Source organism: Streptomyces sp. GbtcB7, from assembly GCF_019091445.1.
Classification (GTDB): domain Bacteria; phylum Actinomycetota; class Actinomycetes; order Streptomycetales; family Streptomycetaceae; genus Streptomyces; species Streptomyces mirabilis.
On sequence record NZ_JAGXJM010000046.1, the window covers coordinates 1 to 57,671 of the forward strand.

General features: G+C 67.4%; 39 protein-coding genes and 2 pseudogenes (1 of these 41 running past the window's edge). 10 read left to right on the plus strand and 31 right to left on the minus strand.

All coding sequences use genetic code 11. From position 1 onward, the window contains the following. The 11 genes from KVT44_RS46780 to KVT44_RS46830 form a co-directional block, all read right to left on the minus strand. A partial coding sequence (locus KVT44_RS46780) for an aldehyde dehydrogenase family protein (RefSeq protein WP_217574356.1) occupies positions 1-527 on the minus strand: 527 nt, incomplete at its 3' end. 25 nt (positions 528-552) lie between these two features. Beyond that, positions 553-1,788: an NAD(P)/FAD-dependent oxidoreductase gene (locus KVT44_RS46785; protein ID WP_217574357.1), complete on the minus strand. Its 1,236-nt coding sequence runs from the start codon at positions 1,786-1,788 to the stop codon at positions 553-555. Next, on the minus strand, positions 1,778-2,989 hold the full coding sequence (locus KVT44_RS46790; protein WP_254650846.1) for a PrpF domain-containing protein: 1,212 nt from the start codon (positions 2,987-2,989) through the stop codon (positions 1,778-1,780). Before KVT44_RS46790 ends, KVT44_RS46785 begins: the two co-directional genes overlap by 11 nt. A 44-nt stretch (positions 2,990-3,033) precedes the next feature. After that, positions 3,034-3,357 (minus strand): 2Fe-2S iron-sulfur cluster-binding protein, encoded by a 324-nt coding sequence (locus tag KVT44_RS46795; protein ID WP_217574359.1) that lies wholly within the window; start codon positions 3,355-3,357, stop codon positions 3,034-3,036. Positions 3,358-3,473: 116 nt separating this feature from the next. After that, entirely contained in the window at positions 3,474-5,795 is a 2,322-nt protein-coding gene (locus tag KVT44_RS46800; protein WP_217574360.1) for a CoA transferase, read from the minus strand. Continuing rightward, complete coding sequence (locus KVT44_RS46805; protein ID WP_217574361.1) at positions 5,795-6,592, minus strand: enoyl-CoA hydratase/isomerase family protein; 798 nt, start codon at positions 6,590-6,592, stop codon at positions 5,795-5,797. Before KVT44_RS46805 ends, KVT44_RS46800 begins: the two co-directional genes overlap by 1 nt. Then, positions 6,589-7,002, minus strand: coding sequence for a Zn-ribbon domain-containing OB-fold protein (locus KVT44_RS46810; RefSeq protein ID WP_217574362.1), 414 nt, complete (start codon positions 7,000-7,002; stop codon positions 6,589-6,591). Before KVT44_RS46810 ends, KVT44_RS46805 begins: the two co-directional genes overlap by 4 nt. An 8-nt stretch (positions 7,003-7,010) precedes the next feature. Further along, complete coding sequence (locus KVT44_RS46815; protein WP_217574363.1) at positions 7,011-8,147, minus strand: thiolase family protein; 1,137 nt, start codon at positions 8,145-8,147, stop codon at positions 7,011-7,013. A 101-nt stretch (positions 8,148-8,248) separates the two neighbouring features. Then, positions 8,249-9,115, minus strand: a complete 867-nt coding sequence (locus KVT44_RS46820) for an SDR family oxidoreductase (protein WP_217574365.1) — start codon at positions 9,113-9,115, stop codon at positions 8,249-8,251. 46 nt (positions 9,116-9,161) lie between these two features. Beyond that, positions 9,162-10,406 carry a cytochrome P450 gene (locus KVT44_RS46825; RefSeq protein ID WP_217574367.1) on the minus strand — a complete coding sequence of 415 codons (1,245 nt, stop codon included), beginning with the start codon at positions 10,404-10,406 and terminating at the stop codon, positions 9,162-9,164. A gap of 71 nt (positions 10,407-10,477) precedes the next feature. Beyond that, positions 10,478-11,152: a GntR family transcriptional regulator gene (locus tag KVT44_RS46830; protein ID WP_217574368.1), complete on the minus strand. Its 675-nt coding sequence runs from the start codon at positions 11,150-11,152 to the stop codon at positions 10,478-10,480. A 943-nt stretch (positions 11,153-12,095) separates the two neighbouring features. On the opposite strand from KVT44_RS46830, the gene KVT44_RS46835 reads away from it, so the two are divergent. The 3 genes from KVT44_RS46835 to KVT44_RS46845 all read left to right on the plus strand — a co-directional run bounded on the left by KVT44_RS46835 (position 12,096) and on the right by KVT44_RS46845 (position 20,427). Then, entirely contained in the window at positions 12,096-13,262 is a 1,167-nt protein-coding gene (locus KVT44_RS46835; protein ID WP_217574369.1) for a transposase, read from the plus strand. Continuing rightward, positions 13,259-17,893 carry a Tat pathway signal protein gene (locus tag KVT44_RS46840; RefSeq protein WP_217574370.1) on the plus strand — a complete coding sequence of 1,545 codons (4,635 nt, stop codon included), beginning with the start codon at positions 13,259-13,261 and terminating at the stop codon, positions 17,891-17,893. Before KVT44_RS46835 ends, KVT44_RS46840 begins: the two co-directional genes overlap by 4 nt. A 176-nt stretch (positions 17,894-18,069) precedes the next feature. Further along, the gene (locus tag KVT44_RS46845) at positions 18,070-20,427 is read left to right on the plus strand and encodes a hypothetical protein (protein ID WP_217574371.1); all 2,358 of its coding nucleotides are present in this window, start codon (positions 18,070-18,072) and stop codon (positions 20,425-20,427) included. A gap of 723 nt (positions 20,428-21,150) precedes the next feature. Here the strand turns inward: KVT44_RS46845 and KVT44_RS46850 are convergent. The 6 genes from KVT44_RS46850 to KVT44_RS46875 form a co-directional block, all read right to left on the minus strand. Continuing rightward, positions 21,151-22,029, minus strand: coding sequence for an alpha-L-arabinofuranosidase C-terminal domain-containing protein (locus tag KVT44_RS46850; protein WP_217574372.1), 879 nt, complete (start codon positions 22,027-22,029; stop codon positions 21,151-21,153). 122 nt (positions 22,030-22,151) lie between these two features. Then, positions 22,152-22,763 carry a hypothetical protein gene (locus KVT44_RS46855; protein ID WP_217574373.1) on the minus strand — a complete coding sequence of 204 codons (612 nt, stop codon included), beginning with the start codon at positions 22,761-22,763 and terminating at the stop codon, positions 22,152-22,154. 345 nt (positions 22,764-23,108) lie between these two features. Next, positions 23,109-27,695: a fibronectin type III domain-containing protein gene (locus tag KVT44_RS46860; protein WP_217574374.1), complete on the minus strand. Its 4,587-nt coding sequence runs from the start codon at positions 27,693-27,695 to the stop codon at positions 23,109-23,111. A 338-nt stretch (positions 27,696-28,033) separates the two neighbouring features. Beyond that, positions 28,034-30,358 carry a glycoside hydrolase N-terminal domain-containing protein gene (locus tag KVT44_RS46865; protein ID WP_217574375.1) on the minus strand — a complete coding sequence of 775 codons (2,325 nt, stop codon included), beginning with the start codon at positions 30,356-30,358 and terminating at the stop codon, positions 28,034-28,036. A 142-nt stretch (positions 30,359-30,500) separates the two neighbouring features. Continuing rightward, positions 30,501-32,096, minus strand: coding sequence for a beta-xylosidase (locus KVT44_RS46870; RefSeq protein ID WP_217574377.1), 1,596 nt, complete (start codon positions 32,094-32,096; stop codon positions 30,501-30,503). Beyond that, positions 32,093-32,878 carry an alpha/beta fold hydrolase gene (locus KVT44_RS46875; protein WP_217574378.1) on the minus strand — a complete coding sequence of 262 codons (786 nt, stop codon included), beginning with the start codon at positions 32,876-32,878 and terminating at the stop codon, positions 32,093-32,095. The genes KVT44_RS46870 and KVT44_RS46875 overlap by 4 nt, the downstream gene beginning before the upstream one ends. A gap of 948 nt (positions 32,879-33,826) precedes the next feature. Between KVT44_RS46875 and KVT44_RS46880 the strand changes: the two genes are divergently transcribed. Continuing rightward, entirely contained in the window at positions 33,827-36,373 is a 2,547-nt protein-coding gene (locus KVT44_RS46880; RefSeq protein WP_254650839.1) for a family 78 glycoside hydrolase catalytic domain, read from the plus strand. Between the two features lie 127 nt (positions 36,374-36,500). Here KVT44_RS46880 and KVT44_RS46885 read toward each other — a convergent pair. From KVT44_RS46885 to KVT44_RS46920, 8 genes and pseudogenes are all read right to left on the minus strand, one after another. Further along, positions 36,501-36,914, minus strand: a pseudogene (locus KVT44_RS46885) (ATP-binding protein); the annotation flags it as partial. A gap of 2 nt (positions 36,915-36,916) precedes the next feature. Next, the gene (locus KVT44_RS61235; protein ID WP_217574381.1) at positions 36,917-37,261 is read right to left on the minus strand and encodes a transposase; all 345 of its coding nucleotides are present in this window, start codon (positions 37,259-37,261) and stop codon (positions 36,917-36,919) included. Then, positions 37,258-38,313, minus strand: a complete 1,056-nt coding sequence (locus KVT44_RS46895) for a transposase (protein WP_217574382.1) — start codon at positions 38,311-38,313, stop codon at positions 37,258-37,260. The genes KVT44_RS61235 and KVT44_RS46895 overlap by 4 nt, the downstream gene beginning before the upstream one ends. Positions 38,314-38,572: 259 nt before the next feature. After that, positions 38,573-39,604: a LacI family DNA-binding transcriptional regulator gene (locus tag KVT44_RS46900; protein WP_217574383.1), complete on the minus strand. Its 1,032-nt coding sequence runs from the start codon at positions 39,602-39,604 to the stop codon at positions 38,573-38,575. Positions 39,605-39,679: 75 nt separating this feature from the next. Beyond that, complete coding sequence (locus tag KVT44_RS46905) at positions 39,680-40,534, minus strand: carbohydrate ABC transporter permease (protein WP_217574430.1); 855 nt, start codon at positions 40,532-40,534, stop codon at positions 39,680-39,682. Positions 40,535-40,626: 92 nt separating this feature from the next. After that, positions 40,627-41,502, minus strand: a complete 876-nt coding sequence (locus tag KVT44_RS46910; RefSeq protein WP_217574432.1) for a carbohydrate ABC transporter permease — start codon at positions 41,500-41,502, stop codon at positions 40,627-40,629. 169 nt (positions 41,503-41,671) lie between these two features. After that, positions 41,672-42,994 carry an ABC transporter substrate-binding protein gene (locus tag KVT44_RS46915; protein WP_217574384.1) on the minus strand — a complete coding sequence of 441 codons (1,323 nt, stop codon included), beginning with the start codon at positions 42,992-42,994 and terminating at the stop codon, positions 41,672-41,674. A gap of 249 nt (positions 42,995-43,243) precedes the next feature. Next, positions 43,244-44,827: a glycoside hydrolase family 43 protein gene (locus KVT44_RS46920; RefSeq protein WP_217574434.1), complete on the minus strand. Its 1,584-nt coding sequence runs from the start codon at positions 44,825-44,827 to the stop codon at positions 43,244-43,246. Between the two features lie 420 nt (positions 44,828-45,247). On the opposite strand from KVT44_RS46920, the gene KVT44_RS46925 reads away from it, so the two are divergent. The 3 genes from KVT44_RS46925 to KVT44_RS59085 all read left to right on the plus strand — a co-directional run bounded on the left by KVT44_RS46925 (position 45,248) and on the right by KVT44_RS59085 (position 49,739). Further along, positions 45,248-46,255, plus strand: coding sequence for a hydroxyacid dehydrogenase (locus tag KVT44_RS46925; protein WP_217574386.1), 1,008 nt, complete (start codon positions 45,248-45,250; stop codon positions 46,253-46,255). A gap of 110 nt (positions 46,256-46,365) precedes the next feature. Further along, positions 46,366-47,478: a LacI family DNA-binding transcriptional regulator gene (locus KVT44_RS46930; RefSeq protein ID WP_217574388.1), complete on the plus strand. Its 1,113-nt coding sequence runs from the start codon at positions 46,366-46,368 to the stop codon at positions 47,476-47,478. Between the two features lie 179 nt (positions 47,479-47,657). Continuing rightward, positions 47,658-49,739, plus strand: coding sequence for a glycoside hydrolase family 36 protein (locus KVT44_RS59085; RefSeq protein WP_254650840.1), 2,082 nt, complete (start codon positions 47,658-47,660; stop codon positions 49,737-49,739). 21 nt (positions 49,740-49,760) lie between these two features. Here the strand turns inward: KVT44_RS59085 and KVT44_RS60815 are convergent. The 6 genes and pseudogenes from KVT44_RS60815 to KVT44_RS46960 form a co-directional block, all read right to left on the minus strand. Next, positions 49,761-50,036: pseudogene (locus KVT44_RS60815) on the minus strand (ThuA domain-containing protein); the annotation flags it as partial. Further along, positions 49,975-50,130, minus strand: coding sequence for a hypothetical protein (locus tag KVT44_RS46940; RefSeq protein ID WP_217574389.1), 156 nt, complete (start codon positions 50,128-50,130; stop codon positions 49,975-49,977). The gene KVT44_RS46940 and the pseudogene KVT44_RS60815, both read right to left, overlap by 62 nt. 255 nt (positions 50,131-50,385) lie before the next feature. Then, positions 50,386-51,540 carry an acetyl-CoA C-acetyltransferase gene (locus KVT44_RS46945; protein WP_217574391.1) on the minus strand — a complete coding sequence of 385 codons (1,155 nt, stop codon included), beginning with the start codon at positions 51,538-51,540 and terminating at the stop codon, positions 50,386-50,388. A 136-nt stretch (positions 51,541-51,676) separates the two neighbouring features. Further along, complete coding sequence (locus KVT44_RS46950) at positions 51,677-52,819, minus strand: NADH:flavin oxidoreductase/NADH oxidase (RefSeq protein ID WP_217574392.1); 1,143 nt, start codon at positions 52,817-52,819, stop codon at positions 51,677-51,679. After that, positions 52,816-53,457 (minus strand): TetR/AcrR family transcriptional regulator, encoded by a 642-nt coding sequence (locus KVT44_RS46955; protein ID WP_217574394.1) that lies wholly within the window; start codon positions 53,455-53,457, stop codon positions 52,816-52,818. Before KVT44_RS46955 ends, KVT44_RS46950 begins: the two co-directional genes overlap by 4 nt. 270 nt (positions 53,458-53,727) lie before the next feature. Next, positions 53,728-54,924, minus strand: a complete 1,197-nt coding sequence (locus KVT44_RS46960) for an acyl-CoA dehydrogenase family protein (RefSeq protein WP_217574396.1) — start codon at positions 54,922-54,924, stop codon at positions 53,728-53,730. Positions 54,925-55,366: 442 nt separating this feature from the next. Between KVT44_RS46960 and KVT44_RS46965 the strand changes: the two genes are divergently transcribed. The 3 genes from KVT44_RS46965 to KVT44_RS46975 all read left to right on the plus strand — a co-directional run. Further along, entirely contained in the window at positions 55,367-56,149 is a 783-nt protein-coding gene (locus KVT44_RS46965; RefSeq protein WP_217574398.1) for an enoyl-CoA hydratase/isomerase family protein, read from the plus strand. A 241-nt stretch (positions 56,150-56,390) separates the two neighbouring features. Next, entirely contained in the window at positions 56,391-57,509 is a 1,119-nt protein-coding gene (locus tag KVT44_RS46970; protein WP_217574400.1) for an acyl-CoA dehydrogenase family protein, read from the plus strand. Further along, positions 57,506-57,671, plus strand: the 5' portion of a protein-coding gene (locus tag KVT44_RS46975) for an acyl-CoA dehydrogenase family protein (protein WP_217574402.1). The gene runs 848 nt beyond the window's last position; 166 of the gene's 1,014 nt are visible here — the first part of the coding sequence; its start codon is at positions 57,506-57,508; the stop codon falls past the right edge of the window. Before KVT44_RS46970 ends, KVT44_RS46975 begins: the two co-directional genes overlap by 4 nt.

The window sequence follows — 57,671 nt, forward strand, 5'->3', positions numbered from 1 at the left end:
ACGGACTGGTCGTCAGCAAGTCCACGGCGTTCGCCCGCGACGACGCCGTCCGGCTCACGTACGGTGTAGGTGGTGTAGCCGGGGATGGTCTGCATGGTGGAGCCATGGACGTTCTCCGCCAGTCCCGCCACGTACCGGGCATAGGACGCCATGGCCTTGGCCCCGGGTCCCATCTCGCTGATCAGCTTGCCGTTCTCGTGGATCTGGATGAACGCCAGTTCCTCGGCGTGCTCCTCGATGAGGTCGGCGAGCCCGCGCAGCAGGCCGGCGCGCACTGCCGGGGCGGTCTGCGGCCAGCCGTCCTCGTCGAACGCCCGCCGGGCAGCCCGTACGGCACGGTCGACGTCCTGCGGTGTGGCGGCGGGTACGCGACCCCACGGCCGGTTCTCGTACGGGTCATGGCAGGGGAACGTCTCACCACTGCCGGACGCCACCCACTCCCCGTCGATCAGCATCAGGTAGTCGCGGTCCGTGTCGGCCGGGAAGCGTGCCGATACGGCGTCGTTGCCTGCGGCTTCGTCCTTCATCTCGGAATCCGTTCTTGTTTCTCGTTCAGAGCATCTGCTTGAGCGGGACCGACAGGTCCTGGAGCGACGCCGGGGAAATCTCGGCTCGCTGAGCGACCAGCTTTTTCGCGGCCGTGAAGTCACGGGGGCTGGAGATCACGTCGGCCGCCCGGACGGCGCCGTCCTTCAGGTAGAAGGCCGCGAAGGACCGTCCGGTGTCGGCCGTTCCCCTGATCACGACGTCGTCGTACCCGGTGGACAGACCGACCGTCTGGAGCTTGACGTCGTACTGGTCGGACCAGAACCACGGAACAGCGGTGTACGGCCGGGGGTTTCCGGTGATGGTGGCCGCCGCCACGCGTGCCTGCTCGGAGGCGTTGGGCACAGATTCCAGGCGACGGCGTCCGCCGTTCTCTCCGCACGGGTGGTTGGTGCAGTCTCCGACGGAGAGGATGGCGGGATCTGCGGTACGGCAGTACTCGTCCACGACGATGCCGTTGTCGACCAGCAGGCCGGACTCCTCGGCGAGTTCGACATTGGGCACGAGACCGATACCGACGAGTACGACGTCGGTGTCGATGGTCTCGCCGCTCTTCAGCTCCACACTCGTCACCGAGCCGTCCGGCGCGAAGGCGAAACCGGTCACGGCGGTGTCGACCCGCACCTCCACCCCCTCCTCGGCATGGATGCGCTGGTAGAACGCGGACACCTGCGGCGCCGTCACCCGGGCCAGGACGCGGGGCAGCGCCTCCAGCACCGTGACGGCCAGACCGAGCCCGCGTGCGACGGCGGCGACTTCCAGGCCGACGTAACCGCCGCCGACGACGACCAGTCGGGCACCCGGCACGAAGCGGTGCCGCATGGCCGCGACATCGGCGAGCGTGCGAAGGTAGTGGACGTTCGGCGCGGTGTCCAGTCCGGGGACCGGCAGCCTGCGCGCCCTGCCGCCGGTGGCGAGCACCAGCCGCTCGTACGACAGGCTCGTACCGTCATCGAAGGCGACGCTGCGGCCGGCCCGGTCGATGGCGACCACGCGGGTACCGACGCGAACGTCGATGCCCTGCTGCTCGTACGTGGCGGGCGGCCGGATGTGGAGGTCCTCGACGCCGGCCTTGCCAGAGAGGTAGGCCTTGGACAACGGCGGGCGGGCGTACGGGTAGGAGGGCTCTTCGCCGATGAGGGTGATGGGCCCCTGGTGGCCGGACATCCGCAGAGCGGCCACGCATTCCGCGCCGGACTGGCCCGCGCCGACAACCACGACCCGATTGGTCTCACTGTGCATGGTGTCCGCTTTCGTTCACGACGTGGCTCTGTTCCCCGGCCCAGGGCAACCTGGATGGCTCGGCGAACACCGTGCCTTCGAAGATCCGCCGGGCGGTCCTGATCAACGATGCCCGCACCACGTCGACGCGTGACCCGGACTCGCTCAGTTCCACTTCGACGGAAAGGGTTCCGCCTGGATGGCCGACCCTGTAAATGCCGGAGTCACCGGCCTCGGGACGAACGATGTCGTGCACCACGGTCCCTTCCAGGGCTGCCGCGACGGCGACCGGGACAGCCCCGGTGCCGGGAAACGCCTTGTGGACCTGCCCGTTGAAGACACAGCGGGCCGCCAGGTCGCAACTGTCCGCCGGTCGCGGTTCGTTACTGCCGTAGAGCCGCCAGTCCATGGGCGCGCCAACGACGATACTGAACGGCGTCATGGGGCTTTCATCCCACGCCGTCTCGATCGACGTGGCAAATCCCAGATCCACGGCCACCTTGCCGCGCAGGAATTCCAGCTTCCGCCCCACCTCGGGTATCTTCTCGATCTCCGCCGGATCCTCCGATCCGGTGAGACCGAAGTCCTTCGCCGAGACGAATACCTGCATTCCTGCGATGTCCACGACCGAATACTCGACGAGACCGACGCCCGGGACATGAGCCTGATCCCGGCGGTTTCCCGTCGGAAGAAGCTTCCCCGTCTTGGCACCCGCCGCGTCCTTGAAGTCGAGGAGGATGGGCGAACCGGTTCCGGGAACCCCGTCGATGTGGGTGGTTCCCGCAGTCTTCGGCCTCCCGCCCGACACCTCGACGCGGGCCACGATGACCTTGCCCGTGTTGGTGTTGTGGACGCGTACGACCGTGACCGGCTCGACAGCCGGCACCAGGCCCTCGTCGATCGCGTAGGGCGCGATCGAGGACAGGACGTTGCCGCACATGATGGACCAGTCGACCATCGGCTCGTCGATGCCGATCTGCGCGAAGGTGTAGTCGACATCGGCGTCCGGCCGGGAGGATGCGCCGACATAGCCGAACTTGCTGGTCAGGACGTCAGCGCCACCGACGCCGTCGATCTGGCGCGCATCCGGGCTGCCGTAGACCGCGAGCAGCCACTGCTCCAGTTCGCCCTTGTTCCGGGTGGGCAGGTCTTCGGCCCTCACCAGCAAGGCCCTGCTCGTGCCACCTCGGTAGACGACTCCGCGTGTACCCAGTTGGACCATTCTCACTCACCTGCTCCCTTACGTCGCACGGGGCGTTCGCCGGTCTACTGCTGGGTCTTCGGGACATGCACGACGATGCCGTCCAACGAGGAATCGAGCTGGATCTGGCAGCACAGCCGACTGGCGTCGGTGGGCTCCTCCGACGTCACCTCCAGCATGTCCTCCTCCAGCTCCACTCTGGCGGGGAGCGCCCCTGTCCACGCTTCGTCCACGAAGACGTGGCAGGTGGCGCACGTCAGCTCACCGCCGCATTCGCCGATGATGCCCGGCACCAGATTGGCCGTGGCCGCCTGCATAACCGAGTTTCCCTCGGTTGCTTCGACTTCCTGCTTGGTGCCATCTGGCTGAACGAAGACGACGCGACTCATGATGAACTCCTGATCAATTACGGAAACGGCGAACGCGCCGTCTGGTCATTCTTATTTTCGCTGGCCCTGTCGACAAGATGTCCAGGTCTCGATTGCATATTTTCTTGGGTCACGCATCATCGCGTGAAGCGTTGCGAGAGAATACCTTCGAGGAATTCTTCGATCTCGCCGTCTTCCCGGTTCTGAGCGTTCTCGCCGAGAAGCGGCGCCGGCGTCGGCACCGGCGGAGTGAAGCCGTGCAGGATCATGGGAAATCCCTTCAGCCACTCCGGGTCACGCAGTGCGGTGCGCCGCTCCTGGTACCGCTGCTCGCGAGCACGGTCCACCGCGGTGGACACCGGTACGGCGGGGACGCCCGCGCTCCGGAGTTCCGCCACGGCCTCGTCGCGGGGACGCGCCGCGGTCCAGTCGGCAATGAACATGTCGACCGGGTCCTGGTTGTCCCACCACCATCGCTCCCGCTCGTCCACGCGCAGTCCGGCGATCAGACCGGCCAGCGCCCGCCGGTGCGCGTCGGTGGTGCAGGAGATCGCCAGCCAGCCATCGGGCTCGGCTGTGGGATAGGTGTCATGTGGGGTACTACCGGGACGACGGTTCCCGTCCGGTCCGGCGACGCGCCCGGTCCAGGCATGCTCGGCCAGTTGGTCGGCAAGGGTCCACGCCACCACCTCCCGCTGCGAGACATCCAGGTGGACCCCGCGCTGCCCGGTGACCACGGAGTGCGCGACAAGGGCGGCCCCCACCAGGGACACAACTTGATCCGGGTAGTTGACGTCACCGCCCGACCACATGGGCCGCTGGCCCGGATACCCGGTGACGGCTGCCAGACCGGACAGCAGGTCGAGAGTGGAACCGTACGAACTGTAGGAGGACTCGGGGCCGGTGGCACCCTGGCTCGACAGCGACAGATAGACCAGGTCCGGGTTCAGCCGGTGGGCAGTCGCGTAGTCGATTCCCATCCGGGTGGTCACTCCCACCCGGAAGTTCTCCACCAGGACATCCGCCCGGCGGATGAGCCGATGCGCGATCTCCCGGCCCCGCTCGGTCTTCAGGTCCAGGCACAGGCCGTGCTTGCCCGCGTTGTTGGAGGCGAACATCGGTGAGGTCGACGAGCCGGACCCGCCACTGGCCGCGCTGCCCCCGCCTGGCATCACCCAGGCCCGGAACGGATCCGGCCGGCCCTGCGACTCGATCTTGACAACGGTCGCACCGTAGTCCGCGAGAAGTCGACTTGTGGCCGCGCCGGCGGTGATGGTGCCGAAGTCCAGAACGACCAGTCCGTCCAGGGGGCCCAGCGAACCGTGCCCTGCCTCCTGCTCGGTTCCGGACGAGGTGGGTTCGCCGCGAGACGCTGTGCGAAGCCGCGCCGCGAGCGCGCCGCCGTCCTCGCCCAGCGCCGGGGCCGGGGCGTCGGCACTACGCATGCCGGGCACGGTGACCGGCAGACCCACCACCGGGACGTCCCGGCGCCGCCGGTCGGGCGGCAGTACGAACCCGCGGGTGAGCAACTGCTCGCACGTCAGCAGATCCGCGGCGTCGGCGGCGTAGCCGAACGGCAAGCCGAGGCGTTGGGCCGAGGTGTAGACCTCCCCGGCCTCTCGGACCGCCACCGCCTCGGCGACGAGTGGCCACCACTCCTCCATCCGTTCCGCACGCTCTGCGGCATCATCGAGACCGGGGGCGGCCAGACGTGGGTCACCGATGAGTTCCACCAGCGCGGGCCACTGATGGGCGAGGAAGATGACCCCGACCCAGCCGTCCTTTGCCTGGACCACACGCCAGCCGCCACGTGAGGAACCGCCGCGGATGGGGAGCGCTCCGCCGAGGTCGAAGGTGACGTCGCTCTTCCAGTCCATGTACGCGGCGACATCACTCAGAGCGACCTCGACGAACTCTCCATGCCCTGCGCGATCGCGGCCCCGCAGGGCGAGCATCGCACCGTAGAAGCCCAGGAAGGCCGCGGAGTGGGCACTCTGCTCCCCGCCCAGGCCGAGGGGGCGCTGGTCCGGTTCCCCGACCATGGTGGCCAGGCCGCCGTACGACTCCGCCAGGAGGCTGTCCCCGACGGTCTCGCTGTATTCGCCGGAGAGGCCGAAAGCGGTGAGTGACACCGTGACGAGGTGCGGAAAACGATACCTGAGCCGATCCGGCGTCAGGCCGGCCGAAGCAGCCGCCGCGGGTGTCAGGTCCACGACCAGCACATCGGCCGTCGAGAGCAGCGCCTCCCAGGAATCGCGGCCCTCGGAAGGCCGCACCACCGCGCTGTGCTTCCCCGCGTTCAGGGCGACGAAGGTGTGCTCACGGGCACGTAGCGGGTTACCGGTCGGCGGTTCACAAAGGATCACATCGTGACCGAGGGCCGCGAACAGACGTCCGCATGCCGCACCCGCGACCGAGTCCGTGAACTCAACGACCTGGAGTTTCTGCTGCCCGGACATCAGCCCTGCCCCGGGTTGCGCTCGCCCGCCGCGAACCTGCCCAGGCCCTCGGCCAGGACGGTGCTTCGGGCGCGGATCTCGTCGGCGACCTCGTGGCCGTAGGCGATGGCCGACGTCCATTCGGAGATCTCGCCCGGAATCTTCCACAAACCCCTCTTGGACCATTCCAGACCGGTGGCGTCGAAGGAGGCGACGCGCTCGGCGAGTGCGGTCACCTCGTCGTGGAGCTTGTCCAGGGGGACGGCGAGGTTGACGAGTCCCCACTCCGCCGCGGTGGCCCCGTCGATGCGCTCCGCGGTCAGCACCATCCATGCCGCGCGCTTGGGGCCGATCCGCAGCTGGGCGGCGGGGCCCGCCAGCGTCGGGTACAGGCCGAACCCAATCTCCGGCATGCCGATGGCGGCCTCGTTGGCCGCAACCGCCAGGTCGGCGACATTGATCAGGGTCGATCCGCCGCCGAGCGCGAAGCCGTTCACCGCCGCGATGACGATGGCCGGGTGGCTGCGGATCTCCTCCTGCACGGCTGCCCACTCGGTGCGCCGGTCCAGCTCCGCGTCACCGGTGCTGACCTCGCCCTCCTTGAGGTCAACGCCGGCGCAGAAGGCGGGACCGTTACCGGTCAGGATGACGACCTTGGACCTGCCCCGGCATTCGTCGAGCGCCCGAACGATGCCGACCCGTGCCGCCCGGTTCATGGCATTGCGCTGCCGGGGACGGTTGAAGGTGATGCGGGAGACGCCGTTGTCACCGTGGTGCACGAGGACGACGGATCCCGCGTCCTGCGGCTCGGCGCTCATGGGTTGGCCACCTTGAACTTCGGGATGACGCGGCCGTCGGCGATCTCCTCGAACACGACCTCCAGGGGCATCCCGCACTCCAGCCGCTCCGGCGGGTCCACGATGGTCGACATCAGGAACGGTCCCTCTTCGAGCTGGATGAAGGCCACCAGGTAGGGGACCTCGTCGGCGAAGGCCGGGAAGTACCGCTGGTGCATGACGACCCAGGACCAGAGGGTCGCCCGGCCACTGGCCCTGCGCCATTCGAAGTCCGGGCTCAGCGTCTCCGGGTCGACCGGGGACTCGGGAAAGCGTGGTGTCCCGGAGTCGCCGTACTGGAGGCGGAGTTCGCCGGCGAGGGTGCCCTCCCAGAAGCCACGGTTCGTGTCCGTGATCGGCGGGAGCATCTCGAGCAGCTTCTCGGTGTCCATGGTCGCGTTCACTCCCCTACCAGTACGTGCGAGGTCACGATGGGCGATGCACAGATGTAGTGCGCGACATCGCAGTCGGCCACCTGGCGTTCGCCCGCCTCACCCCGGATCTGTCGCACGGCCTCGACGTGATGGCCCCAGCCCTGCATGTAGCTCTCGCCGGTGTGCCCGCCCGCCGTGTTGAGGGGGGTGTCGCCGGTGCGGGCGATGCGGTCCGCCGTCGCCCACTTCCAGGCCTCGCCACGCGGCGCGTAGTCGAACCCTTCGAGGCTGAACAGCACGGTCGGGGTGAAGTTGTCGTAGATCTGCACGCAGTCCATGTCTTGTGGGCCGTAACCCGACGCCTCGTACAGGCGCCGGGCCACGTCCTGGGACGCGGAGTAGAAGAAGTCGGTGCTGGTGTAGTAATTGTTCACGCTGCCCATGGCGGCGGTGGCCGCCACCCGCACCGGGCGCTTGGGCAGGTCCCTGGCCCGGTCCAGGGTCGTGAGGATCAGCGCGACTCCGCCGTCGTTGATGATGCAGTAGTCGTAAAGACGCAGCGGATCGGCGATGTAGCGAGCGCTGAGGTACTGCTCCTCGGTGATCTCCTCGCGCATTACGGCGACCGGGTTCAGCGCGGCGTTGCGGCGGTTGTTGATGGCGATCGGCGCGAGCGCACCGTCCGGCACCCCGTATTCGTACTGGTACCGGCGGTACATCAGGCCGACGTAGGCTCCCGGCGATGTCATCCCGTACATCGCGTCGTAGCGGGTGGTCGGGCTGTCGGTGTAGGCACCGCCGTAGGTCATCTTCACGGACCGGCCGTTGTTGCCGTAGACAAGGGCGATGGTGTCCGCCTGTCCGGTCTCGATCAGGGAGACGGCGTGCTGGAAGGCCACGCCGCTCATCCGGCCGGAGCCCTCAAGGCCGTTGATCACACGGGGGTTCGGTATGCCCAGCACATCGGCGCCGTGCTCGTAGCCGATGCGCGCGGTCAGGAGGCCGTCGACCTCGTCCTTGCGCAGTCCCGCGTCGTCCAGCGCGAGCTTGAGAGCCTCGGCGCCGAGCGCGTACGCGTCGCGCTGCGCGTCCTTGTTCGCGTAGAGGGCGCCGAAGTCCGTCTGTCCGACTCCGACAACCGCTACTTGCCTTCGTTCAGGCATGGTTCAGTCCTAGGTCACGGCCATTCAGGGAATGACGAGCTGACGCGATGGGCTCACGGGGCGGATTGCCCGGCCTCTCTCGCGCGGCGGAAGGGAAGAAGCTAGAGGCTGCTGTGCGGGAACGGGCACTTCGACTGGTCGCCGGTGCCGTCGTGTGCGTGCGCGTCGGGCTCATCAATGAGGGGGAGCGCCTGGACGTCCGCCATGATGTCGCGTGCGTGCTCCATCGCGAACGCACGGCTGTGCGGATTGGTGGCGATGACCAGCGTCCCCTTGAGGAGGCCGTCGAACGCCGCGCGGGCCACTTCGGCCGACTCCTGGGCATACGGTGCGATCGCGGCAGCCCACGCGGGATCGGCGGCGATCATGCTGCTGACACGCTCGGTGAGAACCCAGCCCGGGGCGAAGAGCGAGACCCCTATTCCGAAACCGTGCAGGTCCCGACGGCTCGCCTCGGTCAGACCGAGGGCGGCGAACTTGCTCATGGTGTACACGCTCATGGGCGCCACGTGCGGCGGCACTCCGAGGGAGTGCTCCGACCCGGTGTTCATGATGTACGCCGGCCTGCCCTGGGCGGCGGCTTCCTTCAACAGCGGGGTGAAGGCGTGCACCGCGTTGAACATGCCCAGAATGTTGATATCGAGGGTCTTCTTCACCTCCGCCGGATCCACGTCCTGGATCGGCCCCATCACGCCGGTACCAGCGTTGTTGCACAGGACATTCACCGTGCCGTACCGCTCGACGGTGGCGTCCGCCAGGCGTTTGACCTCGGCGTACTCCGACATGTCGGTTCGTAGCCACTCGGCCGTCGCACCGTCGGTCCGGAGGCTCTCGACGGCCTCGCTCGCGTCGTTCACATCGGCGATCATCAGCCGTGCGCCACGTGCCGCGGCCTCGCGGGCCAGGGCCAGTCCCACTCCGGTGGCTCCGCCGGTCACAACAACCACCGCGTCGGTCAATGTGGTCATGACCGCTCCTCACTGTTCATGTGCCAGGTGTTCATGTGCCCCGAGCTCATGTGTTGTCCGGACCGCTGATCGGGCCTTGGGCAACGGTCACGGGAAGTTCGAAGAGCTGGTTGATGAAGGTGCTCCAACCGCGCTTGGGCTCGCCGTTCAGGCGCAGGGTGATTCCGCGCTTGTGGATCTCCTCGAAGAGGATGCGCACTTCGAGCCGCGCCAGGGCGTTGCCGATGCAGTGATGAGCGCCGTTACCGAAGGCCATGTGGTCGTTCGATGGCCGCGCCGGGTCGAACCGGTGCGGTTCCGTGAACACCGCGGGATCCCGGTTCGCGGCGGTGAAGAAGAGCTGCACCAGGTCGCCCTTGCGCATCTGCACTCCGCGGAACTCCACGTCCCGCGTCACCGTGCGGGCCATGTTCATGGCCGGGGTGACGTACCGCAGGAACTCCTCCACGACCGCCTTTGAACCGACGGTGTCCAGGGACTTGTCGACTGTCGCCGCGATCTCCGGGTTCTCCAGCACCAGGCGCATGGACTGACCGATCAGCGTGTGCGTCGTCTCGAACCCCGCGACGAGCAGGATCTCCATGAAGTGCAGGCACTCCGGCTGTGAGAGCTCGCCCCGCTCGACACACTGGGCGAGTACGGTCGCCATGTCGTCCTGGGGGTCCCGGAGCTTGGCCAGCCGCAGCTTCTCCATGAAGGCGTAGATGTTGGGGACAACCTCCATCAGGGCCGCGCCGCTGTCCGGCTTCACCACAGCGCTGAACACATCGTTCGCCATGTCCACGATCTGCTGACGGTCCTCGCGCGGCACGCCCATCACTCGGGCCACAACACGGGACGGGACGAGGGCCGCCACGTCGGCCACCCAGTCCACCTCGCCCCGGGCCACGATGTCGTCCAGCACCTCCACCACGATCTCCCGGACCCAGTGGTCGAAGTTCGCGACGACACGCGGCCCGAACGAGCGGGCGGCGGCCCGGCGCAGACGGCTGTGCAGCGGCGGGTCCGAGTACATGATGTGGCCCTCGAAGAAGGGCGACGGCTCATCGAGCGCGGGGTAGAAGGGTCCCCACTGGACACTGAAGGTCGCCGGGTCCTTCTCGATCTCGATGATCTCCTCGTGCCGGGTGACGCACCAGAATCCGCCGTTCAGCGTCCCCATCGCGGCGGGCTGCCAATACAGTCCCGGCATCTCCCTGATCGCGTCGAGAGCCTCGTGCGGTACCCCCGGCACGAAGGTCGCCGGGTCCGACAGATCTGGTATCGCCGTGTTGATCGTGTTCGTACTCATCACTGCACTTCCCGTCGTCCTGATGACTTCTTCATTCGTGAATGACCCAACCCGGGCGGATCCGCCCGTAATCAGTCCGATCCCTGTTCCAGCAGATTCACCGCGATCAGCGCTGATGCCCGGGCGGCCTTGACGTGCCTGCGCGCTGCCTCGGCGGCGTCCTCGGGGGAACGACGCAGGACCGCGGCCGCGAAATCGTCGTACTCCTCCTTCGTCACCGCGATACGCCCGGGAGTGGCGGCCGAGATCCGCCGCAGAGCGTGAATGCGGGTGTACAGACCGCCCAGCACCTGCTCCAGGATGGGATTCCGGCAGCCGGCCAGGAGCACCTGGTCGAACCGGTCCAGCACGTCCTTGTTGTTGCTCTCCGCCGGATCCAGCTGCCCGGCGATCTCGATGAGCGTGTCGACTTCGCCCTGCGTCGCCCGCTCGACGAACAACTTCGCGGCGAGAGGTTCGAGCTCGGCGCGCAGCTCGTAGATGTGCCCGACCTCGTCCACGGTCGGAATCGCCACACGCAGCCCTCGGCTGGGCGACGCTTCGACCAGCCGCTCCGACTGGAGATGACGCAGCGCCTCTCGCACGGATGTCCGACTGACGCCGGTCAGCTCCGTCAGTTCGCGCTCGGTGAGCCGCCGACCGGGCTTCAGCGCGCCGTCCAGGATGGCCTGACGCAGCGCGTCCACCACCTTGTCCCGCACGAGCTTGTCCTGCTTGACCCGTAGGTCGAGTCCAGCCCCGGTCACTTCGCACCTCTGTTTCCCGCCGATGAAGTTTGTATGACGGAGTACAGAGTGCCGTCTGTCATTTTCGTCTGTCAATGGGTGCGACACGCCCTCATGGAGAGCCGGCCAGCAGACTGGATTCAGCCAGTACGGCACACCCCGCCAGGGGAACGGCCGACTGCGGTGATTGGTGTTTGATCGCATCGATGCCATACGGTTTTCGCCACCACCCGCCCACAAGGCAGGTTTGGCACGGTGTGAGCGGGCTGCACTCTCCAGGCAGTGAGATCGCCGACCGGTAGTCAGCACTCAGATCGGGCGCCGGGTGCCCGAGCACGTGAGGTACTCGGCTTCCAGGGCGACGGCGTCATCGACTCGGGCGAAGCCGAGGCCGGATCGACCGTGCGAGGGCGGCGTCGCCCTGGCGCAAGCCGACATTGTCGGTGCCGAGGCCGAACGCGGCCGGATCCGTCCGAAGGACGTCGGTGTCCGCGTACTCCCTGAAGTGGCTCTGAGAAGATTTTCGTAGGCGGAGATCATCTCGGTGTGGCGGTCACCGGAGCCGCATAACGGGCAGTCGCTGGCTGTGGTCTGCTGAACTGCCCTCTGTGTTACCGCATTTGGCGGGTGTGCTGGTGGAGACGGTCGATGTCTCCGGTACTTGCGTGGTGGTCCGGGCCCGGACCAGATCCGGCACCTTGGCGGGGTGTACGGGGTGCGGCACGAGATGCGAGTGGAGCCACAGCCGTTATGTGCGGCATCTCGCTGACACCGCGCTCGGCGGCCGTCCGGTGCGGATCGACGTGAGCGTGTGCCATCTGTACTGCGTGAACGCGGTCTGCCCGAAGGTGACCTTTGCTGAACAGGTGCCGGAGCCTACGGTGCGCTATCAGCGGCGTACGCCGCTGCTGCAGCACCTGGTCAAGGCAGTCGGTGTCATGCTGGCCGGCCGGGGCGGGCCTGGATGTTACACGTCCTCAACATTGAGTTCTCGCGGTGCACCGTGCTTTCCCAGCTGATGCGCATTCCCCTGCCTGCGCTGGTCACGCCCAGGGTGCTGGGGGTGGACGACTTCGCGCTCTACGGCGACACCTACGGTGCTCTCCTGGTCGACGCGACCACCCAGCTGCCGCTGACGCTCTGGGAAGGAAGGGGTGCCGAACAGCTCAGCCGCTGGCTGCGTGCGCATCCCGGTGTCGAAGTCGCCTGCCGGGACGGCTCGCTGACCTACCGGCAGGGCATCGCGAATGGTGCTCCGAAGGCTGTCCAGGTCAGCGACCGCTTCCAGCTGCGGCAGGGCCTGTCCCGGCGCGTCCAGGAGGTGGCCGCCGCCCACCGCGGGTGCCTGCCAGCAGTCCTGTCCCCGGTCGAGGCATGCGATCGGCCGTCTCGCGAGGAAGCAGCCGCAGATCATGTGGTGGACACTCCCGCCGGACGCGCTGGGCTTCACCCGTTGGGTGCAGATCGGGACCAGGACGTCTCACTCGTGTCGGCGACCCCGCAAAGCGGGCTGCGCCGCCGAGAGGGAGGTTCCGACGCCGAGGACGTCGCGGAAGAAGACCCCGGTACGCCCAACGCCATCACGGACGAGACCTCCCCTGACCCGCAGTACGCCGCAAGGAGGCGTGCACACGGCGAAACGGCGCACCGCAGGTTCTGCGATCTCAACGAGGACGAAGGCGCGAGGCCGCTCATCAAGCCGTTCCCACTCGACCGTTCGCGCCGCAGCAGTCGCGCGACCGTTTGCCTCCAGCCTCGCGCGAAGATGGCCGCGCTTCCGCGTGAGAGCAGCTTCTCCACCATCAAATCAGTAATCGATTACGAGAAGCTGATGCGCTACTTGGTCATCCTGCAAGCGTCCGGCCCGCCCTGTCAGAACCCGGCTGCACAGTACTGTCCACCGAATCTGGACTCCACTGAAAGTTTCACATTCTACGACGCCTTGCAGCCACCCTTGCCAGCGTTGGTCTGGCGCCCTAACTTCAGGCAATCGATTACTGAGCCTGTGGTGAACACCGGGACTGAAGGAAGCGTTCGGCAGGCCCACCTTATTTCGCACGCCCGATTCCGGACTGTCCTGCGCGTCCCGTCTGTCCGTATCGAGTGCCAGCTCAGGAGACACCACACATGACACAGGGCATCCGGCGCAGATCGCTCCTGCAGTCCGCAGCGGCCGTAGCCGCTGTCGCCACCTCCCATAGTTTGCTGTGGCCGGCCGCGCCCGCTGCCGCTGATGGCAGTCGGACGGCCGACGGCGGCCCGGCCATCGACACCCTCGATTTCGGAGACACGTCGTCCGAGAAGGCCCACAGCCTCCGATCGGAGGCCAGCAGGGTCACCGACGGCGCTCTCGGTGACTCCGCACGCGTGGCCTCTCCCCTGTCACCGGCCCAGATCCATGGCGGTGACCTGCGGTTCGTCATGAAGGTCGATCCTGTCCGGCAGAACTATCTGACCGTCAAGTTCTGGGGTTCGGACAGTTCCACGCTGAAAACCGTCGCGTACATCAACTCTGAGCAGATCGGCTATCGGCGCTACGGCGACTACTCGGTCGTCGACGACGGCTCCGCGGCCCCGTTGCCCGGCCGCTTCTACTACTCGACCATTCTGCTCCCCCTGGCCCACACTCAAGGTCAGAGCAGGGTCGAGATCATGCTGCGCTCCTACGACTCCGGCTACACCAACCCCGTCAAGGTCGACTCACGCGGCTACTACAAGGCCTACACGCACACCACGGCCGCCCTCGACCTCTCCAGCGAACGACAGGCCGACTACACCCCGCCGACCACCACGGCCACCGATGTGAGTGAGGCCCGTAAGCAGGAACTACTGACCGCGTACACCAAGACACAGCAGGAACTGCACGACAAGTACGCCGCGAAGGTCGACGCGGGTCAGAAACTGTCGATCGTCCGTTACCAGGACGAGTTGCGCTTCTACTCCATGTCCCTGCTGCAGTCCTGGTCGCCCACGCAGAACACCGCCCAACGCAAGCAGGCACTCAAGCGAATTCTGTGGACGGTGGATCAGCACGTCAAGGACTACTACGGCAACACGATGCTGATCGGCAAGGGCGGCCATCAAAGCGACTGGGGTGGCTTCTACGGGGCACTGGGCGAGGCTCTCTACATCGTCGAAACCCTCCTCCTGGACAACACGCTGATGGGCAAGGCGGCCTTCAACGCCTTCCTCGACGAAAGCTTCCCCATCGACACCACGGACGGGGAGCACTCGCTCGACGGCAGCGGTCTCAGCCGCCGTGACGCCTGGGAGCGCTGCCTCAAGGCGAACTTCGACTTCGCCCGCTCCCGGCTCTCCTACATCTACAACCAGATCATGTACACGTACGAGGGCGCCTGGGAGGCCCACGAGGGGCTGCGGATCATCGACTCTCAGCACTACGAGGGCAAGAAGCGCAGCCACGCCATTCTGCTCGAAGCCCTGGGCGGCATCCCCTTCCTGGGCGAGGAAGTGCTCGTCGGCCCCGACGGCAAGGACCTGGACCTCTACCACGATCTGTCGTATCACGACGGCATGGCCCGCTACACCGACGACTACCAGCAGATCGTGATGAAGGGCCTGGCAAAGAGCAAGCTGGACGCCCAGGGCGAAGTGGTGCGCCGGCTGCCGTACGCACACGCCTTCACCGGACTCACCGCAGCCGGCCTGACCCGGGAGAACGGATACGTCGCCTCCTACGGCGAAGCGGCCAACGCCCTGCCCGAGTACTTCTACAAGACCCTCGACCACAAGGACGACGCAGCGCTCAACGACGAGATCCTCAAGCTCAGCCTGAAGTCGATCCACGCCCGCTCCTACACTCGGCACACCAGCGTGGACGGCGGCAACCGGCTGATGCGCATGGAGATGGTCCTGGACGAGCGCAACCCCACCTATCCGGGCCTGCCCGGCTACGCCACCCGCCTGTCGAACGGTGTGGCCATGCTGTTCGCCTCCCTGGAACAGCGCATGAAGGAGAACCAGAAGCGGTACGCGGGCAAGGAGTGGGAACCGTACTGGACGTACGCGGGCCAGGCGGTCGGCTTCGTCCAGCAGCAGCTCACCGACCACCAGTTCTTCAACAACCTGCCCACCTCCTACAACTCCGACTACCGGCTGGCCGAGACCTACACCTACGTCACCGGGGAGCGCGGCAGCGCCAAGTCCGTGCATCCTCAGACCGACTTCGCCTACTACACCGACGCCGAAATAGCCGCACTGCAGGTGGATCCGGCCGACTACGAGCAGTTCGCCTGGGCGGACATCGACGCCATGCTGGTATCGGTGCGAGACGCGGACACCCGGATCTTCGCCGCGCTCAACTTCCGAAACCGCGGCTACTCCGGCAGCGGCAAACTGCACGTCCTGCACCGGGATCACGAGAACATCGTGCAGATCAAGACGGAGGGCATGTACCGCACGGACGACTACTTCCTGCGGCACGACAACATCGACCTCGAGTTCGCGGAAGACGCCCTCACCAAGGACGCGTTGCCTGCGGCGCTGCGAGGCGAACCCCTGCCCATGACCCGCCAGCCCGCCGTGCCTGTCATCCGTCCCAGCGGAGACAACGACCACGCCTACTGTGGCTACCCCGACCTGCTCACCGCCCGCTACGGCCACTACCTGTTCGCCATCAACTCCACCCGCAAGGCATACGGCAACGAGCGCATCCACAAGATCACCGTGCCGGGTGCACCCGGTACCGTGCTGGATCTGGTCTCCGGGAAGCGGCTGGCGGTACGAGGCGGCAAGATCAGCCTGCAGCCGACGTCGGCCGTCGTATTGCGTCTGGACCCCGCGCAGGCGGCCACCGTACCGACAGCCTCCGGGGTGGACTTCCTCACCGCGCTGCCCGGCGCGCACGGCGTAGAACTCGGGTGGAAACCCGCAGCCGGCGCCGCCTCGTACGACGTCTTCCGCGCGAGCAGGGAAGAAGGCCCTTACCAACGGATCGCTTCCCGTATCAAGGGCATCACCTTTCATGACAAGGGTGCAGTCCCCGGCAGGACGTACTACTACAAGGCCGCTGCCGATCATGGCGCCGCCTCTTTCCGGGCCGAAGCCGCCTACCGCTCACCAGCCTCCCCGCGTCTGCAGGGATCGGGCTGGCGTGACGACCGTATCGGCACAGCAGACCGGGGCACAGCCACTGTCCGCCCGGGCAGGAAAATCAGCATCACCGGAAGCAACGGCGCCGGTTTTGGCGCGGGAGACGACTACCTGCTCCTGGCCTCCGAGATCCGCGACTCGCTCCACTTCGTCAGCCGCCCTCTCACCGGCACCGCCACGCTGCAGGCACAGGTGGAGCAGTCATCGGGCACCCTGGGCGGACTGCTACTGCGCGACGACCTCAACGCCTCAAGCCGGTATGTCTACTTCGGTCCGGACCAGACCGGAACCCTGATCTTCCGTCACCGCAACCGGGACGACCGGCACGACTTCCAGGACGAGCAGCGCAGCCCGGTGAACGCGACCATCCCCGAGCTGACTGCACTGGACTATCCCTACCTCAAGGTGGTCAGCGACGGCGAAGCGCACCGCATCGACGCCTACGCCTCCCGCAACGGCGCCTTCTGGATTCATGCCGGCGCCGTCTTCCACGCCTTTCCCCCCACCTTTGCCGGCGGGGTCGCGGCGGACGCCGAGGCGGTCTTCAGCGGCGTGAGGGTGACCGTCACTACGCAGGCCGCGTTGCGTCCCTCAGCCCACGTCCGGGAGGACACGGTCGACCTGGCGTGGAACAAACCGCGTTCGGTGTCCTCCTTCACCATTCACCGCAGCCCAAACGGCGAGGACAACTGGCAACAGCTCGCCACCGATGTGCTTGCTCCCTGGTACACAGACACCAGACTCCGGGCAGCGAAGGCCTACTACAAGATCGTTGGTCACTGCGTGGACGGTATGACCATCTCAACGGACGAGCCCGCGCTCGCCCTCGTAGAGAACCCGCAAAAGGCCTATGACCGGGCCAGAGCGCTCACCGCCGCCGACTGGACGCGGGGCAGCTTCTACCGGCTCGGCAGGGAGCTCAACGCAATCAAGTCCTTGCTGGCCGAGCCGGACGTGGACCGCCCTGCGCTGACGTTGCGGATCTATGCGGCTGTGGATGCTCTGGTCTCTGCCCGGCAGAACAAGATCGATGTCCTGGCGACGGCAACCGTGCTGGCCTCGCACCCGTCCTGGGCCAATGCCAACCCGCCTGAGATCGCGGGCACCTTCGCCTTCGACGGCGACATCGATTCAGCCGTGGACCTGGTGACCCGCAACGACACCTGGTTCCGCGCCGACTTCGCCGACAAGCCCGTGAGCGTCGGCCAGGTGCGGGCCTACCCGCGGGCCAAGGGCGACAACCCGGCCAAGGTGAACGGAGCGATCGTCCAGGGCTCCAACAACCTCACCGATTGGACACAGATCGCCCGGCTCGGCGGGGTCGACGCCACGGCGGCCCCGACCTGGTACACCTTCGCCTCCGAGAGCCGGACCTCGTTCCGCTACATCCGCTACCTGGGGCCGATGGGCTCCAGCTCCAACATCGCCGAACTGGAGTTGTATCGCTACTGGGTGGACCACTCCATGGTGGAGACGCTCCTCGCGGAAGTGACGGCACTGAACGAAGCCGACTACACCGCCGTCACCTGGGCGACCGTCATCCAGGCCGCCGATGACGCGCGTGCCACCTCTGACGGCACCCAGGCCCAAGTGGACAGGGCAGCCGCGGATCTCCTCACCGCCCTCGCCGCTCTGATCAAGAGGGACTGACCCGAACCATCCACCGCTGAGGTCCGCTGGCATTGCCGCGTCCGGCGACCAACCCAGCACCCCCGGAGCATCTTCGCTCCGAACGGGCCGGGCCAGGGCTGACAGACACCGGGTCCTTGTCCGGTCCCGCCCGGCCACACCCTCCCCCACTTCCTGCCATCAGAAGGGACGCTGACATGGCAGAGAACATGCGCCGCAGAACCATCCTGAGTTCCGCGGCAGCCGCAGTAGCAACCGGCTATCTCCACTCCGGCACAGCACGAGCGACCCCGCAAAAGACCCGGCCGCTGGCGGCCCAGAGCCCCGCACGGGACACCCTCGTCTTCGGCGACACCGCATCCGAGAGCGCCCACGCACTCACGTCCACAAGGTCGGAGACCGTGACGGCCGGCGGGCTCGGCCAGCGCGCACGACGCTTTCTGCCCACCGAACCGGCCGGCGCCTGGGGCGGCAGCGCCTCATTCGCGATGGCTGTCGACCCCGCTGTGACCACCTACGTCACTCTCAAACTGTGGGGCGAGGAGGCCGGTTCAACACTGGGCAGGCTCCAACTGTTCTGTGACGGCAAGCAGGTCGGCCACCACCACCTGGGAGCCGTCGACCCCCTCGACGTCGCCGGGGACGAGAAGCGGCTGCCAGGACGGTTCTTCTTCCACACCCTGCCCCTGCCACCATCGTCGACGCAAGGCAAGACCTCCGTGCGGCTGGAAATCCGCTCCATGGGGCAGGTCAATCCCTACGGCACGACGACCGCCGACTTCTACAAGAACCTGACCGCCCCCTCACGCGGGGTGTACAGGATCTACACCCACACCGATCCCGTGCTCACCCTCGCCAGCGGGGATGTCACCGGCTCAGCCCCCGTAGACCGCGCACGACCCGAAGACGCCTCCGGGATCCTGGACGAAATCGACCGTGCAGTCGCCGCCGAACACACCGACTGGCTGGACAACACCAGCCTCAACCTGTGGGGGGTGCTGTCCCTCGCCGCCGGATACGACCTCCCCTTCAGCCCTTGTTACCACAGCGAGACTGCTCTGGAGCGCATCTGCTTCTTCATCGACGTCATCTACAACAAGTGGCTCACCGACCCGGCGCAGATGACCGGCTCCGACCAGCAGTGGGAAGGCTTCGGCCGGATCGGCCTGGTGATGACGGCCCTCAATGGCCACCTCGATGGCGCGCTGGCCAAGAACGTGACCGGCGCCACCACGACCATCACCCGGCGCACGGCCTACACGAACATGCTTGTCGCCTCCCGCGACTACTGGCGCCAGCACCTGCCCACCTACACCAACCAGTACATCGGCGCCGCCACCGGCATCTACAGCTGCAACCGAGGCCTGTCACTCATCGCACCAGGCCAGGCCCTGAGCGAGACCAAGGCCCGCCACTACGTCCGCCAGGCCGTCGGCCTGGTCCCGTTCGAGGGCTCGGAGAACGCAATCGGAACACCTTCCTGGCCTCTCGGCACGTCCTACTACCTCGTCACCAAGAAGGGTCTGACCCGGGAGCTCGGGTACGTCGGCCTGTACGGCGAAGTGATCGACGGACTCATCCGCCTGTACGACGCGGTGCACGGCTGGAACGGCATCACCGACGAGGCATTGCGGGCACGCGTCGTCACCATCGTCAAAGCACGCTCCGTCTTTCGCTACCAGGCCGTCGACACCGACGGCTACCGGGCCATGCGCATGGAGACCGTCGTGGGCTGGCGCGACTCCACCTACCCCGGCGAGGTGGTCTACGCACAGCGCAACGCCGCCGACGGACACGCGCTCCAGGCAGCAGCCGTCCTCCAAGACCCTGCTCTGACCGGATACGCGCAGCAGATGGTCCGCGACAACCAGCTCTTCCCGAACCTGGACATGTTCGCCACCCAGCGTGCACCCCGTTACGGGCTGACAGCAGCCCGGGTCCGCCGCGACTACGACACCTTCCGCACCCTGTCGGCCAGTTCGACGGTGCTGCCCGGCTCCTGGAACGCGCCGGACTTCCTCTGGGCGGACGAGGACGACGGAGTCCTGGCTCTCAAGAACGGCGAGGAGTTCCTCTACGCCTCCCTGTACTGGCGGGCCCGCTACGGCGTCAACAACTTGGCTCGCGTCCACCGTGTCACCCGCGCCACCGAGCACTCGGCCACAGTGGCCATGCAGGCGCAGTACGCGGGCACCGGTGAGGTCTACGTCGAGCCGGATCTCATCGCCCAGCCCCACTGGGCCGGCGCCCCCGTGCCCGGCGGGCCTGTCCTGCACCAGGCCTGGGCCGGCCACCGGCAGCCCCTCGCCCGTCCCCCGGCCGGGATAACAGGCGGCGCTGTCGGCAAGGAGACGCCGTGGGCCGGGAGGGCGTCTTTCTACCGGTGCGCGTACGGCCGCTATCTCATCGGCATGAACGCCTCCCCCAGTACCAGCTACAGCCTCGACACACGCGGCTGGGGAAGGTCAAGAAATCTGGCCACCGGCCAAATCGTCACCCCCGCTACCGGACTGCAGGTTCCTGCGCTGTCCACCGTTGTCCTGTACTTGCTCTGAGATTTCAGCACGCCTGGCCTGAGGTCGGGGGGTTAGGGCGGCACGGTCCATCGCGCCGGGGGGCCGGGCCGTTGCCGTCGCTCCACCGAGCCCGGGCGGTGAAACTGTTCGGTGAACAGGTCCAGGCGTCTTCCGGCTCGCTCGGGAGCCGCCTGGGCCTGCGGCGTCCAGAAGGACGCAAAACGCGACGTTCACGTCCATGGCGCCAAGGCCGTCACGCATACTTCGGTCTCTCCGACGTTGCGTCCGGCCTGTCCTCCGGTCGATCCGGTCTCGCGCACGACACATCAACCCGGCGAGCCGGCCCAGTGCGGCCTGTGGTTCCCGCCGGTCGACGTCCCGGCTGGGCTACGGGCAGAGCGGACGTTCGCCCATCCTCGGGCTGCTCGCGGACCATCGCGGCGCCGCTACTGCCCACCCGCACCACCGGCGACCTGATCGACGGCCCCTGGAAGCTGCTGACCTGGTGGAGAGGGCAGACGGCCATCTGGAAACGTCATTCCTGCCTGGCCGCGCCCTCACCGGACCGGACGACGTCACCACCCGGCTAATCGCCCGGCTGAACATCGCCAACCGGCGCAGCACCGCAGGCTGGGCGCCCGCCCGACCGACCGGTGGGAGGCCGACCCGTCCCAGCCGCTCGCCCTGCATCCCGTCGATCCGCCTCGCGGGTAGCGCTTCGCCACCCGCATCAGCCTCGACCACTGCATTCGCGCCTATACCCTACTCCGTGCCCCCCCTGGCCACCGGTAAGACAGTCCAGGCCCGCACCGGCACCGACGAGGTCACCTTCCGCCAAACTGCCGTTGCCGGACGCAGGCGCACCCTGATCACTGTCGCTGGCGGCACCACCAGCGGTGTGCCAGTGTCGGCAGGACGGTGGCGGATCGTGATGCGCTCCGGCTCGGCGAAGGTGTTCGCGGCGTCCAGCGGTCCCCCACCGAACATAGCCACCTCATGCGGCGCGAGAGGGCCCGCGGGGCACGCCACTTCGAGGGAAAGAGGACGCTCGGCGTCGCGGTTCACCGCGTACAACAACACCTCGCCGCTGGCTTCGTCATGACTGGCGCTGACGTCTAGCAGGGGAACGCTCGGGTAGTAACTCCCCTCCCGGACAGGGGAGTCGGCCCAGACATCGATCGCGGTGTGCCCACGGCTCACGGCGAAGAGCTCTTGTACGTAACTGATCCCCTGCCGGTAGAAGCCCTTGCCATCGCTCTCGCAGACCACCGCGGGCAGGGCGTTGACCAACTGCGTCATGTTGGCGAGGGTCAGCACATCGGCGTTGCGCAGGAAGATGCCAAAGTACGCGGCCACCAACAGCGAGTCCGCGAGGTGGTACTCCTCGGTGAGGCCGTCGTCGCACTGCGGATCGTCACCCGTCTTGTACCAGGGGTTGTACTCGTCCAGCGCGATGCCGATCGGCTTACCAGGGGTGCCCTTGTCGTGGTTGACGAGGCGGATGTCCTGGCGGACGACATCCACGGCATCCTCCAGCAGCCGCATGTACTCGGTGAGATGCTCGAACACCGCGGCGACACCCATCTCCGCATACCGTTCGCGGATGTCGTCCGCGTAATCATGGCCGATGTAGTGGTGCATGGAGATGAAGTCGGCGTGCTCTTACAGCGGGTACAGGACCTCGCGGTTCCAGTTCGGCTGAGGAAAGCCGACGGGGAAGTGTGCGCCGGACAACACCAGTTGAATGGTGGGATCTGCGGCCTTCATCGCCGTGGCGAAGTCGCGGGCGCGCCGGACGTACTCCTCGGGGTGGCGGTGTACCCCATCTCCCACTCGCCGCTGATCTCGTTGCCGAGCGCCCAGTAGCGCACGCCGTACGGCTCTGGGTGTCTGTTCCTGACCCGCTCATCCGCCCAGCGGCTGCCGGGTTCGCCGTTACAGTACTCGACCCAGTCGCGGGCCTCCTCGGGTGTGCCGGTGCCCATGTTCACGCACAGGTACGGCTCGGCTCCCACTTCCCCGCCCCAGGTCATGAACTCGTCGGTGCCGAAGTCGTTCGCCGCGGGCCAGGCGCCGTCGGCTCGGTACCGGGTCGACGGCCGCTCGCTCGTCGGGCCGATCCCGTCCTTCCAGTGGTGGTAGGCCGCGTAACAGCCACCGGGGAAGCAGACGTTGGTCACGCCCGTCGCGCGGGCCGCGGCGATCACGTCCGTGCGAAAACCTGAGGCGTCGGCCATCGGCGAGTCCGGGTCGTATACGCCTCCGTACACGCAGCGGTGCAGGTTCTCCGCAAAGCTGCCGAAGACGAGCGGGCTGACAGGGCCGAATCTTTCGGCGGGGATCAAGTACGACAGCGACCACGGTGTACGACTCACTTCCGCCGCCCCCGAATGGCTCAGGAGGCGGGAACGCCGAGCCTAGTCACGGCCGATCGCTCTGCGAAAGCTTGCCGGCTCGCTGAAAGTTTCAGAGCCCGGGCCCAACCGGCCAGGGGTACGGGACCGGGGGGGGATGCGAGGGGGCGCCGGGCATCACCGTCGTCCAGGATCGTCGCGTGTTTACAGCAGGGGGAACGCGACCCGCTCTATGGGGAGGCGCAGGGCCTCGAAAACCCCGACTCGGCTGGAGCTGGCACTGGCTGTCGTACGACGACGGAGCGCCAGCGCGCCGCAGTCCCGGACCAAGGACGGTCCGGGACTGCGGCGCGGGAGGAGCACCAGTCAGCCGACGGGCTCCACCCGCAGGTCATCGACCCGGAACTGGCCGTACGATCCGCGCAGTCCGAAGTCGATCGCGACGTTGTCCACCGAGCCGGCCTCCGTTCGGTAGACGCGCTCGAACAGCTTCCAGGTCCCCGAGGGAGTGTTGCCCTTGGGCAGCCAGTTGCGTTGTTCCGTGCCCACCTGGTTGCCAGCGTTACGCGAGGAGATGAAGTAGTACGCGCCCAGACCGGGACCGGGACCGTAGTCCTTCAGCTGGTACCAGAAGGACACCTTGTACAAGGTGCCCGGCTTCGTCGAGATCGGCGACGTGCCCTTGCCTCGGCTGTTGAAGGACAGGTTGTAGAAGCCGTTCTGGCTGGTGTCGGTGCTGGCGAAGTACAGCGACCGGTTTCCGGTGCGCCCGGTCTGCGGGTCGATCGCGACCTCGTACGGTCCGGAACCCGCCTTCTGCCACACGTCGGGATCGGACGTCTCGAAGCTGTCCCGGTAGACCTTGCGCAACAGCTCGTACGCCTCGTACACGCGCTTGATCAGAGCGGACTCATCCGCACCGGGCTCGCCGCTGTCCTTGCGCACGGAGTCGACTTCGGCGGTGAAAGCGGCGTAGCTGGCGGCGGTGTAGTCCTCCTCGACCAGCGCCTCGGTCTGCTGGAGCACGGTGGCCAGGGAATCCGCCGTGATCACGGCGGGTTCCGCAGAGACGGAAGTGGTGCCTTCCACTGTTCGCGCGACAACCTTGTAGTACATGCGTCCGCCGTACAGGTTGTCCTTGAGGGTGAGCGCGTACCGATCGGACAGCACCTTCTGCCAGCCGTCTTCCCTGCGGGGGTCAGTGACGGACCGTGCGACGTCCGGAGTGCGGTAGACGTCGAAGGCAATGGCCGCCTTCGGTTTGGTCCACGTCAGTGTGCCTGTCTGGCCGCCGAACGTCCCACTGGCGATCACGGCGTCGTCGGAGAACGGCCGAATGGTGACCTCGCCGAACGTTGCCGCCGAGTCGGCTGCGACGCCGACATGCACGACGTCGATCATGGGCACAGATGCCTTGCCCGCTCGCTGCCAGTGCTTGCCGTCGGTCGAGATCATCGCTAGGACGTCCGTCGACTTCGGCAGCCTGACGAGCTTGACGTAGGGATGGGTCTTCGCGGTGTATCCCTCCAGTTGCTGGGTGTAAGGACTGCGGGTGATGCCGCCGCCGGCGTTGCTACCGGGGACTCCGGTGCCGATGTCGGCCCGGGTGTCGAGGGAGCGGTGGCGCAGCTCCAGTTCGCCCTTGGCGTTGGCTCCCAGGTATACGTAGCGTGCTTTGGCGTCGGTGGAGTCCCGCAGTATCACCCCACGCAGGGTGCCGTCCCCGGTGGGAGCGAGTTTCGCGGAGACCTCAACTCCTCCCTTGGCCACTTGGCTGATCTGTGTGTAGGAGTCGGTGTGGTCGCGGTCCACCATGACGGAGTCGTCGCCTCCGCCGAAGCCGTCTCCGCGAGCGTCCCGGACGGTGATGGTGTCGCCTCGCACGGACGAGGTGCCCGCCTTGGCACCGCCGATCGCGTCGTCGCGCCACTCGGTCTTGCGCAGCGCCGCCGTCGCCGCCGGGGTGGCATGGGCCTTCGCCGGGTTGGACGCCTGACCGGTGCCCTGGGCGTTGACGGGCAGGACGCGGTAGAAGTAGTCGTCCTCGCCCTTCGTCGGGCTGACCCGGTCGACGTACGAGGTGCTCTTCGCGCCCTTCGCCACGGTCCGGTAGGGCCCTTTGGCCGTATCGGCGCGGGTGACGGTGTACGAGGAGGCCCCTGCTGCCGGAGACCAGCTCAGGCCTACGTGCCGCGCACCGGCAGTGGTAACGGCCACGTTGACCGCGGAGGGAACGTCGGCTCGGACGGTCTCGCTGTCCAGCTTGAGGACGACGGCCCGGAACGGCGGGACGCTCACGCGGCCGCCGGAGACAGGAAGGTTCTTGCCCGACACCAGGTCGGTCACCGAGCGGCCGGAGAATCCGGCCGGCAGCTTCACCTGGTGGGTGCGCTCGTTGCCGTACGCCTTGCGGGTGGTGTTCACCGCCATCAGGTACTTCCCGTACCGGCTGGTGAGCAGGTCGGGGTAGCCCGAGTAGGGGGTGTCGTAGAGGAAGTTGTCGCGGGCGACGGTTCCGACACCCGGTTGGTACGTGACGGGAAGGAGCTCGCCTCCCATTGCCAGCGGGCGGTCGGGCGTGGTGTACCGGTCGAAGACCATGGGGTCTTCGGCGGACGCGGCCCGGGGGAAGTAGTCCTGCGAGGCGAACACGCCCTGTGTCTGTACCTGGACCAGCTGTTCGTAGGTGCCGTACTGGGCGTGGATCCGTCCGTTGCCCAGGTATCCCTTGTTGCGTTCGAAGAGGTTGGCGAGCAGGTGGGTGTCGCCGTCACGTACCGAAACCAGCAGGTTGTCGATGTCGGCCCAGGCGAATCGGGTGTCCTGCTTGGTGCGGTCGACGCCGAGACGCTTGAGCTCCTCGTCGGTGTAGCGGTCGAGGTCGGTGTGCGGCAGCACTGTGCCGGCCGGTGTCTTGCCGAACCGCTTGTATGAGCCTCGTTCGTGGGTGACGTAGGCGTAGTTGTCCGGCAGGCGCAGGTCGTAGCGGTGGTTGGCCAACACCGTGTCGAAGTAGGGGAAGTACTGGTTGTCGACGAGCTGCTGCTGGATGTATCCGACGGCTTGGCGCGCGTAGTTCCAGTACGGTTGCCACGCCTTGCCGTCGTACCGCTTCTCGTGGTCGGCCATGTACTGCTCCAGCGAGGCGTAGGTGAGGCCTCGTCCGGTGCCGTTGTCGACGGCGTAGGACATCTTGCCGGGATAGCCGTTGTTGCGGTCGTCCACCACCTGTTCCATGAACATGGCGCGGTTGCCGTCGGTGTCGCTTCCCTGGTAGCGCGTTTCCCCGCGGGCGTGCACGTTGCGCAGGGCGAGTTTGAGGATTTCGTCGTTCAGTGCCTCGTCACCGCGGTGGTCGAGCGTGCGGAAGAACCAGGAGGTAAGGTAATTGGCGGACTCGCCGTAGCCGCCGACGTAGCCGTTCTCACGGGTCAGGCCTGCGGCGGTGATGCCGGTGTAGTGCTCTCCGTAGGGCTTGCGGCGCACGACGTTGCCGCGGTTGTCGAGCTGGCTCTTGGCCAGGCCCTTCATCACGATCTGCAGGTAGTCGTCGGTGTAGACGGCGTTCCCGTCGTGCTGGAAGAGCGAGTGGTACAGGTTCAGTTTTTTGCCGTCGGGCCCGAGCAGTACCTCCTCGCCCAGAAACGGCCTGGAGCCGAGGGACTCACCGGCGATGGCGTGGCTGCGGTCCTTGCCTTCAAAAAAGCCCGACCCGATGACGCGAAGGCCTTCGTGGGCCTTCCATGCGCCTTCGTAGGTGTACATGACCTGGTTGTAGATGTAGGAGAGGCGAGAGCGTGCGAAGTCGAAATTGGCCTTGAGTACGCGTTCCCAGGCTTCCCCGCGAGTGAGTTCTCCGCCTTTCCAGTCGGCGTCGGCCAGGGAGTTCTCCCCTGCTTTGGTGCCCGTACTGAAGGGTTGGTCGAGGAATTCCTGGAACTTTTTCCGGCCGTAGACGTCATTGTCGTCGATCAGGTTTTCGACGACGTAGAGGGCTTCACCAAGGGCGCCGTAGTAGCCGCCCCAGTCTGACTGGTGACCACCGTTGCCCAGGCTCTTCACGTTCCCGTAATAGTTCTTGGTCTGGTTGTCGATGGTCTGGAATATGCACTCTAGGGCTGCGCGCTTCTCCTCCGCTGTCTTTGCGGGCGACCAGTCGGTCAGCAGGGTTTCGGCATAGAAGCGCAGGTCGTCCTTGTAACGCTCGATGGACATGACCGACTTCGCGTCCGCATCCGCCTTCGCGGACAGCGAGTTGAAGAGATCGACCTGCGTCTTGCGGAAGCTGTCGATCTTTTCCTGCTCCTTCTCCTTGGAGAGTGCGGGAGCGGACTTCGTCGTGATGTCGTACCCGGTGTTGTCCTCGAGCGGCAGCGTCAGCTTGGGGCTGGTGTGTGTGACGGCCTGGTAGTAGCGGCGGGACTTTTCTGTTGCCAGGGCGGTGAGGCTGCCGGGGAAGGTGCGAACGATGATCTCGACCTTCTTGTGGCCTTGCGTGGAGGCCAGCGGCAGCATGGCGGTGGAGTAGAAGAAGCGTCCTTCCAGCCCCTTGGCCGTGCCGTTGTTGACCGGCTCGTAGTCCCCGCCGTTGCGGTAGTTGGCCTGCTCACCGTTGACGTACAGCACCGTCCGGTAGGACGAGACGTCCTCGCCCCAGAACCTCAGGCTCAGATAGTTCTGACGCTGGGGATCGACGGCGACTGTGAACGTCAGGTCCCCGAGGTGCTCGCCGGCCGGTGATGAGGGCTGGGCGACGCGCGCCGCATCGCCCGCGGCGCCGTCAACGACCTCCGTCGCTGCGCCGCTGAAGGCGTGCGCCTTCTCCGAGGACTCGTCTCCGAAGGTGACCTCATCGAGGCGGCCTTCGGGACCGGCTGATGCCTGGCCGGCCGAGGTGGTTGCGCGTCCGGGCAGCGCGGCCGCCGCCGGGGCGAACGTGACGACGCAAGACAACGCACAGAGAACGCCTACAGCTCTTCTGAAAACGAGCCCGGGAGCGCTGCGCGGATTACCTCGCGCGTCGACTCGTGGTTTACGGATGGTTAGGGCCATCGCCCCTCCTTCAGCGTGGATCAGGGCAGGCCCCGATCCGTCAGCACGCTCTTTTCATAGGAAGTTAAGACGCTTCAGGCAACCAGGGGAACACCTTTGACCGGGGCTGAAAGTTTCACATCTCGGCGTCCGAAAATATTCGAAGCGGAAACCGAGCGAGTGGGTGAACTGTTTTATGGCAGGTTAAATTGCACGCGGGGCATCGGATATTTCCGCGCGCGATTTGTTTCTCGGTGTTCTTAGTGGTGGAACATGAATTTCTGTTTTTGGCCCGGGACAGGAGTAAAGCGAAGGTCGTGGTGATCGAGCGGCAGGCCGTCGAGCTCGGCTCGGGTGGCCGCCCACGGCAGGCGGATGGCCAGGTCGGAGTTCGGGCGGGACCAGGCGCTGTCGTGGACGCCGCAGACGTCCACTTCCAGTGTGTTCGGCGTCCAGGACAGGCTCTCGACGATGACGCCACCGCGGGCGCGCAGCCCTGTGATCCGGCCGGTGGGCCATACGGCGGGCAGAGCCGGCAGCAGGACGAGTGTGGATTCGTCGCCGCCGACCAGCAGGGCGGCGACCAAGGCGGGGAGTCCCCCAGCGGCATCGGTGTTGAACAGGGTGCCCGCGTCGTGCGTCGGCATCATGTTGTTGCGGAAGTGGTCCCGGGCGAGCCATTCGACGCATTGCAGTGCGGCCTCGGCGTCGCCGACAGCGGCTGCCGCCAGACCGAGCTGTACCAGTCCGAAGGCCATTTCCATGCGGCCGGGCGGGGCAGTGGGGTCTTTCGCTCTCCATTCCAGGCGGGCGCGGACGCTTTCGCGCGCCGCGTCCTTCAGGTCTATGGAGAAGGTCTCGCACTGCCCGTACCAGAAGGCGTACAGGTGGGAGGCGTGCCGGTGGGCGACGTTGTCGGGGAAGCGCGGATCGATCCACTCCGCGAGTTGGCCGTCCGGTGCGATGCGCAGCGGTGGCAGCAGCTTGGCCCATGCTAGCCAGTGCGAGCCGGAGTTCCGGTCGCCGGCCAGTTGTGCGATGCGAGCGGCCAGGTCGGCGGCATCGGCGATCATCATGATCTCCGAAGTGGCATCGACGGTGATCGCAGAGATCTGTCCGGCGGGCGTGTTCTCCGGGGAGTAGGACGGCGTGGCGTGCAGATGGCCGTCCGTTCCGGCCTGCAGGACGTGTTCGTAGAACGCCATCACGTCCTGGGCCAGTGGCCAGGCACGCTGGAACAGGAAGTCGCGGTCGCCGCTGGCGGCGGCGTAGTCCCAGGCGAAGCGGAGGATCCAGGCGGCGCCGCCGATCCAGAACTGGTGCGGATAGCTGGAGCTGAAGTGGTTGGCGTAGCCGTGTGTCGTCATGTGCGCGGGGATCAGCACGCCCGGGGCGCCGAACAGGCAGTGGGCGTTGGTTTCCAGGTGGGGCCGCACGGCGTCGATGAGGTCGAAGAGGCCGTGCAGGAGTTCCGGGGTGCCGGTGGACCACATGGCGGCGCAGCTGCCGTTTTGGACATTCCCGTTGAGTGTGAAGTCGGAGCCCCAGTCGGGGGCAAGGCATCCGGCCCACACTCCTTGGAGGGTGGGCGGCAGCGCGCCCGTGGAGGAGATGACGGTGCTGCGCCCGGCCGCGTAGGCGAGTTCGGTGAGAGCGGGGCCGCTGTCGGGGTCGCAGCGGATCTCCTCGACGGTTCGTGCGTCGTGCGATCTCAGGTCGAGGCTGGAGCGTGCGAAGAGCTCTGCGTGGTCGCTGGCCGGCCGGGCCGGAAGAACAGGGGCGTTGGGGCCGAGCTCGGTCTCCACGGCGACGTCGAGGGTCACGCGGGTCGCGGCCTCGATACGGACGGTGGTGCCGGTGGATGCCGCGGTGCCGTCGTGTGCGTGGACGGTGACGGCGAGGACTGCGCGCGGCAGTCCGTTCGCGGAGAAGGTGGACTCGGTGACGAAGGTCAGCCTGCAGCCTTCGACGGCGGCCGTGGAGTTCACCAGGGAGCTTCGGTCGACGGCGGCGGGTCCCGAGGTGGCGTCCGTCGAGAGTTCGGGCGGGCCGAGCCGAATCGATCCGGTGAAGGAGGGCGAGGACGTGAGGGTGACCGTGAGGCGGTCGTCCTGCCGGTGGGCCTGCACGGCGACCTCGTGGTGACCCTGCTCGTCGTCCCACTGCGCCGCGGCGCGAGCAGCGGACCAGTCGACGGTCCGCCGGTAGTTGCGCGTGCGTGTGCTGGAGTCGGGCACGAGGTGCAGCCAGCCCACGGGCAGGAGGGGGTCGGCGTTCAGCATGCGTCCGTCGTGGCCCACCTGGGCCCAGGCCTCCCGCATCCTCGCTTCGGTCGCCGCTGTGCCTGCTTCGTCCAACGGCGCGGGCTCCACCAGCAGCGCGCGCAGGCCGGGCAGCGCGGCCGCGACATCGGGCGGCGGGATGACGGGCCCGGCCGGTGCGAAGAAGCGTTCATGCGCAAGCGTCACGACGTGATGCTCGTCCTGGATGAAGAGTGCGGCTCCGGTGGTGCCGGTGCCCACCATGAGTCCCTCGTCCCATCGGGTGGCTCGGCTGGTGCTGGTGAATCCTGTGCGGCTCGTCATTGCTGGATCCCTGCTTCTTGTTCCGTGGTCGTGCCCCGGCCCGGCTCGTGCAGGTGAGTTCTGCTCACCGGCCCGACGGCGTGCCCCTCAGGGGCGATCCGGTCATCCGCCGAACGCAACCCGAGAAGCACACGTCACTGTGTCACTGGGTATCGCGGTCCTGGCGGATGAGGACGACGCTCCACGACGGGATCTCCTCGTCGAACAGGAACCGGCCCTCGTCGTCGGCGAGTTGCACACGTTGCCCCACCGCGTGGCCCGCCTTGCGCAGCAGCACGGTCTGTTCCCGGGTGGGCGGTTCCGGAGCCCCCATCGCGTGCCAGGCCGCGATCGCGTTGCCCTGTTCCGCGTCCAGGGTCTCGATCGTGACCGAGGACCGGGGGGACAGCCCGGTGAGTTCAATACGCAGACGGCGTGGCGAGCCTGTGGCGAGAACGTCCTGCGCCACGGAGCGTCCGTCGAAGGATCCCGGTGGAGCCTGGGTGACCTCGGCCGGATAGTGGTAGGCGAGCGCGGACAGACTGCCGCTTGCTCGGTGCCGGGTCACCGCGGCGCCCTCGGTCTGGATGAGCAGCTCGTCTCCGAGCTGATTCAGCATCCGGTACGCGTGGAAGGAGGGTTTGGGTACGCCCTGGTAGGTGATCATTCCGAAACCGCCGTGAAAGACGGTGTCTCCGGCTCCGCCTTCCTCGAACACGTCGGTAAAGGCCCAGTAGCAAAGGGATTCGGTGAGCCCGATGGACTCCAGGTTGGCCTTCACCACGAAGGTCGCGGCCTGCAGATGGTCGTGGGTGTGGTCGCGGGGTGAGGGGCTGGAATTCCACTCGGTGAGGTGGATCTCCGCATCCGGGTAGGGGCTCGCGTCGACCAGAGCGCGCAGGGTGCGCAGATCGCGGGTGGTGGCATCGCTGGCACGGGTGTGCTGCTGAGTGTTGCCGTGTCCGTCGAGCGCCCAGTCGGTCGGGTAGGGATGGCAGGACACGAAGTCCACGGGCAGGCTCCGGCTGTGGCAGAACTCGAGGAAGTCGGCCACCCATACGGGCTGCCAGTCCAGACTGTCCAGGTCTTTGGCTTCGGCCACCACGGCGTGCTGCGAGGTGTCCTCGTGTTCGCCGGCGAACCGCCCGTCAGGTACGAAGTTGCTCGTGGCCGGCCCTCCGACCCGCAGTTGCGCATCGATTGCCTTCAGAGCCGTGACGCTGACGGCGTAAAGGTCGAAGTACTCGCTGCGCGCGCCCCGGAAGAAAGGATTGAGGTTGGGTTCGTTCCACACCTCGAAGTACCAGGAGCGCACTTCGTCCAGGCCGTAGCGGTGGACCCAGTGCTCGGCGATGGCCGTGATCAGTTCGGCCCACTGGCCCAGGTCCGTGGGCGGGGAACCGTGGGCCCCCCACCAGAAGGTCGTGGCTTTCTCGCGCGCCAGGTCCCCCGGCGAGAATCCGAGTTCGACGAAAGGCCGTACCCCCGCCTGCAGCATCCGGTCGAAGACGTCGTCAACATACTGGAAGTTGAGGATCGGCTGCCCGTCGGCGCCCTTGCGGTAGACGAACATGTCGTCGTGAAAGAGTCCGTGGAAGCGAACGTACCGGAACCCGGCCGCGTCGCGGACCAGCCGCAGGTGTTCCTGCCAGCCTGCGCGAAGGCCTTCAGCGGCTCGGCCGGCGCCGACACAGGCCGACCAGAAGTGGGTCAGTTCGGTGCCGGTTGCATGAGCGTCGGCGTGCAGGGAGATGGTCATGCGCTGGCTGCCCAATCCTCGATGAGTCGGACCGCGCGGTCCGGTTGTTCTTCGTGCAGGTAGTGACCGGTGTCCGGCCAGTGCTCCACGCGGGACTTCGGCGCATGGAGGGTCGTGCGTTCCCAATCGGCGAAGCGCTGTGCGGTCCACACCGTGAGCGCGGGGCAGCTGCGCAGCCGGAGGTACTCCTGCGCCCGGGGCCGCAAGCCCACGGCCCCGTCGTCGAGGTACATCCCTGCGTAGGCTTGAGCGATGACGTGGCCGGGGGTGCCGAGCATGGTGCGCACGTGCGCGGTTCGCAGCCCTGGCGGCGCTTGAGGGCCGAAGGCCCGCTCGACGAAGGCTGCCGCTGCCGGTGCTCCCTGGCTGCGGTAGGCAGCCAGGCTGGTGTGGATGTCGTCCAGGTCTGTCTCGGGTGCGCCGTGCGCGGGATCGAGTGTGATCACTGATCGCACACTCAGAGGGTGGAGGACGGCCAGCAGGTTGACCACCTGTCCCCCCATGGAGTGGCCGACGGCGACGGCAGGGCCGGCGTGCAGTTCGCGCAGCAGGGCGGCGAGGTCGTGTGCCATCTCCAGCGGCGTGTTGCCAGTTGCGGGAACAGCCGTACGGCCGTGTCCTCTCAGGTCGGGAACGATGACCCGGAACCGTTGTGCGAGTGCTTCAGCATGTAGCGACCACTGTCTTCCATCGCCGCCCCAACCGTGCACCAGCAGAAGGACTGGCGCATCGGCGGGCCCGAGGTCGGTGTGAAAAATGCTGTTTGTGGGGAGTGCCGTCATGGTGAGGCGTCCCGGTGGGAGGCGCTGGTGGCGTCCGGGCGGCCATAGCCTCTTGGACAGCGACGGGAAGTCCGGCTGCCGTGCGGCGGAAGGAAGACACCGGAACAGGTGGCGGGGACGGGCTCGGGCAAGGGGGTTACCTTCCATCCAGGAGATCGAGGGGTCCGTTAGCAGTGATGTGCCTGGGATCGGAGATGCGTAGGCGGCGGCGACCCTGGGGAGAGGGCCACCGCCGCTGGAATCGCCGGCGGTCGGGTGCTGGCGTGGTGCTCCTCGGCCGCCTTCGCCCGTGACCGAGGCACCGAAAGGTCCCTCGCCAACGGATCGCGTGTCGTCCCGGCATCGCTGTCACCTGACGGCCTATGTCTCGCACCTTGTAGTAATCGATTGCGGTGGAACTTACGTCTCCATCAGCCACCACGGCAAGACCTCGTTCGCTTTTCGTGGCATCAACCCGTAAACGAACGGCACCAGCACACAAAGTGAGCCCTTGTTGGAGGGATATACACCTATTGGTGCACACCCGTTCGACCCCACCAGATCTTGGCCACTCGTTGACCGTGCCAAGCAGCTCCCGCTACGTTGACGGTATTCGATTACTACGTCTCCTACGATGGTCTGTCACATGATCACAGATTCGAGGCACAGGAGAGTCATGCCTGCCCGATCCGCGGCCCCGTCCGCCCTCCATTCCCAGTACCTTTCTCTCCTCCCGGTGGCGTTCCCTCCGCGTCTGCGGTGCCTGCAGGCACCCACCGGCACCGAAGGAAGCTTCAGCGGAGTACGGGTTTCTCTTTCCGCACTCGGCGTGACCGGGTTGCCGAGCCGGTGAAACACCGTCGGCCTCGCTCGCACGAGGCAGGACCAACGAATCTGCGCGTCGAGCATCTCGGCCAGCCTCTGGGCATCCACGAGCGGGTCCCGCGCCTGTCCTGGCAGCTTCCAGGATTGGCCGAGCGCCAGGTCGCGTACCGCATCCGGACCACTGGCGGCGACGTTCACCATGATTCGGGACGCGTCGTCTGCGATCAGCATCTCTTCGTTCCCTGGACAGGAGGTGCCGGCCGCTCGGGGCAGCGGGTCATCTGGCAGGTCAAGGTGTGGACGGCACAGGGCGAGAGCGACTGGTCGCAGCCCTCGTCCTTCGAATGGAGCCTGTTGGAGGCGACCGCTTGGGCCGCGCGCTGGATCGAGCCTGTCGAAGACACGGTCCCTGCCCCCGGCCGACGTCCGGCCTATGTTTTGCGGCGCGCGTTCACGGTGGAAGAGCCGGTGGCACGCGCACGCCTGTATGCGACGGCCCACGGCATCTACGAGGCGCACCTGGACGGCCTGCGGGTCGGCGACTTTGAGCTCACCCCGGGCTTCACCTCCTATCACCACCGACTCCAGGTGCAGACCTACGACGTCACCGACCGGCTGGGACCGGGTCTTCACGTCTGGGACGTCACCCTGAGCGATGGCTGGTACCGCGGACTGACGGGCGCTCTTCAAGAAGCCGACTCCTACGGCAGCCGGGTCGCTTTCCTGGCCCAGCTCGTCATCAGTCACCCCGGCGGAAACCAAACGGTGATCGCCACTGGCCCCGACTGGCGAAGTGCCACCGGCCCGGTGGTCACCGCCGACCTGCTGGACGGGCAGAGCACCGACATGCGCCGTACTCCGACCGGCTGGGCTGCGGTCCGTCTGGGAACCGACGCGCTCTATGACGACCTCGACCGTCTCACCTCCTCCCCCGCTCCCCCGGTGCGACGCATCGAGGAACTGCGGCCGGTCGCCGTCACCCGGCTCTCACCGGACCGGCAGGTCATCGACCTCGGGCGAAACATCAACGGCTGGGTGCAGCTGCGAACCCCTGCTCCGGCGGGCAGCACTGTTACCCTCGTGCACGGCGAAGCCCTGGGACCCGACGGCGACGTCACGCTTGAGCACCTCACCGCGCACCACTACGTCACCGGCGCGCCGTTTCCCCTGCGCCAGGAAGACCGCGTCGTCTCGGACGGAACGGCACCTTTCGAGCCGCGGCACACCACCCACGGGTTTCAGTACGTGCGCGTCGAGGGCCACCCCCACACCCTCACACCGGACGATGTGAGCGCCGAGGTGGTCCACACCGACCTGCGGCGCACGGGCTGGTTCGAGTGCGACAACGAGGATCTCAACCAGCTGCACCTGGCCGCCGACTGGAGCCTGCGCGGCAACGTCTGCGACATTCCCACCGACTGCCCCACACGCGAACGGGCAGGATGGACCGGGGATTGGCAGCTCTATCTGCCCACCGCGGCGTTCCTCTACGACGTAGCCGGCTTCAGTCTGAAGTGGCTGCGCGACCTGGCCGCGGACCAATGGCCCGACGGCAACGTGCCGTGCATCGTGCCGCGCGGACCGTCCGGCGTGATGGATGCCCTGGATGGCTCGGCAGGCTGGGGGGACGCGGCGGTCATCGTGCCGTGGGAACTGTGGCGTGCCTACGGTGACCTCGGCATCCTGCGTGAGCAATACCCGTCGATGAAGAAATGGGTCGAGTACGCCGCCCGGTCCGCCCGCGAACGCCAGCACCCCCAACGGGCGGTCCATCACCCCTACCTCTGGGACACCGGCCACCACTTCGGTGAATGGCTGGAGCCTGGAGGCACCGAGGCCATCGATCCCACGCTCGATCACGGGGACGTGGCGACCGCCTACCTCCACCGCTCGGCGGATCTGCTGGCCTCTACCGCACAGTTGGTGAACAGCGGTGAGGCCGCACGGTACGAGGAAATCGCCCAAGGTGCGCTGCACGCCTGGCGATCCCACTATGTCGCCGGGGACGGGAGCCTGACGCCCCACACGCAGGCCACCTATGTGCGTGCCCTGGCCTGGGGCCTGCTGCCGGAGGAGCTGCGGTCGGCGGCCGCCGGCCACCTGGCTTCGCTGATCCGGGCGGCCGGAACTCATCTTGGCACCGGTTTTCTTTCCACACCCGACCTGTTGCCGGTCCTGGCCGACCACGGTCACCTCGACCTCGCCTACGAGCTGCTGCTGCAGCGCACTCCGCCGTCCTGGCTGGGCATGCTCGACCGGGGGGCGACAACGGTCTGGGAATCGTGGGAGGGCATCGGCGACGACGGGCGGGCGCGAGGCTCCTTGAACCACTACAGCAAGGGTGCTGTCATTTCGTTCCTGCACACGCGGACCGCCGGCATCCGGCCGCTGGAACCCGGCTACCGCCGGTTCCTCGTCGCCCCGAGACCGGGCGGTGGCCTGCGACGGGCGGAAGGCGTGCACCAGAGCCCGTACGGGCTCATCCGCTCCGCCTGGCAGATCACGTCCTGCGGGGCCTTCCGCCTGCAGGTGACCGTTCCGGCCGGAACCAGCGCCGAGGTCCAATTGCCCGACGGCTTCCTTACTCGCCTGTCTCCCGGAACACACGAGTTCACCGACCCCCTGCGACCTGCCCTTCCTAGCCCTGGAGCCGCGGGCAGTCTGCACGACACGGGCACGGACCAGAGGTGAGGACGACGGCATCTGTCCCGACGGTGTCAACGGCCATTGAGATGCCCAGGTGAGTGGCCGCGGGGTGTCCAGGCTGGTGGCCATCAGATACCCAGGCGTGTGGCCAGTGATGTTCCTGGGGTGGAGGTCAGTTCAAGGGGACAACTCCTTTCCCGGCAAGGGCCTCGGCGAGGCGGTGCGAGTCGCCGGTGGTGGTCACGAGGTGAGCGTGGTGCATGAGACGGTCAGTGCTTGCGCCCGCGAGAGTCTTCGGCATGATCGTGTCGAAGCCCGAGGGGTGGATATTGCTGGTCACCGCGATGGACCGGCGTTCGTAGGCCGCGTCGATGATCCGGTAGAACGCCTCGGCGGCGTCCTCCCCGACCGGCAGCAGGCCAATGTCATCAATGACGATCAAATCGGCCCGGAAGATCCGGGCGACGGTCCGTGCGGTGGACCCGTCGACCTTCGACTTGCCGATCGCGGCGCTGAGTGTCTCCAGGGTGAACCAGGACACTCGCAGGTCCTTCTCGATCGCGGCCTGGGCCGGGGCCTGGGGAAACGTCACGGTCGCATATTCCTTCGCTGGTCGAGGTAGCCGCCGATAGGCTCGGCGGGTGATAAATCTGGCGGTGCGTGGTGATCTCGGAGACGTCGTGGCTCGCGCCGAGGCTGGCGTCCGTAGCGGGTCGAGCGGGCGCACTTGTCGCGGACGGCGCACGGGGCGCAGGTCTCAGTGGCGAACCGGATGCGGATCGCCGGCCGATCGTTGTGGCCGAGTCCTTCGGTCCAGTACCTGCTGGTGAATCCACTTGGACAAGTGGCATGTCGGGACCCCCAGTTGATGGCGAAGGACGTCTTGCCGAAGCCTTCGGACGCGATGGTCTGCCGCGTGCTGTTCCGTCTCACCGGCCCGTGATACGGACACCGCGTTCGACCGGTGCGGTCAGCAGTAGCTCAGCGGAGGTGTAACCGGCGTCCAGGAGGTGCTCGGACGGCAGCAGGCCCTTGCCGGCGAGACAGTCGTGGAGATCATCGACGACCATCGCGTCATTGACCGTGGCCTCGCTCGTCACGATGTGAGTGATCAGGTGCGGGCGCTGTGATTCCTGGGGGTCGTCGCCGCTCTCACTGAGGTGGATCTTGTAACCGACCCAGGCGGATCCGCGCTTCTTCGCGTAGCGGGCGTCAGGGTCGTAGGGCGAGGCGATCATCGCTCTGCTTGGCGGGAGATCGTCTTTCCCCCGCCAGGTCACCTCCTGTTCGCCGTCGGTGATGGCGCGGGTGAAGTGCTGCACCCACACCTGCCGCAGGAGACTGACGGCGGACACTTCCTGCAGCCATGCCGGCGCCGTCGGCGCAAAGGCCGCTTCGAGCAGCCGGTATCCGTCGGTGGCGATCTGCTGGGCCAGCGTCCGCCGCTCCTGCTCGTCGGATGGCGGCCGGTAGGCGTCGACCCGCGCTCCGTAACGTTCTTGCCAGACCGGGTCCATCGATGATCGCATCCACTCCGGTGCGGCTGCGGAGAGTGCTTCCAGCGTCGCTCGCAGCGTCTCCCCGATGAACTCCCAGGCGGTTGAGGCTGCGGACAGCGGCCAGGACGTGCGTGGAGTCCGTGCGCTGCCGCCCACCGGGGGCGACCAGGCCCATTCCGGCCAGCCGCTCCAGTAGCAGGTCCAGTACCTCTCCTCCAGACCGTGCGTGAGCAGTCGGTCTCGGAACCCGGTCAGTACGGTGTGGTCGAAGCCGGGATCGGTCAGCTCCAGGCCCAGCAGGTACTTCACGTCGATCCTGGCCCGCACCGCGTGCACGGCCTGGCGGTCGGTCAGATTCTCGGCGAACTGCAAAATGCTGACCAGAGCCAGCCGGCCAGGTGAGATCACAGGGCGCCCGCGAACCCCGAAGGCCGCCTTGAACTCCTCGTCCCAGAACAACGGGCCGAGGCTGTCCCGGATCCTCATCGCCAAGCAGCCTGGTATTGGGAGACAGACTTCACCGAGGTTGAGGCGCCGTACTGGCTCAAACTCGTCCGCCGCGCCGACTACGTGTACAGCCCAGCGACCGACACCCGCTACTACTACACGCTCCGGGCGGCGGGCTACGCGGAACGCAGCGCACCATCCGCCGTAGTGTCGGCTACCGGCTGACTCCTCACACAAAGGGCCCTCGGCCTGTATGGCTTGAGGGCTCTTTGCTGTTCAGCGCTGATCTGTGTGCGGTTCAGCGCCTTGGTAAGGAGGTGCTGTGGCGTACGACAAGGCGCGGCGGAATTTCGGTCACGCCGGTGGTCACCGACTTTCCGTGCATCATGGCAACCAGCGTGCGCATGCCCCAGGCCGACATCTGGGCGACGGACGGTTCGACACTCGTCAGCGCTGGGGTCGCTCGGTGGTTTTCGGTGAGGTCCTCGAAGCCCACCACGTTCAGGTCCTGCGGCACGCGCAATCCCCTGCGCGCCGCCGCCCGGCAGGTGGCGTCGGCCAGGTCGGCGGAACAGGCGAGTACGGCGGTCGGGGGGTGTTCCAGCCTGAGCAGATCGTGCGCCACGCGGTAGGCGTGCTCGGGATCGCAGCCGGCGTAGCGCAGGTACTGCTGGTGTACGTGCAGGCCTGCCGCGGCATGGGCCGACCGGTAGCCAGCCAGGCGTTCGGTGTCCCCTCGAAGCGTGTGATGGCTGGTGCGCGCGATGACGGCGATGTCCTGGTGTCCCAGACCCAGCAGATGTTCGGTGGCTGCGCGGCCGCCGTCCCGGTGAGCGGTGCGTACAGTCGGCGTGTCCGCGGGGGATTCGAAGGCCGGTTCGATCAGCACATGGGGGATGGCGTGGTGTACCAACGCTCGCTGGTGCGCGGCCGGGAGGTCGGTGGCGGTGAAGAGCACGCCGACTGTGCCGCGCACGCTCAGTGCGTCGAGCCAGCCGCTAGCGGGGCGACCGCCGCAGCTGCCTTGGACGCTGGCAGAGATGACGAGGCTCAGGTGGTCCTGTGTGGCGGTTTCCTCAGCGCCGCGCAGGATTTCCGTGATCCATCCGTTGGACAGGCCCGGCACGACGACGTCGATGAGGGAGGAGGCGCCGGGGCCGGGGCGGTGTCGTTGCACGTATCCGGTGCGGCGCATGACCTCCTCAACCCGCTGACGGGTGGCAGGGGAGACGTTCTCGCGGCCGTTGGCCACCCGTGAGGCGGTGGGTACGGAGACGCCTGCGAGCCGGGCGATCTGCGCCAGTGTGGGGCTGGACGCGGTGTCGGGCATGGGGTGGGTCTCCCCTTTCAGCGCGCGGGCCTTCACATCAAAGGGTGCGCGGAGCCGCTGCGAGTGATGTGGTGCTTATTTCAGGGCGCCGAGGGTGACTCCGCTCTTCCAGTAGCGCTGCATGGCGATCATGAAGATGGCCAGCGGGATGACGGAGAGTAGAGCACCGGTCAGAACCAAGGCGCTGAGGTCGACTTCGGTACTGGCGCGTTTGGCGTTCCAGGCGAACAGGCCGACGCTCAGCGTCCATTTGTCCTCACCCTGGAGCATGGTCAGGGGCAGGAAGAAGCCGTTCCAGCTGTGCACGAAGGCCAGGAGGAAGACGGTGGCGGCTCCGGTGGTCATCAGGCGCATCACGATGGTGAAGAAGATCCGGACTTCGCTGGCGCCGTCGACGCGGGCCGCTTCGATCAGTTCCTCAGGGACAGCGCCGTCGACGTAGATCTTGGCCAAGTAGACGGAGAAGGGGCTGATCACGGTGGGGATGAGGACGGCCCAGGCGGTGTCGACCAGCCCGATCTTGGTGAACAGCAGGTACATCGGCAGCGTGAGCAGAGCACCGGGGAGCAGGAAGGATCCGACGACCAGGGCCATGCCGAAGCGGCGGCCGGGGAAGTCGAAGCGGGACAGGGCGTATCCGGCGGCGACCGAGACGAGCATGCAGGCGAATCCGCCGACGCCTGCGTAGAGCAGGGTGTTGAGCAGCCAGCGGACGAAGATGCCGTCGTTGTAGGTGAGGACGGTTTTGACGTTGTCGAACAGGTGGAAGTCGGAGAACCACAGGCCGTTGGAGTACAGCAGTCCTTGCTGGTCCTTGGTGGCCGAGACGATCAACCACCACACGGGGGCGACGGAGTAGAGGGCGAAGAGGGCGAGCCCGGCCAGCACCAGGAGTTGGGAGGAGCGTGAACGCCGGTGGCCGACGGGCAGCCCGTTGTCCTCGTCCCGTCGTCGGCGGGGTTTGCTGCCGCCCCGGCTCTGGTCGAGTGCGGCCGCTACCGGAGCTTGTTTGTCGAGCAGCGTCACGCCGGCCTCCTGTTGGTGAGCTTGTAGAAGAGGAACGAGGCAATGCCCGCGACACCGGCGAGGAGGACGGACAGGGCGGCGGCGTAGTGATAGTCGGTACTGTCGAATGCCTGGTTGTAAATCATGAGGATGGGCGTGTAGTCCTTCGTGACGGTCTCCGGTGCCACCTGACGAAACAGCACGGGCTCGTTGAAGATCTGCAGGGTGCCGATGATGGAGAGCATCCCGGTGAGCACGAGAGCCCCGCGAACGAAGGGGATCTTGATGGACCGTGCTATGCGCAGTTCGGAGGCGCCGTCCACGCGCGCTGCGTCGAAGATCTCCCGGGGTACGGCTTGGAGCGCTCCGAAGACGATGAGCATGTTGAAGCCGATCTGGGACCAGGTCAGCAGGTTGCCGATCGAGATCCAGAGCATGCCGGAGGAGAAGAAGTTGATCTCCATGCCGAGTGAGGCAGCAGCGTCGCGCAGGGGGCCCAGGCGAGGGCTGTAGAGGTAGAGCCACAGCAGTGCGGCCACCACTCCGGGAATCATGTACGGCACGAGGAACGCAAGGCGGAAGCGGTGGGCGGTGCGGCGCGCGACGCTGTCCAGGAGCAGGGCCATGACGACCGAGCAGAGGAGCATGACGGGGACCTGGACGCAGGCGAACAGCAGGACGCGCAGGACTGCGACCCAGAACGCTTCATCCCCCAGGCCGCGGGTGAAGTTGTCGAGGCCGGCGAATTCCGTGGTCTGGCCGCCGATGCCGAGCCCGGAGTTGCGGGTGGTGAACAGGCTCTCCCACAGTGCGTAGCCCAGCGGCAGCACGAAGGTGAGGACGAACCCGGCGAAGAACGGTGCCGCGAAGCCAAAGCCCTTGAGCGCACGCATGGTGTGCCAGGTGGGCCCGCGGTGCTGCGCGGGTGACGTACGGCTCTCGGGCCGTGGGCCGGAGTGGGTGGGAGGAGCGGAGGAGCTCGGCATGAGGCACTTCCTGGGGGTTCAGCGGTGAGACGGCGGGCGGAGACGTGAGGTCACCGCCCGCCCGGGCGGGGTGTGGTCACTTGGTGACGCTGATCCCGCGCTGCTTGAGGTCGTTGACGGTCCACTCCTGCATGTGGTCGAGGATGGAGGTGACGGTGATGTCACCGTTCATGGCCTTGCCCCACTGGTCGGCCAGCTCCTCGTACATGGCGGTGGAGTTGGGGCCGTAGACCCAGCCGTCGGCGAAGTCGGTGTTCTCCATGATGGTGGGCACGGTCTCATCCGCGTGCTTGCCCATGAGCTTCTTGGGGACGAGCGTGTCGAGGTAGGGCTTGGGGTCCTTGACGGCGGGGAACCACCCGTTGCCGTCGATGGTGTTCGCCATGGCCTTGATGGGGTCGGCGCTCGTGGTGAGCCAGGTGGCCGCCTCGACGGCTTCCTTGGAGTGCTTGCACAGGGAGGGCACCAGATAGCCGGAGGTGTCGGCCGCCGAGGTGGGCGTGCTCTGACCCGGCACGGTGAGGTTGCCAGCCGGTGCCCACTGGCCCAGCGACTTGCTCATGTTCTGCTCGAAGCTGGCCAACTGCCAGGTGGAGACCTGCCGCAGAGCGATCTTGCCCTTCTCGTACTCCTGCATCATCGCCGCGTAGTCCGCGTAGCTGATCTTGGAGACGAGCTTCTTGTCCAGGAGCTGTTGCATGATGTCCGCCGCGTTACGGGAGGCCCCGTCGGTGAAGTTCACCTTCCAGGCGTTGCCCTTGACCTCGTACCAGCGTGCCCCTCCCTGCCAGGCCATGTTCATGAACGTGGAGGGGTCCTCGCCAGCAAGGTTGAACACGCTGACGCCGTGCTTCTTCAGCTTCTCCCCGACGGTGACCAGGGCCTGCCAGGAGGTGGGGGTCTTGAGGTCGTACTTGTCGAAGGTGGGCTGGTGGATGACGGTGAACATGGGCTGCCGCATGGCGGGGATGGCGTAGATCTTCCCGCCGATGCTGAGGTTGACGAACGCGCCGTCGGCGTACTTGTCCTCGACGGGCTTCACGTCCTGGGTCAGGTCGCGGATGATCCCCTGGGCCAGCAGCATGCTGCCGTTGCGGTTGTCGTTGAGGACCAGGCAGGGCGCCTTGGAGGCGTCGCCGGCCTTGTGGGCGTTGGTGAGCTTGTTGATGAGTTCGGAGCCAGGCACGTTGACGTACTTCACGCGTACGTCCCTGTGGGCGGCGTTGAACGCGGCGGCAGCCCGCTTGACGCCCTCCTTGTCGGTCCAAATCTCCAGCGTGACGGGGCCGGAGGAGCTGCCGCTGGCGTTGTCGTCACTGTCACCGCCACAGGCGGCGGTGGTGAAGGCGCAGGCCAGGACGGTTAGCGCCAGTACGGGGCGGGTGATTCTGGAGTGCATGGGCAGAGCTCCTTGAGCAGGAAGGGCAGGGCGGTTGCAAGTAAAGAGACTCGGTGGTGCAAGCAGAGCGCCAGGCCGCAAGTGCGGATGGGCGGCCATGACGGCACGCTCACCGGTGTTTGCGGCCGGGTGCCGCTGGCATCTGCGGCGTGCTGCGTTCTTCGGTGGGCGCAGCACAGCGCGGTCGGTGGTCCTGAGCGCGGGGTAAGGGCGGGACAGCCTGCCGGATATGCCTGCCGGTATGGGTGATCACGGGCGGCCCGTCCGATACGTGGCGTGCGCGAAGTCGGCGTGGATCCCGCTGGAATCCAGGTCCTGGACCCACAGTCCGAGCATGGCCCCGGTGAAGCCGAGGGTACGCATGCGTCCGTCCACGAACTCGTCGGCGGCCTCGTCCGAGATGGTGGTGGCATCAAGTACGACGGGAAAGTCCTGGTAGCGGCCTTGATCGAGGTAGGAGAAGAGCAGCTTTGGTCGGTTGAAACGTGCGCGCAGCGTCACTGCCTGGCCGGCGTTGAGCGTGTACCGGGGCGGGTGCAGCACGGTGCGGCCGGCTTCGCAGCTGAGCAGTTGCAGGAGTGTGGCGCCGTCGTCGTCCGCGGTGAGGTGCAGATAGTGCCAGTTGCGCGTGTTGTAGTAGGCGGTGAGGCCGGCAAGGTGGCCCGGCGTGCGTGGCGCGAAGGTCATATGCGTCTGCAGTGAGCAGTGGGTATCGGTGACTCTGCGGGCGACGAGGCTGGGGGCGCGGCGGGTGCCGGGTGACTGGCCGCCGCTGATCCGCAGTCGCCCCGGTGCGAGGGTGATCCAGTCCCGGGTGGCGGGCCGGCGCAGCGTGGACCAGTGGGCGCCGAGTTCCGGATCCTCGAAGCGGTCGGTGGCAGGGGTCGGCGCGATTGGCGCCGGGGGCAGGGCGGGGGCAGGGACGTCGAGGGCGGGGACACCTGCGGCGATGCGCGGCCAGCCGCCGTCCTCCCACTGCACCGGTTGCAGAGCGGTTTCCCTGCCCAGAACGCACCGGCCTCGTCGGCTGTAGGGGCGGGCGGCGATGTGGGCGGCATACCAGTGGCCGTCCGGGGTCTCGACCAGGGAGCAGTGCCCGGCTTTTTGCAGTTTCAGCGACGGGTCGTGACGAGAGGTCAGGAGCGGGCCGGCCGGGTCGGTCTCATAGGGGCCCTCGATGGAGCGTGAGCGGGCGACGGTGCTCTGGTGGTCGTAGCCGGTGCCGCCCTCGGCGGTGACGAGGTAGTACCAGCCGTCCTTGCGGCAGAGGTGAGGGCCTTCGGTGACCCCGAGCTCGGTACCGGTGAAGATCAGCCGGGGATCGCCGACCGGGCGGCGCAGGGTGCGGCTGAAGGGCTGCAGCTGGATGCCGGCGAACGCGGTACGGCCCGGACGCCAGTCAAAGGACATGTTGAGCATCCAGCTGGTGCCGTCGTCGTCGTGGAAGAGCGAGGTGTCGAAGCCGCGGGAGTGCAACAGCACCGGGTCCGACCAGGGGCCCTCGATGGCCGGGGCGGTGGTGAGGTAGTTGGGTACGTCCTTGAAGCCCTCGCCGTAGGTGTCGACCACGGTGAACACCAGATGGAACAGTCCGTCGACATGGGACAGTCCTGGCGCCCAGATACCGCCGGAGTCCGGCACGCCCTGCAGATCAAGCAGGTGCTTGGTATCCAAGACGCCGCCCAGGCACCGCCAGTTCACCAGGTCGCGTGAGTGATGGATGCGTACACCGGGATACCACTCGAAGGTCGAGGTGGCCACGTAGTAGTCGTCCCGCACCCGGATCACGGACGGATCGGGTTCGAACCCGGCCAGGACGGGGTTTCGCAGCATCGCCAAACCGGGGGCGGCTCCGGCGGGGAGTCGGCCGTCGCCGGTGGAAGTCACTGTGGTCACGAGTTAGACCTGCTCCCTGTCGTGGGCGAGAAGGGCCCGGCAATGGTGCAACGACCGGAGGTATGGCGGGCCACGCGTCTCCTCGGTGCGTAGAGGCGCATCACGTCGTAGTAATCGATTGCCGTGAAACGTACGTCGCCACGCACGTCCAATCAAGAGTTGCGGCACGTTTTTGTTTCAGCGAATTTTCCTGCAGATGACCAGACAGGCCATCTGCCTGCCACTTTGGCACTCGTAACGGCGCGATCACCATATTTGAAACTGCACCAGGGTCGTTGACCGAGCCGGAGATCAGGTGCTTAGGTGCAGTACTCGATTACTACGCTGCCCTCACCCGGTCCAAGGTTCAGGAGTCCCATGTCCGACCGTCCGGCGGCCTTGTTCGCCATGCACCCCCAGCACCTCGCCGAGCTCTTCCCCCCTGCCACGATGGCCCGCCTGCAGCGCCGGGTGGAGATCGACACCGGACTGGTCGTCCAGGACTTCACCGACCCTGCCCTGGCGCGCGTCCTCGCCGAGACGCAGATCCTCATCACCGGCTGGGGGTGTCCCCGCCTGGATGAGCAGGTGCTGGATGCAGCGCCCAGGCTGCGGGCGGTCCTCCATGCCGCAGGCAGTGTCCGCTCGCTGGTCACCGATGCCTGCTGGGATCGCGGGCTCACCGTCTCCAGCGCCGCCCAGGCCAACGCCTTGCCGGTCGCCGAATACACGCTGGCCATGATTCTCCTGGCCGGAAAGAGTGTCTTCTCCCTGAGTAGGAGCTACCGCAACGAAGCCGTCTACCCGCTGCCCCGCGCCTTGCAGGGCCTGGGCAACAACGGGCGCACCGTCGGCATCATCGGGGCCTCCCGCATCGGCAAGCGAGTGCTGGAACTGCTGCGCCCCTTCGACCTGCGTGCGCTGCTGTTCGACCCTTACGCCGACCAGGCGCAGGCCGCAGCTCTCGGCGCCCGGCTCGTGCCACTGGACGATCTGCTGAGCAACAGCGACATCGTCAGCGTCCATGCACCCGACATCCCCGCTACCCGCGGCATGCTCAGCCGTGAGCGGCTGGCTCTCATCAAGGACGGGGGCGTGGTGATCAATACCTCGCGAGGAGCACTGATCGACCCGCACGCCCTGCTGCGGGAGCTGACATCGGGCCGCCTGGCGGCTGTGCTGGACGTGACCGATCCGGGGCCGCTGCCCGCCGACTCAGCCCTGCACGACCTACCCAACGTCTTTCTGACACCGCACATCGCGGGGTCCGTGGGCAACGAACTTGGCCGACTGGGCGCCACAGTCGTCGATGAGATCGACCAGCTCGTAGCCGGACAGCCACCCCTGCACCAGGTGCTGCCCACCGACCTGGTACGGGTGGCGTGAACACGCTCCCACCGCGACCACTCGCCACCGCAGTTCCGCCTGGCACGGCGCGAGCACGGATACTTGCCCCCGTGGACCCCACGAGGCGTCAGCGAGGAGAAGATACGGCGATGAGCAGGACAGGCGCAGCCAGTGCGGACGAACCCGGAAAGCGGGCCACCGTCAAGGAGGTCGCAGCCAGGGCAGGAGTGTCCACCGCCACCGTCTCACGCGTCATGGGCGGCACCTACCCCGTCGCCGAAGCCACCCGCCGCCGGGTCCAGCAGGCCGCGCAGGACCTCGACTACGTTCTGAACGCCAGCGCCCGTGGGCTGCGCAGCACCACCAGCAACACCGTGGCCTTCGTCGTGGCGGACGTAAAGGGTCCCTTCTTCTCCCTCATCGCCGACGGTGTCGAACAGCAGGCCACCGCCGAGGGCCGGCTGTGCCTGGTATGCACCACGCACAACGATCCCGACCGCGAGCTGGCCGTGATCAATCTGCTGCGCGAACAGCGGGCCGAAGCGATCATCCTGGTCGGCGGGGCAGTGGAGACACCGGAGTACACCGAACGCATGGTCAAACTCGCACACTCCCTGGACACCGAAGGCTCCCGGCTCGTGCTGTGCGGCCGCCCCTCGCTGGGCCCCGACGTCCCCGAGACCGTCGTGGAATACGACAACGAAGGCGGAGCCTTCGCCATGACCAGCTATCTGCTGTCCATGGGCCACGAACGCATCGCACTCGTCGGCGTGGGCGAACACAGCACAGCCGCCCAACGCGTACGCGGATACCGCCGCGCTCTGCAGGAGCGAGGCCTTCCACTCGCCCCGGAGCTCGTCATCCAAGGCGACCACCGTAGAGAAGACGGATACCAGGCCACACGTGAACTGCTGCGCCGCAAGGAAAAGTTCACCGCCGTCTTCGCCGTCACCGACATCATCGCGGCCGGAGCGATGAAAGCCCTGAGGGAAGCAGGCGTGCGCGTACCTGAGGATGTCTCCCTGGTCGGGTACGACGACATCCCTCTCAGCCAGGACCTGACACCCGAACTCACCACCGTGCACGTACCGCACGAGGAACTGGGACGCGCATCCGTGCGGCTGGCCCTCAACCGCAAGCACAACCCTGCCCAGCACGTGAAGTTGGGCACCCACGTCGTCGTGCGGCAGTCCGCCGGCGCAGCCGCCTCCCGGCAACACGACGGCGCCCATAGCGCCGCACAAGAGCACATCCCGCAGTAACACGCCCCTTCGGGCAGCGACAGGCCCCTGGACCATACGCACCCGCGGTGTCGGACGAAACCGCTGTCTGCCCCGCGCATCTCACCCGCCACTCGGCCAGCCGCCGGAGGTTGCCTACTGCGATCGCACGGACGCCGTCGCCGCTAAACCGGCTCTGCTTTAAGACAGGACCCGTAGCGATGCTCGCCACCTGGGGCGCCGAAGGCCTCACCCTGCACTTCGTCCAGACCGACGGCAAGGTGCTGCTCGCGGGGCTCAACGGCGCCCATGCCGAGCGCGCCGCGCTGCCCCTGGTCGAGGTGATCGTGCGCGGAGACGGTCGCACGGGCACCTCCGGGAAGCGGCAGGTCGACGGCGGCGTCTCACGCCGTCTGCAGTACACAGGCCACCAGGACGATGCCGATCACCTGACCGTCCACCTCCACGATCCCGTCACCGATGTGCGTGTCGCCGCCCACTACCGCCGCACGCCCGGCCTTCCCGTGCTCACCAGCTGGGCCGAGGTGAGCGCCGGGAACTGCGAGGTCGTCGTCGAGCATGTCTCCTCGTTCGCTGCCGCCGGCCTCGCCGGCGCTCTGGGCGCGGCCGACCGCTGGGAACAGGACCTGACGTGCTGGTGGGCCGACAATGCCTGGAGCGGCGAGTACCGCTGGAAGGGCGGCTCGCTTGCCGAGGCGGGCCTGATCGACACGGGCATGACCCGTTACGGGCAGACCGGCTCGAAGAACCGCATCACCTGGACCAGCACCGGCTCCTGGCCCTCCTCCGAAAAGCTGCCCATGGGCTGGCTGCAAGGGCCCGATGCCGTCTTGGCCTGGCAGGTCGAGCACAACGGTTCCTGGCACGCGGAGGTCGCCGACCGCCACGACGAGGTGTACCTGCTGCTGTCAGGACCCGGGCAGCGCGAGCACCAGTGGTTCGTACAACTCGCACCACAGGAGAATTTCACCAGCGTCGCGGCCACCGTCGCGCTCGCACCCGACCGCGACGCGGCGCTGGCCGCACTCACCGGACACCGCCGGGCCCACCGTCGGCCCCACCCCGACACCCGCACCCTGCCGGTGGTGTTCAACGACTTCATGAACTGCCTGATGGGCGACCCCAGCACCGACCGGCTGCTGCCCCTGATCGACTCAGCCGCAGCGGCCGGGGCGGAGTACTTCTGTATCGACGCTGGCTGGTACGACGACGAACGGACCGGCGAGGGTGCCGGTGGCGTACCAGGCTGGTGGGACACCGTCGGCCACTGGGAGGCGGCCCCCTCCCGCTTCCCCGGCGGCCTAGGCGAAGTGATCGACGCGATCCGCACAGCAGGCATGATCCCCGGCCTGTGGCTGGAACCGGAAGTGATCGGTGTGCGCAATCCGTTGGCCGCGCAGCTGCCCGATGAGGCGTTCTTCCGTCGCGAGGGAATGCGCCTGTCGGAATGGGGCCGCCACCAACTGGACCTGACCCACCCGGCAGCCGTCGCCCACCTCGACCGCACTGTGGACCGCCTGGTGACGACGTACGGTCTGGGCTACCTCAAGCTCGACTACAACATCGACATCGGAGCCGGTACCGACTGCGCCCCGCATGGTGCCGGTCATGGACTGCTCGAACACAACCGGGCTTACCTGCGCTGGCTGGAGTCGGTGATGGACCGCCACCCGGGTCTGGTCCTCGAGGGCTGCGCGGCCGGCGGGATGCGTGTCGACCCTGCAACCCTGGCACGCGTGCCCGTGCAGTCCCTCACCGACCAGCAGGACGAACAGCTCATCGCCGCCATCGCCGCGGCCGCACCCGCCTGCGTGCCACCCGAGCAGGGCGCCGTGTGGGCCTACCCGCACCGGGAGCAGACGGACGCGGAGATCGCCTTCACCATGATCTCTTCCATGCTGGGCCGTGTCCACCTCAGCGGACGCCTCGACCTCCTCGACGCACACCAACTGGGCCTGGTGGCGCAGGCCGTCGCGGTGTACCGCACCTACCGACACCGGCTGCCCGACGCCGTTCCCTCCTGGCCCCTCGGCCTGCCCGGCTGGCGGGACGACTGGCTCGCCCTCGCCCTGGACTTCGGCCCCGAGCGGCTTCTGGCGGTGTGGCGCCGCAATGCGGACACTGCCGCGAAGGAGATACCGGTCCCGGCAGGAGTCGATAAAGTGCACACCCTCTACCCCGCGTCCGGATCGTGCGAGGCGGTCTGCGGTCCGGCGGGGAACACCCTGCATATCACTCTGCCCGAGCCGTGCTCCGCCATACTGCTGCGCCTTACTCCATGACCTACTTGATCCGCCCCAGAGGTGGGAGCGGAACAGGGGGTCGCGGAAGGATTCGCCCGTGTGCCCCAAGGCGGTGTAGAACACCGAGCCTCCCCCGTTGGCGTGGCACCACACAATGGGGTGGTCGTCGGGCATCCGGCCACCCTCGTATGAGCCTTCGTCGGCTGTCGCCAGTACGCGGACGTGAGAGCGGGGGTTGGGATCTACACCTACGAGAACCTTGCCAGAGCCACGTTCACGTGTACGCCGACAGTTGGGCTCGCGCCGTCCGGAAGACGTCGGACTCCCGCCCGCCACCCGCCGCGAAGTCCCCGGGCCGCTGTGCGGGGACCCGGCGCTGCTGGCCGGAGTGGGCACCGACTCCTACCAACGACTGGAGCAGGGCCGCCACCTGCGGCCCTCGCCGAAGCCATCACAGGCGCTCTCGGACTGACCGTGGAGGCGACCCGCCCTCTGCACACGCTCGCGCGGGCGGCCCGCCACCCGCGGACGACGTGCCGCCGCACCCCGAGCATGTCACGAAAGCACACGTCGGCTGCTGCCGGTCAGGACCGGTCAGGGACCGGCCAGGCGTTGGTTCTGGGGCCCACCTGGGCGTGCTCGCCTGGAACACCCTGGCCGGTGCAGCCGAACGATTCCCCGGCGGTCAGCCGAGTCGCTCGATGATGGTGACGTTGGCCTGACCACCGCCTTCACACACGGTCTGCAGCCCGTACCGGCCGCCGGTGCGCTCCAGTTCGTGGAGCAGGGTGGTCATGAGCCTGGCACCGGTCGCGCCCAGCGGGTGGCCGAGCGCGATGGCTCCGCCGTTGACATTGACCTTGTCCAGGTCCGCGCCGGTCTCCGCGTGCCAGGCGAGAACAACCGGGGCGAACGCCTCGTTGATTTCGACGAGGTCGATGTCCTCGATGGCGAGCCCGGTCCTCTTCAGCGCGTGCTGAGTGGCGGCGATGGGGCCGGTCAGCATGAGTACCGGATCCGAGCCATGTGCCGAGAGGTGATGGAGGCGGGCCCGTGGAGTGAGACCGTGAACGCGCACCGCTCGCTCCGAAGCGATCAGCAGGGCGGCCGAGCCGTCGGATATCTGGCTGGAGACGGCAGCCGTCAGGCGGCCTCCGGGCGTCAGGGTCCGTAGGGCGGCCATCTTCTCCAACGTGGTGTCCGCACGCGGGCCCTCATCGTCGCTGACCCCCTCGAAGGGGACGATCTCGCGCTCGAAGCGGCCCTCGTCACGCGCCACGATCGCGCGCCGATGGCTCTCCAACGCGAACTCCTCCAGCCGCGACCGCTGCAGACCCCACTTCTCGGCGATCAGCTCGGCGCCCCTGAACTGGGAAATCTCCTGATCCCCATAGCGTGCGCGCCATCCCGGGGAGCCCGACCAGGGATCGGTCTCGCCGTAGGGCTCCCCCGCGGCGAGAGAGCTGTTGATGGGGTACTGGCTCATCTTCTGCACACCGCCGGCGACGACGAGATCGGCCGTCCCGCTCATGACGGCCTGCGCGGCGAAGTGACCCGCCTGCTGCGACGAACCGCACTGGCGGTCCACCGTGACACCGGGTACCGACTCCGGGAGCCCGGCCACCAGTGCACAGGTACGGGCGATGTCGGCCGACTGCGCTCCGATGGTGTCCAGGCAGCCGTAGATCACGTCGTCGATCGACGACGGATCGATCTCGGTGCGCTCGACGAGAGCTCTGATGACATGCGCACCGAGGTCCGCGGGGTGGGTTCGCGACAGGCCGCCGTTCCGACGGCCGACGGATGTGCGGACGGCATCGACGATGTATGCCTCGGACATGAGGCTCCTCCTTGGGATGGGTCCAGCGGTTCGAAGCAGGGCGACGACCTCGCGGCTCGGTCAGCTGTGGCAGAGAGGCCGCACGCGGCCCGGGACACGGGCCGGAAGGCACAGCGGCGGGAAGCTGCCCGGTTCCTCAGAAGGTGGAGGGGACCAGCCCGGGAACGGTCCTGGCCCGTTGGCTGAGCCAGAATCCGGAGGTGGGCGCCGTCAACGAGTACGCGTCATCGGCGCCCAGCTTGAGAGCGGCGTCCAGCGGCCAGTTGGGGTTGTGCAGTACCTCGCGCCCCACACCGACGAGATCGGCCTCCCCTTCGGCGATGATCCTTTCGGCGTGCTCGGCATGCACGATCAGACCCACGGCCATGGTGGTGGCCCCCGTCCTGCTCCGCACCTCCTGGGAGTACGGCACCTGATAGCCGTACTGCGGAGTCTCGCCGGCTTTCAGGGGTGAGCCGACCAGTCCCCCGGCCGAGCAGTCGATCACATCCACTCCGAGGTCCAGCAGCTGGCCGCTGAGGGCGAGCGTGTCCGCCATCCCCCAGCCCGCGCCGTCGACACATGAGAGCCGCACGGAGAGTGCACTGTCGTCCGGCAGCGCGGAGCGGACGGCCTCGACGGTCTCGCGCACCATCCGGGTGCGATTCCACAGGTCGCCACCGTACTCGTCGGTGCGTCGGTTGGTGGCAGGCGTGAGGAACTGGTGCAGCAGATAGCCGTGACCGGCATGCAGTTCTATGACCTGGTACCCGGCGCGGACGGCCCGCTCGGTCGCATCGACGAAGGACTGGATGACGTCGCGAATGTCCTTTCGCGTCATGGGACGGGGTGCCGGGAGTCCCTCCTTGAGTGGCACGGAGCTGGCACTGATGGGCTCCCATTCGTCCCAGTCCGTGATCTCCGGTGTGCGCTCCAGCGGCCCCCGTCCTCCTCCCATGGGGAGGTTGCTCCGGGACTTGCGTCCGGCGTGCATGAGCTGGATTCCGGCCGCGGCCCCGTTGTCACGGATGACCGATGCCAGTCGGCTCAGCTGACCGACGAACTTGTCGTCCCAGATTCCGAGGTCGCCGACGGTGCCACAACCACGGCGCTCCACCGCGGTGCCTTCCTGGAAGACGAGGCCGGCGCCACCGTCGGCGAAACGTCCGAGGTGCATGAGGTGCCAGTCGGTCGGGGAACCCGCCTTGCCGGCGTACTGCCACATGGGCGACACCACGACCCGATTCCGCAGCCGCACCCCGCGCAACGCGAGTTCGGAAAACAGACGGCTCTTTGTCATGACTCTCCCTGTACTCCTTCGACGACGAATCTCGACAGCGACTCCGCGATCGTTTCGGCACTTCGGCGGTCACCGGCGCCGCTCGCTTCCGGGCGGTACCAGACCGTGATCCAGTTCAGGGCGCCGAGCACTCCTCTTACAGCGAGCCGCACATCGTCCGTCGAAAGGCTCCCGTCCTTGCAGCCCGCCTCCAGAACGCCCTGGAACAGCCCCTCGTACTCGTCACGGAGGACACGGATCGCCTCCCAGTCGGATTGACTGGACCGGGGACCCTCGTGCAGGTGCTGATCGAGGCTACGCAGAGTCACGTACTGGTAGGAGTGGTGGGTCATCATGGTCATGGCATGGGCCCGCGCCATATTGCGAAGCCGTTCCGCCGGCGACAGCGAGGCATCCTCGGACAGCGGGCGTACGACATCGATCAGCTTGTGCGATCCGGCGTTCAGTACGCCGAGCAGCATGTCCGACTTGCTTCGGTAGTAGTGGTACACGCGCCCCTTGGTGGAGCCCAGTTCATCGGCGATGTCGTCGATGCTCGTGCCTTCGTAGCCCTGGCGGGCGAAGACCCGGGCCGCGGCATCCAGCACCTGCTCGCCACGCGCGGCAGACTGCCCGCTCTTCGCTGTGCTCGGTCTCACTGGTCAAACCCTTCTAGGCGGACGGCCCTTACATCCTACGCAGTAGGATGTCCTCCCCACGTCGTGTCCGTCGGCAGTCGCGGCGGACTCGGTCTGCCGCCTCCCGGGGCGGCGTCCGGCCTCCGCCCGATCCGATCGTGACGTCCGCCGATCGGAAGGAAACGCCCTGGTCGCCGTCCCCGGGGCCAGCGTTCCCACGGAAGGCGCCGATGCCATGTCGACCGGCTCGCCTGTGCCGCGTGGCCGCGCCGGTTCCGCAGGCAGAGCCTTTCAGTTCGCCCCGGTCGCGGAGAGTTCGGCGGCCTTCGCCGTGCCGCCGGCGCGACGGCCGATGGGGGTGTCGCGGTAGAGGTCACGCGCGATGATGTCGCGCTGGATCTCGGAAGCCCCTTCAAAGATTCGCGAGGCGCGGATCTCGCGGTAGAGCCCTTCGAGCAAATGCCCCGCCCGCAGCCCCGATGCGCCGTGGAACTGGAACGCCGTATCGATGACCTGCTGCGCGCTCTCGGTGGCGAAGAGCTTCGCCATCGCCGACTTGGCGGTGACCCGCCCGTCGCCCGAGTCGTGCGCCGCGGCAGCAGCCCGTACGAGCAGGCGTGACGCCTCCAGCTTGGTCGCCGCGTCGGACAGGGCATGCGCCACCGCCTGCTGGCGGCCGAGGGCCTGGCCGAACGCCTGGCGCTGAGAGGTATGGCGCACCGCCGCGTCGAGGGCGGCCTGGGCCATGCCGACCGCCGCCGCGCCGACGCTGGGCCGGAACAGGTCGAACGTCTTCATCGCGACCCGGAACCCGCGGTCGACCTCGCCGAGCACATCGGCCCGGGTGACCCGGACGCTGTCGAAGTCGAGGCGGCCGATGGGGTGCGGGGCGAACAGTTCGACGGACGTCGCCTTGAGACCGGGCGAATCGGCCGGAACGAGGAACGCGGTCACCCCACGGGCCCCGGCACCCTGTGTGGTGCGGGCGAAGGTGGTGTAGAAATCGGCGTCCGGTGCGTTGGTGGTCCACATCTTGGTGCCGTGCAGGCGCCAGCCGTCACCGTCGGCAACCGCCTCGAGCCGCAAGGCGGCGGCGCCCGAACCGGCGTCCGGCTCGGTGAGGGCGAAGGCAGCAACCGCCGTCCCCTCACGCAGCGGCCCCAGCCACCGATCGAGGTGGTGCCGCTGACCGGACTGCAACACGGGATACCCGCCGATGCCCTGCATCGCCAACGCGACCTCGGCCTCGACACAGCCATAGGCGAGTGCTTCGCGCAGGAGGCAGATGGTCTCGGCGGTGGTCTGCGCGCCGTCCGTACCGTGGCCCGGGAAGAGCATCCCGAGAACGCCTTCGGTGGACAGGGCGCGCAGCAGATCCCGGTTGACCCGCCCGTCGGTGCCCGCGTGCGCGATCGGGGCGAGCCGCTCACTGGCGACGCGCCGCACATCGGTGAGCAGATCCGTCAATGTTCCCTCTGCGATGGTCATGCGTGGCCGCCTTCCGGCTGAGCGACGTGGGATTCCTGAAACTGGCGCCGGCTCGCCTCGCCGGTTTCGTTGCGCGGCAGTCGGCCCGCGAGGCCGGTGCGACAGTGCGCCTCGTCCCGGGCGAATGCCCCGCCGCGGTACGCCTCATCGTCCGCCCCGGGGTGATGTCGGTACGGAGACGGAACCGGCCGCCGACAGACCAGGGCCGCATGGACTCGACTGGCATGTGCCTCCCTTCCTCGGGTCACCGGCATCGAGCCGGGCAACCCTTGACGGCAACATACTGAGTAGGATGTCATCCTGATTGCAGAGGGGTCAAGCGAGAGTCAGACGGTTGAGGCACCACTGCTGGAGAGGCTTGACCGGCTCCCGAGTCAGCTGAGAGGGACGGTGAAGTGCCTCAAAAGCCCACTGTCTCCGCACGAGTGAGGAGCAAACGACTATGGCCGATCTTGAGTACCTGGTCCGCGACGGCATCGCGACGATCCGGCTGAACCGCCCGCACCGCAAGAACGCCTTCACCCTCGAAATGGTCGACGCGTGGGCGGCTGCGCTGCTGGAGGCTCAGCAGGATCCGGGGGTCCGGGTCATCGTGGTGACGGGAGGAGAGGAGTCGTTCTGCTCGGGCGTGGACCTTTCCGAGTTCAAGGGCGAGGAACGCGATCCCCTGGCGGAGAAACAGTTGCTCACGCGTCGGGTGCACCGGGTCGCGCTAGCCCTGGAGGACGTGGACAAGCCCGTCATCGCGGCGATCGACGGTCCCGCCGTGGGAGCCGGGATGGACATGGCTCTGCTGTGCGATCTCCGCTTCGCGTCGAGCGGCGCGAGGTTCTGCGAGGGCTACATCAAGGTGGGGCTGGTCCCCGGCGACGGCGGCGGCTGGCTGCTGCCGCGCGTGGTGGGCACCTCGACTGCCTTGCGGTTGCTGTGGACGGGGGACTTCATCGACGCGGAGGAGGCGCTGCGCATCGGTCTGGTCGACGAGGTGCACAAGAGCGATGAACTCATGGACGCGGTGTACGCCTACGCGCGACGGCTGACGGAGCGGCCCCCGGTGGCGATCCAGATGATCAAGAGGGCGGTCCGGCAGGGAGCCCGGCACGACCTGCGTACCGCGCTGGACCTGATCTCGTCGCACCAGGCCGTGGTGACCTCGACCGCCGATTCCCGAGAGGCGTTCACGGCCTTTCAAGAACGGCGTCCCGGGGTCTACGCAGGCCGTTAGGGCCCGTCTGGAGTTGTGACGGGCGACGTCCGCCCGTGCGGGAACAGTGTCCGGCGCGTGGTCTCGGCATGGCGGCCCCAAGCCCTCGTACGGGGACGTACTCGGGTCTTCGGCCGCTGCGGCGAGCGGGGGCACCTCCCACGCCCTCAGGGCAGCGGGACCGCGACCAGACGGACGTCGCCCGCCACGCCACCAGCGACCCCGGAACCGTCCCTACACCCTCGACTTGGAGACAACCCCCGTGGACCGACACGTCCTTCACGAGAATTGCGCCGCGCTGCGCGCCGAGGTCGGAGCGCTCACCGCGAACTGGCGGGCAGCGGGCCGCTACGCCCCGCGCAGTGACGCGTGGCTGCGGTCGTTCGACCTCGGATTCAGCCGGGAACTCGCCGCGCGCGGGCTGATCGGCATGACCTGGCCCAAGGAGTTCGGCGGCGGCGAGCGCAGCAACGTCGAGCGGCTGGCCGTCACCGAGGAGTTGCTCCGTGCCGGTGCTCCGGTTGCCGCGCACTGGATCGGGGACCGCCAGATCGGGCCGGCGATCCTGCGGCACGGCTCACGCGAACTGCGGGAGGAGATCCTGCCTCGAATCGCTTCGGTGGACGCGGTGTTCTGTCTCGGAATGAGCGAACCGGAGGCGGGTTCCGACCTCGCGGCGGTGCGGACCGCCGCGACAGCGGTCGACGGTGGCTGGCGGTTGACCGGGCACAAGATCTGGACCAGCCACGCGCACCACGCAACCCACGCCTACGTGCTCGCCCGCACCGAACGAGCCGAGCGCAAGCACCAGGGCCTGAGCGAGTTCGTCGTGGACATGAACGTCGAGGGGGTCTCGGTCACACCCATCGTCGATCTCGCCGGGGAACACCACTTCAACGAGGTCCGGTTCGACGAGGTGTTCATTCCGGCGCACCGGCTCATCGGCCGGCTGGGCAACGGATGGCGTCAGGTCGTCGAGCAGTTGTCGTTCGAGCGTGGCGGGGCCGAGCGCGTGCTGTCGAGCTATCCGGTCCTCGCCCAGTTGATTTCCTACGTCACGGAGCATGCCGGGTCCGAACTGCACACGCTGGTGGGGTCGTTGGTGGCCCGGCTGGCCGTGCTGCGGCGGCTGTGCCGGGAGGTCGCACAGGCCCTGGACGACGGGCAGGCACCGGTGCGGCAGGCCGCGGTCCTGAAGTATCTGGGCAACGCCTTCGAACGCGATGTGATCGAGGCACTGCGCCATACCGAGCTGGGCCGTGAGCCGTCGTCGGAGAGCGCGTTCGGACAGGCGCTGCTCGCCTCACCGGGGTTCGGGCTCCGCGGCGGATCCGCCGAGGTCCTGTTGTCCATCATCGCCAAGCAGGAGGCCCGAGCATGAGTGAGCTGGCCGACGAGCTGCGTGACCTGATCGGTGACCTCGCCTCCCGGAGTGCTGACAGCGGTGCGCCCGACGACGCGGCGCGACTGTGGGAGGAGGTACGCGGACTCGGGCTGTCCTTGATCGGTATAGCGGAGGAGCACGGCGGATCCGGCGGCACGT

Bases quoted from the DNA above. Each gene is read 5' to 3' on its own strand.
- KVT44_RS46785 (WP_217574357.1), bottom strand. From the start codon at position 1,788: ATGCACAGTGAGACCAATCGGGTCGTGGTTGTCGGCGCGGGCCAGTCC.
- KVT44_RS46790 (WP_254650846.1), bottom strand. From the start codon at position 2,989: ATGGTCCAACTGGGTACACGCGGAGTCGTCTACCGAGGTGGCACGAGC.
- KVT44_RS46795 (WP_217574359.1), bottom strand. From the start codon at position 3,357: ATGAGTCGCGTCGTCTTCGTTCAGCCAGATGGCACCAAGCAGGAAGTC.
- KVT44_RS46800 (WP_217574360.1), bottom strand. From the start codon at position 5,795: ATGTCCGGGCAGCAGAAACTCCAGGTCGTTGAGTTCACGGACTCGGTC.
- KVT44_RS46805 (WP_217574361.1), bottom strand. From the start codon at position 6,592: ATGAGCGCCGAGCCGCAGGACGCGGGATCCGTCGTCCTCGTGCACCAC.
- KVT44_RS46810 (WP_217574362.1), bottom strand. From the start codon at position 7,002: ATGGACACCGAGAAGCTGCTCGAGATGCTCCCGCCGATCACGGACACG.
- KVT44_RS46815 (WP_217574363.1), bottom strand. From the start codon at position 8,147: ATGCCTGAACGAAGGCAAGTAGCGGTTGTCGGAGTCGGACAGACGGAC.
- KVT44_RS46820 (WP_217574365.1), bottom strand. From the start codon at position 9,115: ATGACCACATTGACCGACGCGGTGGTTGTTGTGACCGGCGGAGCCACC.
- KVT44_RS46825 (WP_217574367.1), bottom strand. From the start codon at position 10,406: ATGAGTACGAACACGATCAACACGGCGATACCAGATCTGTCGGACCCG.
- KVT44_RS46835 (WP_217574369.1), top strand. From the start codon at position 12,096: ATGTTACACGTCCTCAACATTGAGTTCTCGCGGTGCACCGTGCTTTCC.
- KVT44_RS46840 (WP_217574370.1), top strand. From the start codon at position 13,259: ATGACACAGGGCATCCGGCGCAGATCGCTCCTGCAGTCCGCAGCGGCC.
- KVT44_RS46845 (WP_217574371.1), top strand. From the start codon at position 18,070: ATGGCAGAGAACATGCGCCGCAGAACCATCCTGAGTTCCGCGGCAGCC.
- KVT44_RS46850 (WP_217574372.1), bottom strand. From the start codon at position 22,029: ATGCACCACTACATCGGCCATGATTACGCGGACGACATCCGCGAACGG.
- KVT44_RS46865 (WP_217574375.1), bottom strand. From the start codon at position 30,358: ATGACGAGCCGCACAGGATTCACCAGCACCAGCCGAGCCACCCGATGG.
- KVT44_RS46870 (WP_217574377.1), bottom strand. From the start codon at position 32,096: ATGACCATCTCCCTGCACGCCGACGCTCATGCAACCGGCACCGAACTG.
- KVT44_RS46875 (WP_217574378.1), bottom strand. From the start codon at position 32,878: ATGACGGCACTCCCCACAAACAGCATTTTTCACACCGACCTCGGGCCC.
- KVT44_RS46895 (WP_217574382.1), bottom strand. From the start codon at position 38,313: ATGAGGATCCGGGACAGCCTCGGCCCGTTGTTCTGGGACGAGGAGTTC.
- KVT44_RS46900 (WP_217574383.1), bottom strand. From the start codon at position 39,604: ATGCCCGACACCGCGTCCAGCCCCACACTGGCGCAGATCGCCCGGCTC.
- KVT44_RS46910 (WP_217574432.1), bottom strand. From the start codon at position 41,502: ATGCGTGCGCTCAAGGGCTTTGGCTTCGCGGCACCGTTCTTCGCCGGG.
- KVT44_RS46915 (WP_217574384.1), bottom strand. From the start codon at position 42,994: ATGCACTCCAGAATCACCCGCCCCGTACTGGCGCTAACCGTCCTGGCC.
- KVT44_RS46920 (WP_217574434.1), bottom strand. From the start codon at position 44,827: ATGCTGCGAAACCCCGTCCTGGCCGGGTTCGAACCCGATCCGTCCGTG.
- KVT44_RS46925 (WP_217574386.1), top strand. From the start codon at position 45,248: ATGTCCGACCGTCCGGCGGCCTTGTTCGCCATGCACCCCCAGCACCTC.
- KVT44_RS46930 (WP_217574388.1), top strand. From the start codon at position 46,366: ATGAGCAGGACAGGCGCAGCCAGTGCGGACGAACCCGGAAAGCGGGCC.
- KVT44_RS59085 (WP_254650840.1), top strand. From the start codon at position 47,658: ATGCTCGCCACCTGGGGCGCCGAAGGCCTCACCCTGCACTTCGTCCAG.
- KVT44_RS46945 (WP_217574391.1), bottom strand. From the start codon at position 51,540: ATGTCCGAGGCATACATCGTCGATGCCGTCCGCACATCCGTCGGCCGT.
- KVT44_RS46950 (WP_217574392.1), bottom strand. From the start codon at position 52,819: ATGACAAAGAGCCGTCTGTTTTCCGAACTCGCGTTGCGCGGGGTGCGG.
- KVT44_RS46960 (WP_217574396.1), bottom strand. From the start codon at position 54,924: ATGACCATCGCAGAGGGAACATTGACGGATCTGCTCACCGATGTGCGG.
- KVT44_RS46965 (WP_217574398.1), top strand. From the start codon at position 55,367: ATGGCCGATCTTGAGTACCTGGTCCGCGACGGCATCGCGACGATCCGG.